This is a genomic window from Mesorhizobium sp. M0500, assembly GCF_040321165.1.
GTDB lineage: Bacteria > Pseudomonadota > Alphaproteobacteria > Rhizobiales > Rhizobiaceae > Mesorhizobium.
Map to the genome: position 1 here is coordinate 1 of NZ_JAMYRB010000011.1, position 57671 is coordinate 57671.

General features: G+C 62.7%; 49 protein-coding genes and 1 pseudogene. 29 read left to right on the plus strand and 21 right to left on the minus strand.

Features of this window, described 5'->3' with window-relative positions; all coding sequences use genetic code 11:
- Positions 1-163 (minus strand): annotated as a pseudogene (locus NKI70_RS19900) (S-(hydroxymethyl)glutathione dehydrogenase); the annotation flags it as partial.
- Between the two features lie 213 nt (positions 164-376).
- Here NKI70_RS19900 and NKI70_RS19905 point away from each other — a divergent pair.
- Together NKI70_RS19905 and dnaE are read left to right on the plus strand one after the other, a co-directional pair.
- A complete protein-coding gene (locus NKI70_RS19905) occupies positions 377-2389 on the plus strand; it encodes an acetyl-CoA carboxylase biotin carboxylase subunit (RefSeq protein WP_352568808.1) in 2013 nt (670 codons plus the stop codon).
- A 583-nt stretch (positions 2390-2972) separates the two neighbouring features.
- Complete coding sequence (gene dnaE / locus NKI70_RS19910; RefSeq protein WP_352724855.1) at positions 2973-6500, plus strand: DNA polymerase III subunit alpha; 3528 nt, start codon at positions 2973-2975, stop codon at positions 6498-6500.
- Positions 6501-6514: 14 nt separating this feature from the next.
- Here the strand turns inward: dnaE and NKI70_RS19915 are convergent, their stop codons facing one another.
- Complete coding sequence (locus NKI70_RS19915; RefSeq protein ID WP_023679994.1) at positions 6515-7396, minus strand: DMT family transporter; 882 nt, start codon at positions 7394-7396, stop codon at positions 6515-6517.
- 173 nt (positions 7397-7569) lie between these two features.
- Here NKI70_RS19915 and NKI70_RS19920 point away from each other — a divergent pair, with 173 nt between their 5' ends.
- Positions 7570-8076, plus strand: a complete 507-nt coding sequence (locus NKI70_RS19920) for a hypothetical protein (RefSeq protein ID WP_352724856.1) — start codon at positions 7570-7572, stop codon at positions 8074-8076.
- A gap of 5 nt (positions 8077-8081) precedes the next feature.
- Here NKI70_RS19920 and NKI70_RS19925 read toward each other — a convergent pair whose 3' ends face one another.
- Positions 8082-9410, minus strand: coding sequence for a DNA polymerase IV (locus tag NKI70_RS19925; protein ID WP_352724857.1), 1329 nt, complete (start codon positions 9408-9410; stop codon positions 8082-8084).
- Positions 9411-9478: 68 nt separating this feature from the next.
- On the opposite strand from NKI70_RS19925, the gene NKI70_RS19930 reads away from it, so the two are divergent.
- Positions 9479-10054, plus strand: coding sequence for a GNAT family N-acetyltransferase (locus NKI70_RS19930; protein ID WP_023679991.1), 576 nt, complete (start codon positions 9479-9481; stop codon positions 10052-10054).
- A gap of 96 nt (positions 10055-10150) precedes the next feature.
- Positions 10151-11698 (plus strand): hypothetical protein, encoded by a 1548-nt coding sequence (locus NKI70_RS19935; RefSeq protein WP_352568803.1) that lies wholly within the window; start codon positions 10151-10153, stop codon positions 11696-11698.
- A gap of 190 nt (positions 11699-11888) precedes the next feature.
- On the opposite strand, the gene NKI70_RS19940 is transcribed toward NKI70_RS19935, so the two are convergent.
- The gene (locus NKI70_RS19940; protein WP_352568802.1) at positions 11889-12188 is read right to left on the minus strand and encodes a DUF3572 domain-containing protein; all 300 of its coding nucleotides are present in this window, start codon (positions 12186-12188) and stop codon (positions 11889-11891) included.
- 172 nt (positions 12189-12360) lie between these two features.
- Here NKI70_RS19940 and NKI70_RS19945 point away from each other — a divergent pair, with 172 nt between their 5' ends.
- From NKI70_RS19945 to NKI70_RS19980, 8 genes are all read left to right on the plus strand, one after another.
- A complete protein-coding gene (locus tag NKI70_RS19945) occupies positions 12361-12777 on the plus strand; it encodes a response regulator (protein WP_348625950.1) in 417 nt (138 codons plus the stop codon).
- 33 nt (positions 12778-12810) lie between these two features.
- Entirely contained in the window at positions 12811-14184 is a 1374-nt protein-coding gene (locus NKI70_RS19950) for a PleD family two-component system response regulator (RefSeq protein ID WP_352568801.1), read from the plus strand.
- Positions 14185-14646: 462 nt separating this feature from the next.
- Complete coding sequence (locus tag NKI70_RS19955; protein ID WP_023679986.1) at positions 14647-15381, plus strand: FadR/GntR family transcriptional regulator; 735 nt, start codon at positions 14647-14649, stop codon at positions 15379-15381.
- Positions 15378-16565 (plus strand): PLP-dependent transferase, encoded by a 1188-nt coding sequence (locus NKI70_RS19960; protein WP_352646433.1) that lies wholly within the window; start codon positions 15378-15380, stop codon positions 16563-16565. The genes NKI70_RS19955 and NKI70_RS19960 overlap by 4 nt, the downstream gene beginning before the upstream one ends.
- Positions 16566-16594: 29 nt before the next feature.
- Complete coding sequence (locus NKI70_RS19965; protein ID WP_031212851.1) at positions 16595-17872, plus strand: ABC transporter substrate-binding protein; 1278 nt, start codon at positions 16595-16597, stop codon at positions 17870-17872.
- 214 nt (positions 17873-18086) lie between these two features.
- The gene (locus NKI70_RS19970) at positions 18087-19010 is read left to right on the plus strand and encodes a carbohydrate ABC transporter permease (RefSeq protein ID WP_352455645.1); all 924 of its coding nucleotides are present in this window, start codon (positions 18087-18089) and stop codon (positions 19008-19010) included.
- Positions 19010-19858: a carbohydrate ABC transporter permease gene (locus tag NKI70_RS19975; RefSeq protein WP_352455646.1), complete on the plus strand. Its 849-nt coding sequence runs from the start codon at positions 19010-19012 to the stop codon at positions 19856-19858. The genes NKI70_RS19970 and NKI70_RS19975 overlap by 1 nt, the downstream gene beginning before the upstream one ends.
- Before the next feature lie 4 nt (positions 19859-19862).
- Positions 19863-20930, plus strand: coding sequence for an ABC transporter ATP-binding protein (locus tag NKI70_RS19980; protein ID WP_352646436.1), 1068 nt, complete (start codon positions 19863-19865; stop codon positions 20928-20930).
- A 68-nt stretch (positions 20931-20998) separates the two neighbouring features.
- Here the strand turns inward: NKI70_RS19980 and rpmG are convergent, their stop codons facing one another.
- From rpmG to NKI70_RS20030, 10 genes are all read right to left on the minus strand, one after another.
- Complete coding sequence (gene rpmG / locus NKI70_RS19985; RefSeq protein WP_006201775.1) at positions 20999-21166, minus strand: 50S ribosomal protein L33; 168 nt, start codon at positions 21164-21166, stop codon at positions 20999-21001.
- A 331-nt stretch (positions 21167-21497) separates the two neighbouring features.
- Positions 21498-22452 (minus strand): IS630 family transposase gene (locus NKI70_RS19990; protein WP_352619121.1). Its coding sequence is split into 2 segments (ribosomal slippage): positions 21498-22134 and positions 22133-22452, totalling 957 coding nucleotides; the frame shifts between segments, so codons are not numbered across the junction.
- Between the two features lie 86 nt (positions 22453-22538).
- On the minus strand, positions 22539-22907 hold the full coding sequence (locus tag NKI70_RS19995; protein WP_352455648.1) for a YybH family protein: 369 nt from the start codon (positions 22905-22907) through the stop codon (positions 22539-22541).
- A 51-nt stretch (positions 22908-22958) separates the two neighbouring features.
- Complete coding sequence (locus NKI70_RS20000) at positions 22959-23420, minus strand: YqfO family protein (RefSeq protein ID WP_352455649.1); 462 nt, start codon at positions 23418-23420, stop codon at positions 22959-22961.
- A gap of 109 nt (positions 23421-23529) precedes the next feature.
- On the minus strand, positions 23530-24705 hold the full coding sequence (locus NKI70_RS20005) for an MFS transporter (RefSeq protein WP_023679978.1): 1176 nt from the start codon (positions 24703-24705) through the stop codon (positions 23530-23532).
- 16 nt (positions 24706-24721) lie between these two features.
- On the minus strand, positions 24722-25456 hold the full coding sequence (locus NKI70_RS20010; RefSeq protein ID WP_352724858.1) for an NUDIX hydrolase: 735 nt from the start codon (positions 25454-25456) through the stop codon (positions 24722-24724).
- Between the two features lie 72 nt (positions 25457-25528).
- Positions 25529-25981, minus strand: coding sequence for a DUF983 domain-containing protein (locus tag NKI70_RS20015; RefSeq protein WP_352724859.1), 453 nt, complete (start codon positions 25979-25981; stop codon positions 25529-25531).
- Complete coding sequence (rnr, locus tag NKI70_RS20020) at positions 25981-28287, minus strand: ribonuclease R (RefSeq protein WP_502897747.1); 2307 nt, start codon at positions 28285-28287, stop codon at positions 25981-25983. The genes NKI70_RS20015 and rnr overlap by 1 nt, the downstream gene beginning before the upstream one ends.
- 6 nt (positions 28288-28293) lie before the next feature.
- A complete protein-coding gene (topA, locus tag NKI70_RS20025; protein WP_352697742.1) occupies positions 28294-30909 on the minus strand; it encodes a type I DNA topoisomerase in 2616 nt (871 codons plus the stop codon).
- A gap of 446 nt (positions 30910-31355) precedes the next feature.
- Positions 31356-31733 carry a COG4315 family predicted lipoprotein gene (locus tag NKI70_RS20030; RefSeq protein ID WP_352594491.1) on the minus strand — a complete coding sequence of 126 codons (378 nt, stop codon included), beginning with the start codon at positions 31731-31733 and terminating at the stop codon, positions 31356-31358.
- Between the two features lie 187 nt (positions 31734-31920).
- Between NKI70_RS20030 and NKI70_RS20035 the strand changes: the two genes are divergently transcribed.
- A complete protein-coding gene (locus NKI70_RS20035; RefSeq protein WP_352594490.1) occupies positions 31921-32667 on the plus strand; it encodes a cytochrome c biogenesis CcdA family protein in 747 nt (248 codons plus the stop codon).
- 53 nt (positions 32668-32720) lie between these two features.
- Here the strand turns inward: NKI70_RS20035 and NKI70_RS20040 are convergent, their stop codons facing one another.
- Positions 32721-33626, minus strand: coding sequence for an SDR family oxidoreductase (locus NKI70_RS20040; protein ID WP_352594489.1), 906 nt, complete (start codon positions 33624-33626; stop codon positions 32721-32723).
- Positions 33627-33755: 129 nt separating this feature from the next.
- Between NKI70_RS20040 and NKI70_RS20045 the strand changes: the two genes are divergently transcribed.
- Together NKI70_RS20045 and glmU are read left to right on the plus strand one after the other, a co-directional pair.
- Positions 33756-34703 (plus strand): AraC family transcriptional regulator, encoded by a 948-nt coding sequence (locus NKI70_RS20045; RefSeq protein ID WP_352594488.1) that lies wholly within the window; start codon positions 33756-33758, stop codon positions 34701-34703.
- A gap of 129 nt (positions 34704-34832) precedes the next feature.
- Positions 34833-36194, plus strand: coding sequence for a bifunctional UDP-N-acetylglucosamine diphosphorylase/glucosamine-1-phosphate N-acetyltransferase GlmU (gene glmU, locus NKI70_RS20050; RefSeq protein WP_352594487.1), 1362 nt, complete (start codon positions 34833-34835; stop codon positions 36192-36194).
- 1 nt (position 36195) lies between these two features.
- On the opposite strand, the gene NKI70_RS20055 is transcribed toward glmU, so the two are convergent.
- Positions 36196-36549, minus strand: a complete 354-nt coding sequence (locus tag NKI70_RS20055; RefSeq protein WP_352594486.1) for an ADP-ribosylation/crystallin J1 — start codon at positions 36547-36549, stop codon at positions 36196-36198.
- Positions 36550-36776: 227 nt separating this feature from the next.
- On the opposite strand from NKI70_RS20055, the gene glmS reads away from it, so the two are divergent.
- Both glmS and NKI70_RS20065 read left to right on the plus strand, forming a co-directional pair.
- Positions 36777-38600 (plus strand): glutamine--fructose-6-phosphate transaminase (isomerizing), encoded by a 1824-nt coding sequence (gene glmS, locus NKI70_RS20060; RefSeq protein ID WP_352455656.1) that lies wholly within the window; start codon positions 36777-36779, stop codon positions 38598-38600.
- An 80-nt stretch (positions 38601-38680) separates the two neighbouring features.
- Entirely contained in the window at positions 38681-39433 is a 753-nt protein-coding gene (locus tag NKI70_RS20065) for a DUF502 domain-containing protein (RefSeq protein ID WP_023680026.1), read from the plus strand.
- On the opposite strand, the gene recG is transcribed toward NKI70_RS20065, so the two are convergent.
- A complete protein-coding gene (gene recG / locus NKI70_RS20070; protein ID WP_352594485.1) occupies positions 39385-41493 on the minus strand; it encodes an ATP-dependent DNA helicase RecG in 2109 nt (702 codons plus the stop codon). The two genes, NKI70_RS20065 and recG, sit on opposite strands and share 49 nt — an antisense overlap.
- Before the next feature lie 91 nt (positions 41494-41584).
- On the opposite strand from recG, the gene NKI70_RS20075 reads away from it, so the two are divergent.
- The 5 genes from NKI70_RS20075 (at position 41585) to NKI70_RS20095 (ending at position 47942) form a co-directional block, all read left to right on the plus strand.
- Entirely contained in the window at positions 41585-41872 is a 288-nt protein-coding gene (locus tag NKI70_RS20075) for an FAD assembly factor SdhE (RefSeq protein ID WP_023680023.1), read from the plus strand.
- Positions 41873-41885: 13 nt separating this feature from the next.
- Positions 41886-45383, plus strand: a complete 3498-nt coding sequence (gene mfd / locus NKI70_RS20080; RefSeq protein ID WP_352697738.1) for a transcription-repair coupling factor — start codon at positions 41886-41888, stop codon at positions 45381-45383.
- 179 nt (positions 45384-45562) lie between these two features.
- Positions 45563-46936: a class II 3-deoxy-7-phosphoheptulonate synthase gene (locus tag NKI70_RS20085; protein WP_023680020.1), complete on the plus strand. Its 1374-nt coding sequence runs from the start codon at positions 45563-45565 to the stop codon at positions 46934-46936.
- Between the two features lie 149 nt (positions 46937-47085).
- A complete protein-coding gene (locus NKI70_RS20090) occupies positions 47086-47505 on the plus strand; it encodes a GFA family protein (RefSeq protein ID WP_352574951.1) in 420 nt (139 codons plus the stop codon).
- 77 nt (positions 47506-47582) lie between these two features.
- Positions 47583-47942 carry a diacylglycerol kinase gene (locus tag NKI70_RS20095; protein ID WP_254820160.1) on the plus strand — a complete coding sequence of 120 codons (360 nt, stop codon included), beginning with the start codon at positions 47583-47585 and terminating at the stop codon, positions 47940-47942.
- A 22-nt stretch (positions 47943-47964) separates the two neighbouring features.
- On the opposite strand, the gene NKI70_RS20100 is transcribed toward NKI70_RS20095, so the two are convergent.
- Entirely contained in the window at positions 47965-48261 is a 297-nt protein-coding gene (locus NKI70_RS20100) for a hypothetical protein (protein ID WP_352692315.1), read from the minus strand.
- A 4-nt stretch (positions 48262-48265) separates the two neighbouring features.
- Here NKI70_RS20100 and NKI70_RS20105 point away from each other — a divergent pair, with 4 nt between their 5' ends.
- Positions 48266-48571 carry a hemerythrin domain-containing protein gene (locus NKI70_RS20105; protein WP_352692314.1) on the plus strand — a complete coding sequence of 102 codons (306 nt, stop codon included), beginning with the start codon at positions 48266-48268 and terminating at the stop codon, positions 48569-48571.
- A gap of 3 nt (positions 48572-48574) precedes the next feature.
- Here NKI70_RS20105 and NKI70_RS20110 read toward each other — a convergent pair whose 3' ends face one another.
- Together NKI70_RS20110 and NKI70_RS20115 are read right to left on the minus strand one after the other, a co-directional pair.
- Entirely contained in the window at positions 48575-49162 is a 588-nt protein-coding gene (locus NKI70_RS20110; RefSeq protein WP_352574954.1) for a DedA family protein, read from the minus strand.
- Positions 49159-49722 carry a DUF1003 domain-containing protein gene (locus NKI70_RS20115; protein ID WP_023680015.1) on the minus strand — a complete coding sequence of 188 codons (564 nt, stop codon included), beginning with the start codon at positions 49720-49722 and terminating at the stop codon, positions 49159-49161. Before NKI70_RS20115 ends, NKI70_RS20110 begins: the two co-directional genes overlap by 4 nt.
- 83 nt (positions 49723-49805) lie before the next feature.
- Here NKI70_RS20115 and NKI70_RS20120 point away from each other — a divergent pair, with 83 nt between their 5' ends.
- From NKI70_RS20120 to gltX, 5 genes are all read left to right on the plus strand, one after another.
- Positions 49806-50519 (plus strand): DNA-3-methyladenine glycosylase I, encoded by a 714-nt coding sequence (locus NKI70_RS20120; RefSeq protein WP_352619848.1) that lies wholly within the window; start codon positions 49806-49808, stop codon positions 50517-50519.
- Between the two features lie 65 nt (positions 50520-50584).
- Entirely contained in the window at positions 50585-52267 is a 1683-nt protein-coding gene (locus NKI70_RS20125; RefSeq protein ID WP_352724860.1) for an NAD+ synthase, read from the plus strand.
- Positions 52268-52294: 27 nt separating this feature from the next.
- Entirely contained in the window at positions 52295-52708 is a 414-nt protein-coding gene (locus tag NKI70_RS20130) for a GNAT family N-acetyltransferase (protein ID WP_352636790.1), read from the plus strand.
- Positions 52709-53090: 382 nt separating this feature from the next.
- Complete coding sequence (locus NKI70_RS20135; RefSeq protein WP_352697734.1) at positions 53091-54896, plus strand: ABC transporter ATP-binding protein; 1806 nt, start codon at positions 53091-53093, stop codon at positions 54894-54896.
- 133 nt (positions 54897-55029) lie between these two features.
- On the plus strand, positions 55030-56403 hold the full coding sequence (gene gltX / locus NKI70_RS20140; RefSeq protein ID WP_352636788.1) for a glutamate--tRNA ligase: 1374 nt from the start codon (positions 55030-55032) through the stop codon (positions 56401-56403).
- Here gltX and NKI70_RS20145 read toward each other — a convergent pair.
- Positions 56321-57532, minus strand: coding sequence for a DUF2865 domain-containing protein (locus NKI70_RS20145; RefSeq protein WP_352636787.1), 1212 nt, complete (start codon positions 57530-57532; stop codon positions 56321-56323). The genes gltX and NKI70_RS20145 overlap by 83 nt on opposite strands.
- Positions 57533-57671: the final 139 nt, after the last annotated feature.

Here is a 57671-nt window from a genome sequence, read left to right on the forward strand (position 1 = left end):
GGCCTTCCGGGTCGGCGCCCGACAGCGTGAACTCGTCGGTGTGGCAGATGCCGGTTGCCTTGATCTCGACCAGCACCTCGCCATCGCGAGGGCCTTCGAGGTCGACCTCCATGATCTGCAGCGGCTTTCCGGCGGCGACGGCGACAGCGGCGCGCGTTTTCATCAGGCAATCCTCCCAAGGCAGTCTGCAATCCAGGTTAGATTTAACTTACCATTCAGCTCTGCGCTATGCACGAAGCGACGTTCTGACCCCGGATTTTCGTCAGCGCCCGCCGATTTGCATGCGGGATAGGCTCCGACTTTGCCTTGACCGGCCCCCTGAAGCCCATAAAACGGGAAGCCCGTAAAAGAAGGGCAGCCGAGGGACGAGGCCTGCATGTTCACAAAGATCCTGGTCGCCAACCGTGGCGAGATCGCCTGCCGCGTGATCAAGACGGCGCGCAAGATGGGCATCGCCACCGTCGCGGTCTATTCCGACGCCGACCGCGACGCCGTGCATGTCGAAATGGCCGACGAGGCGGTGCATATCGGGCCTTCGCCGGCTGCGCAAAGTTATCTGGTCGCGGAAAAGATCATCGCCGCCTGCAAGGCGACAGGAGCAGAGGCCGTGCATCCCGGCTACGGTTTCCTGTCCGAGCGGGCATCCTTCTGCGAAGCGCTGGAGCAGGAAGGCATCGTCTTCATCGGCCCGAAGCCCAAGGCCATCAAGGCGATGGGCGACAAGATCGAATCGAAGAAGTTCGCCAACGCGGCCAAGGTGTCGACGGTGCCCGGCTGGCTCGGCGTCGTCGAAAGCGCCGCCCATGCCGAAAGAATAGCCGGCGAAATCGGCTATCCCGTGATGATCAAGGCTTCGGCCGGCGGCGGCGGCAAGGGCATGCGCATCGCCTGGAGCAAGGCAGAGGTGCGCGACGGCTTCGACCGGGCGCGGTCGGAGGCCAAAAGCTCGTTCGGCGATGACCGCGTCTTCATCGAAAAATTCATCGTCGATCCGCGCCATATCGAAATCCAGGTGCTCGCCGACGCGCATGGCAACACGCTCTATCTCGGCGAGCGCGAATGCTCGATCCAGCGCCGCAATCAGAAGGTCGTGGAGGAGGCGCCGTCGCCGTTCCTCGACGCCAAGACCCGCAAAGCCATGGGCGAGCAGTCGGTGGCGCTGGCCAAGGCCGTCGACTACCAGAGCGCCGGCACGGTCGAGTTCATCGTCGACAGCGACAAAAACTTCTATTTCCTGGAAATGAACACGCGGCTGCAGGTCGAGCATCCGGTGACGGAGCTCGTCACCGGCATCGACCTGGTCGAGCAGATGATCCGCGTGGCGGCCGGCGAAAAGCTCGCCATCAAGCAGAGCGACGTCAAGCTGAACGGCTGGGCGGTGGAAAGCCGCCTCTATGCCGAAGACCCGTATCGCAACTTTCTGCCGTCGATCGGCCGGCTGACGAAATACCGGCCGCCGGAAGAGGGAAAATTCGGCGAAATCGTCATCCGCAACGATACCGGCGTCACCGAAGGCTCGGAAATCTCGATGTTCTACGACCCGATGGTCGCCAAGCTGTGCACTTGGGCGCCGACACGGCTGGCGGCGATCGACGCGATGTCGGAAGCGCTGGACAGTTTCGTCGTCGACGGCATCGAGCACAACATACCGTTCCTGGCGGCGCTGATGCAGCATCCGCGCTGGCGGGAAGGGCGGCTATCGACGGCGTTCATCGCCGAGGAATATCCCGACGGCTTCGCGCCCATTGTGCCGAACAGCGAAGAAAACGCGGTGCTGGCCGCGATCGTAACCGCGGTCGAACTGCTGCGCCGCGACCGGCTCGACCGGCTGGGCGGGCGGCTGGCGCCGCATTCGGGCGCCTTGAAACGCGATTGGGTGGTGAAGATCGGCCGGGATTATCTTTCGGTTGCCGTCGTCGAAGGCATGATTTCCATTCCGATCGAGCTCGACCTCACAATCGACGGCGGCAAACCGCTGACGGTGGCCTCCGACTGGCGGCCGGGCGATCTCATCTGGCGCGGCGCGGTCGGCGGCCGCAAGGTCGCGGCGCAAGTCAGGCCGGTGCTGAACGGGTTCCGCATCGCCTGGAAAGGCATCTCGGTGACAGCCCGCGCCATGCTGCCGCGCACCGCCGAGCTCGAAAGGCTGATGCCGGAAAAAGTGGCGCCGGATACCTCGAAGATGCTGCTTTGCCCGATGCCCGGCCTCGTCGTATCGATCGCCGTTGCCGAGGGGCAGGAGGTCAAGGCCGGCGAGACGCTTGCCGTGGTCGAGGCGATGAAGATGGAAAACGTGCTGCGCGCCGAGCGCGATCTCATCGTCTCGAAGCTCAACGCCAAGCCCGGCGACAGCCTTGCCGTCGACGCGGTGATCATGGAATTTGCGTGAGTACTGAAATCCGCCCTCGACGCCCGTCAGAAGTTGGCGGGACAGCGCCCCCCTCTGTCCTGCCGGACATCTCCCCCTCCAGGGGGGAGATTGGCAGCCTCGGCGCCACGCTCGCTCCTGCAATGGAAATTGGCGAAAGCCGAGATGATGGCCAATCTCCCCACTAGAGGGGGAGATGTCCGGCAGGACAGAGGGGGGCGCGAAGGAACGCGACTTTGCAATTGGTTGAGCATGCTCGCTTGAGGAGGGACAAGGCGAGGCCGTGAGGAATTCGCACTTTTTTGCCGTCACAGCGTATTTTGTTCTTGCTTTGTGCCGGCAGCTATGCTACTAATTTGGCTATGGTGCTAATTGGCTCCAATGACCCGCCCGCTGTGGCGGGTTTTGTGTTTCCGACCTGAGGTTGGCGGGACAGCGCCCTCTCTGTCCTGCCGGACATCTCCCCCACGAGGGGGGAGATTGGCAGCTTCGGCGGTTGCTCTAAACTTCCAAAGCTCCAATCACTACCGCTGGACTCGTGTTACCCGGTGCCGGACAATACATCTTCATCGACTGAGTCCTTGTGAGGCGGCGCGAAAAAACCATGGCGGATGAAAGACTTCCACGCGATCCCTTGCTGCGCGAGGCCTATGCAAAGGCGTCGCGGGCGGAGGCGGCGGCGCGTCGGTTCATTCATCTGCGCGTGCATTCGGCCTATTCGCTGCTCGAAGGTGCCTTGCAGCTCGGCAAGATCGTCGGCCATGCGGTGCAGGACGAATGCCCGGCAATCGCCGTCACCGACACCAACAATCTGTTCGGCGCGCTGGAATTCGCCCAGAAGGCGGTAAAGGATGGCATCCAGCCGATCATCGGCTGCCAGATCGACCTCGCCTTTTCCGGCGAGGCGAGCGACAGCCAGCGCGACCGCAGGCGGCAAGGACCGGAGATGCGGCCGGTCGTCCTGATCGCCGCAACCGAGGCCGGCTACGGCAATCTGGTCAGGCTGGTCAGCCGCGTCTACCTCGAGACACCGCCCGGCGAAGCGGTGCATCTGACGAGCGAGATGCTGCAGGGCCACACCGACGGATTGATCTGCCTTACGGGCGGGCCGCGCGGTCCGATCGGCACTGCCTTGAAACAGGATCGCCGCGAACTCGCCGAGACCCGGCTCTCGGCGCTCAAGAGCCTGTTCGGCGACCGGCTCTATGTCGAGCTTGAGCGGGTCTCCGGCTACGACCGCGCCATCGAGCAGTCGTCGGTCGATCTCGCCTACCGCCACGATCTGCCGCTGGTTGCCACCAACGAGGCGTTTTTCTTCTCTCGTGAAGACTATGAGGCGCATGACGCCCTGATCGCCATCGCCGAAGGTTCCGTGGTTGCGGCCGACAATCGCCGCCGCCTTTCGCCCGACCACTTCCTGAGAAGCCAGGCCGATATGGCGAGGCTGTTCGCCGACCTGCCGGAAGCAATCGACAACACCGTCGAGATCGCGCTGCGCTGCTCGTATTACCCGAAGACCCGCAATCCGATTCTGCCGCGCTTTGCCGGCCGCGATGTCGCCGACGCCGATGCTGCGGTGAAGGCTGAGGCGCAGGAGCTTGCCAGGCAGGCGCATGAAGGGCTAGAGGCGCGGCTGGCGGCGCACGGGCCGACGCCCGGCTATACCGTCGAGCAATATCGCGAAAGGCTGGATTTCGAGCTCGGCGTCATCGAGAAGATGAAATATCCGGGCTATTTCCTGATCGTTGCCGACTTCATCAAATGGGCCAAGGCACAAGGGATTCCGGTCGGCCCGGGCCGCGGTTCGGGCGCCGGCTCGCTGGTCGCCTATGCCACGACCATCACCGACATCGACCCACTGCGTTTTTCGTTGCTGTTCGAGCGGTTCCTCAATCCCGACCGCGTGTCGATGCCCGACTTCGACATCGACTTCTGCCAGGACCGGCGCGAGGAAGTCATCCGCTACGTCCAACGGAAATACGGCCGCGACCAGGTTGGCCAGATCATCACCTTCGGCACGCTGCAGGCGCGCGCGGTGCTGCGCGACGTCGGCCGCGTGCTGCAGATGCCTTACGGGCAGGTCGACAAGCTGAGCAAGATGGTGCCGTCGAACCCGGCCAATCCGGTCAAGCTCGCCGACGCCATCGCCAACGAGCCGCGCTTTGCCGAAGAGGCGGAGCGTGAGCCGATCGTGCAGACGCTGCTCGATACGGCGCAGAAACTGGAAGGTCTTTATCGGCACGCCTCGACGCACGCCGCCGGCATCGTCATCGGCGACCGGCCGCTGTCGGAGCTGGTGCCGATGTACCGCGATCCGCGCTCGGACATGCCGGTCACGCAGTTCAACATGAAATATGTCGAGCAGGCCGGGCTGGTGAAATTCGACTTCCTTGGCCTGAAGACGCTGACGGTGCTGGACAGGGCCGTCAAGCTGATCCGCCGCCGCGGCATCGAGATCGATCTTGCCCACATTCCGCTCGACGACCCCGAAACCTACGCCATGCTGTCGCGCGGCGAGGTGGTCGGCGTGTTCCAGGTGGAAAGTGCCGGCATGCGCAAGGCGCTGATCGGCATGCGGCCCGACTGTATCGAGGACATTATCGCGCTGGTCGCGCTCTACCGGCCGGGGCCGATGGAGAACATACCGACCTACAACGCCAGAAAGCACGGCGAGGAGGAGATGGCGTCGATCCACCCGAAGATCGACCATCTCGTCAAGGAGACGCAAGGCGTCATCGTCTACCAGGAACAGGTGATGCAGATCGCGCAGGAGCTCTCCGGCTATTCGCTGGGCGAAGCCGATCTGCTGCGCCGCGCCATGGGCAAGAAGATCCGCGCCGAGATGGACAAGCAGCGCGAGCGCTTTGTTTCGGGCGCGGTCGAGCGCGGCGTCGGCAAGCCGCAAGCCGACTTCATCTTCGACCTGCTGGCAAAGTTTGCCGACTACGGTTTCAACAAATCGCATGCCGCCGCCTATGCCGTCGTCTCCTACCAGACCGCCTATCTGAAGGCGCATTACCCCGTCGAATTCCTGGCGGCATCGATGACGCTCGACATGGGCAATACGGACAAGCTCGCCGATTTCCGCCAGGATGCGCTGCGCCTCGGCATCGAGGTGGTGGCGCCGTCGGTCATGACGTCGTTCCGGGATTTCGAGGTAGGCGAGAACCGCATCTTCTATTCGCTGGCCGCGCTCAAGGGCGTCGGCGACGCGGCGGTCGAGCACATCGTCGCCACGCGCGGCGAAAAACCCTTCAAGAGCCTCGCCGATTTCTGTGATAGGGTCGATCCGAAGATCGTCGGCAAGCGCGTCTTCGAAAGCCTGATCATGGCCGGCGCGCTCGACTGCTTCGGTCATGACCGTGCGGCGATGATGGCCGGCGTCGAGCGGATGATGGGGCTGGCGTCGCTGGCGCAGCAGAATGCCGTCACCGGCCAGCATGACATCTTTGGCGCCTCGCTCGGCGCACAGTCGCAGGCGCTCAACTTGCCGGCGACCGATCCCTGGCTCGCCGCCGACCGCCTGCACCGTGAATTCCAGGTGGTCGGGTTCTATCTCTCGGCGCATCCGCTCGACGAATACAAGGCGGCGCTGCAGAAAATGCGGGTGCAGACCTGGGGCGAGTTTTCGGCCGCCGTCAAACGCGGTGCTGCCGCCGGCCGGCTCGCCGGCACGGTGACCACCAAGCAGGAGCGCAAGACGCGCACCGGCAACAAGATGGGCGTCGTGCAATTCTCCGACACGTCCGGCCAGTATGAAGCGGTGCTGTTTTCCGAGGGGCTGGCGCAATACCGCGACTTGCTCGAACCCGGCCGCTCGGTGGTGATCACCGTTTCGGCCGAGGACAGGCCTGAAGGCGTCAATCTGCGCATCCAGACCGTGCAGTCGTTGGAGGAAGAGGCAAGCCGTATCCAGAAAGCGTTGCGCATCTTCGTCAGAAATGACGCACCGGCATCGACAATCCAATCGCAGCTTGGCCAGCGTGGCGACAGTCAGGTGAGCATCATCGTCATCAAGGAAGGCGGCGAGGGCGAGGTCGAGATCGAGCTGCCCAACCGCTACCGCGTATCGCCTCAGATCGCGTCGGCGATGCGGGCGGTGCCGGGCGTGGTCGAGGTGGAACTGGTCTAAGAGTTAGCGCACGCTTATGAAGCGGCGATCTCCGCCGGTTGCGGTGCTCTCCGCTGCAGGTTGAGCAGATTTCCCATGAGGATCAGCAGGGCGCCACCGGCGGTGAAGGCGTCGATCTGCTCGTGATAGAGCAGCCATCCGATCACCGCCGACAGCGGCACGCGCAAAAAGTCCATTGGCGAGATGACCGTCGCATCGGCATAGACAAGTGCGCGGGCCATGCAGAAATGCGACGACATGCCGGTGAAGGCGATGAGCAGGATCCACGGCCAGAGCTCAAGCGGCGGGTTTTGCCATTCGTAAAGCGCCGGGACCAGGCCAAGCAGCGACTGGATGATCAGCATCCAGAAGATGATGCGCACGACGCTGTCCGTCCGCGTCAGCGACTTGACGAGGACCACCGAGACGCCGAAGCAGACCGCGGCTCCCAGCACGATTACATGTCCCGGATTGACCGCGCCGACGCCCGGACGCACGATGATCACAACGCCGATCAGCCCGAGCACGATCGCTGCGAGCCGTGGCCGGGAGAGCCTTTCGCCGAGGAAACCGACGGCCAGCAAAGCAGTCCAGATCGGCGTCGTGAATTCGATCGAGATCAGTACCGCAAGCGGGATCAGCGTCAGGGCGTAGAGCCAGGCAGCCTGGCCGGTATAGTGGACGACGTTGCGGGCGATATGAGCCAGCGGGCGTCCGGTGCGCATCGCCGCAAAACCGCCTGACATCATGACCAGCGGCAACAGGATGAAAAAGCCGATCACCGAGCGCAGCTCGAGCACCTGGAAGACGTTTAGTTCGGCCGTCGTGGCGCGGCCAGCCACCGACATCGCCAGGAACGAGGCGATCGACAGCGCCATCCAGAACGCGGCCTTGGGGATCGAGGGTGCGGGTGCCATGCGGCTATGTCGCAAGCCGGAGCGCTCATCGCAACCGCTAGCCGACGCATTCGGCTGGGCCAGCCGTGCAGCGCTTCACGCAGTGATGTTGAAGCCGGAACTCGCGACTGAGGGAAGCGTTGGTCTGTCACTGCTTGCGTTCTGTGTTTTGGATACCAACGAGGAGCGGTCCGATGAAATCATTCGCACGATTTGTACTTGCCGGCTGCCTGACGGCCGGGGCCGGCGCAGCGCATGCCGACGATCCGGATTTTCTTCGCTCATTCCAGGGGAATTTCGCCGGCAAAGGCATCGTCAAGGTGACCACCGATGCGCCGACGGTGAATGTCTCCTGTCATTTCAATTCCGACGCAACGTCGAGCTCGCTATCGCTCGACGGCAGCTGCCGCGGTCTTATCGTGGTAACGCGCGCCATCAGCGCCGATCTCAAATCGAGCGGGACGAAATACACCGGCACCTATGTCGGATCGCGCACCGGGCCGGCGCAATTGAGCGGCAGCCGCTCCGGCAACGCAATCAATCTCGGCATCCGTTGGGCCAAGGAGGTCAATGGCGATCGCAGGGCGCAAATGACTGTTGAGAAAACCGGCGAGGACGGCATGCGGCTGACCGTTGTCGATACCGATCCGAAAACTGGAAAAAGGGTGGTGACCAGCAGGATCGATCTGCGGCGCACCTGACGGGCTCACTCCTCGACCGGTTCGGGCGGATGGGCATCGCGGCCCTTGCCGAAGGTATAGCCGGTTTCCACCGCCCTGCGGCCGAACTTGCCGCGCAGCGTGTCGATGGCGCCTTCGGCCATGGCGCGCTTGCGTGACTGGACGTCGACCAGGTCGGGCGGGTCCGCCCGGTCATCGTCGGAGAGATCGCTGACGCCAATGCCGAGCAGCCGGTATTTCGTGCCATCCGCTTCCTTGCGCAGCAGCTCGAGCCCGGTCTGAAAGATGCGGTCGGCCAGCCGGGTCGGATCGCCGAGCTGGCGATTGCGCGTGCGGATCTTGAAATCCTGGGTCTTCAGCTTGAGGACGACGGTGCGTCCGGCATTGCCGGATTTCTTCAGCCGGGCCGAGACTTTTTCCGACAGCGCCCTCAGCACCGAAACCAGTTCGTCGACGGAGGCGATGTCGGTATCGAAAGTGGTTTCTGCCGACACACTTTTCGCGTCCTGGTCGGGAACGACGCGACGGTCGTCCTCGCCGCGCGAAAGCCGGTAGAGCCGGTCGCCCATGACGCCGTAGCGGCGCATCAGATCGCCACGTTCCATGCGCTGCAACTGGCCGATGGTGCGGATGCCGTCGCGCTCGAGCGTGGCGGCAAAGGCCTTGCCGACCCCCCAGATCAGCGTCACCGGCTGCTCGGCCAGGAAGCCGATAGCCTCGGCCTCGCCGATCACCGAAAAGCCGCGCGGCTTGCGGAAGTCCGACGCCACCTTGGCCAGGAACTTGCAGTAGGAAAGGCCGGCCGAAACGGTGATGCCGATCTCCTTTTCCACGCCGAGTGCGAAGCGCGCCAGCACCACCGCAGGCGGCAGGCCATGCAGGCGCTCGGTGCCGGCGAGGTCGAGAAAGGCCTCGTCGATCGAGAGCGGCTCGACCAGCGGCGTCAGCGCCTGCATCATGGCGCGCACCTCGCGGCCGACGCGCACGTATTTTTCCATGTCCGGCGGCAGGACCACCGCTTCCGGGCAGGCTTCGAGCGCCTTGAACATCGGCATTGCCGAGCGCACGCCGTGGATGCGGGCCATGTAGCACGCGGTGGAGACGACGCCGCGCTTGCCGCCGCCGATGATCAATGGCCGGTCCTTCAACGCCGGGTTGTCGCGCTTTTCGACCGCCGCGTAGAACGCGTCGCAATCGATATGGGCAAGGCGCAGCCGGTAGAGCTCCGGATGGCGGGCGAGCCGTGGACTGCCGCAGCGCTCGCAACGGCGTGCCTCGCTGCGCTGAAAACTCAGGCAGTCGCGGCAAAAACCGTGTTCGGGATTGTTGACAGGGGCCGCCATCGCTGCGAACATAAAGAGAACAAATGCAATGGTACGTCAGGACGGACGCCACGACAAGGCGGTGGGCCGGGAGAGAGTTCATGAATACGACCATAGCGCCGCTAGTGCCCGAGCTTTGGGCGGATTTCGAAGATCTTTTCGGTAGGCAAGGCGCCTGCTACGGCTGCTGGTGCACACATTTCCGGCTGTCGCCCGCAGCGCGCCGCGCGAGCAACCGGGAGCGCAACAAGGACCACATCAAGGCGCGGATCGAGGCCGGGCCGCCGCCCGGCCTGTTGGCCTTCGAGGGTGGCCAGGCGGTCGGCTGGATGCAGATCGGCCCGCGTGCCGACGTGCCCGAATGGAACAACCAGGGCAGGGGGTCGGCGCCGATCGACCCCGCCGACGCCAGCGATCCGGGCGTCTGGGCGATCTCCTGCTTCTTCATCCGCACCAAAGCACGCGGCAAGGGCCTGTCGCACCGCCTGGTCCAAGGCGGCATCGAGTTCGCCCGCCAGAACGGAGCGCGGCTGATCGAAGCCTGCCCGATCGATCTATCGAAGGATTCGCGCTCGATCGGGCTGTTCGTCGGCTCGTCGCGGGTCTTCGAAAAGGCCGGGTTCCAGCGGTTGGTCGAACGTAAGCCAGGCCGACCGCTGATGCGGCTGGTGCTGTAACAGCTCCGCAACACATAGGCCTTCTCTTGCGGCTGCGATGGTATTTGCCTACCAGTGATAGAACGGCTTGAGGGCCGCGATTAAGTGAGGATCGAGATGAAGCGCGTTTTGCCACTTGTTTTACTTCTTGCCTGCAGCGCACCGGCCTTCGGCCAAGCGGTCGACAGGCAAGGCGCGAAGCAGCTTTCCGACGATCTGGCGCACTACATCGGCAAGAAGCTGTTCGATATCGGGTTCGTGAAAATTTCAGTCGACGGCGATGCCTACAAGCTCGCTTTCGACTTCAAGCCAGTCACGGATTTGATGGCAAAGCAGCAAGCCTTCAAGTTCGACGTCACGCCTTACTTCATCTTGGTCAAGCCACGCCAAGATGGACACTGGGACGTTTCGGCGGACGTGTCCCCGAAGGGGTCTATCGATTTCGTTGGCCCTGAGGGGGCGCAGCACATCGACTTCTCCGTGTCGGACAACAAGTTCACCGGAGTTTATGACCCCGACCTGGCCGCTTTCGCGAGCGCAACCGGTTCGATGGCTGGCATGACGATGACCACCCGAGAGCCCAAGCAGCAGGCGGATGTCACGGTCGGTGCTGGCACTGCCGTAATAGTTTCGACCAAATCCGCAAATGGCGGCATCGATTTCACGGTGATGGAAAAAATAACGAACTTCGCCGAAACGATCAAAGTCAACGATCCCAAAAGTGGGTTGAGTTTTCCGGCTGCTGTAAAAGCGCCTGAACTTTCCGTGGATGCGTCCGGCAAGGGTTTGCGGACAAAGCCGCTGCTCGACCTGCTTGCTTTCATCGTGGCGACTGATGATGCAGCCAAATTCAAGGCGGATGAGGCGGAGTTCAAATCGCTTCTGACGGCAGCACTGCCATTGTGGGAGCGGATCGACGGCACCTACGGCTTCAAGGACTTTGTGGTGGAGAGCCCGGTAGGCAAGTTCGGTGCGACGCAACTGAATACCGCCGTCGGCATGGACGGCATCGCCAAGGACGGCAAGATCAACTACGCGTTCAAGGTTTCCGGCCTGACAATACCACAGCAGGTGCTGCCCAGCTGGAGCGTTGCGTTGCTGCCGACGGATATCGACCTCAACTTCGGCGGCACCAACATCGATCTGGACAGCATGGCGAAGAAAACCATCGAAACCCTTGATTTCAGCAAGGATCCACCGCTGCCGGCAGATTTCGGCAACCAGATCTTCGCCGATTTCCTGGCCAAGACGCCAAAGGCCATTCTCGGACACAGCACGATCAAGAACGGCAACATCGAGATTGCGATGGAAGGTGAAATGACGTTCCCCGGCAAGAAGCCCGAGGCGAGCATGACCATCGATGTCGCGGGCTATGACAAGATTGTGGAGGCTCTGCAGACGGCGGCCAAGACCGAGCCGGAAGCGGCGCAGTATTTCCCCTTCGCACTCGCCGTCAAAGGATTTGGCAAGGCGCTGCCGGATGGTCGACTGGAATGGGTCGTCAACGCTAAGGCAGACGGTTCGGTCACGGTCAACGGCGCCATGCTGAAGCCGGCCGATGCCGTTCAGGACAACCCCGTCATGGACCCAAGCGAGGCTACCGTTCCGGATCATGGCTCGGGCGAGAATGACAATGGCGGGGCAGGGGCGAAGTTGAAACCCTAAGCGCCGAGCTTGGAGCGGTTCATCGTTTCCCGGAAACGCCGAACCGCTCCATGTCTTTGTTTTTGCACAATCCGGACGGAAAACCGTTTCACACTTTTCCTGGAATTGCTCTAGAAGCGGCTGGCGTTAACGCCCGAGTGCGCTCACGATTTTCGCCGCCGCGATCTGCCCGCAGTCTCGGGATCGCCGCTTATATCGAATGCTCATGATTGTCGTCGCCGAGCGGCAGCGCCCGCAATGCCTTGCCGACTGCGGCGGGCGGCGTTCCGGTCTCCTCGGAAAAACGCATCAACGTCGGCTCGTGGGCAAGGATGAACTGCAGCACGCCGGCCAGGAATCCCGGCTCGCCCGCCGCCCGGCGGATGGAATGGGCTTCGATGCCGGTGATCGCCAGGAAGCGGGGCAGAAGTTCCGAATCGGCGGCGACGAAGCCCAACGCCTTTACGGCAACCGTTTCCGCTTCCTCGCGCATTGACGCTGCGTTTGCCATCGCTACCTTCCTTCATGGGCGGAATCGTTCTGTTTTCGCAGTAGTGGCAAGTGTCGCCGGCAGCAAGCTCGCCGACCTGGAATCCGAACGCTTTTAGGGCGACCGGTTTCCGTTTCGTCAATCATATTGCCGTATAGTGGGAACAGGTTTGGTGCGTGCCGACAAGGGGCGCATGACGGCACCCTTCGAGTGGAAGGCCAGCCGGGACGGGAAATCGATGCCAAAGAAGGTTATGATCGTCGAAGACAACGAGCTCAACATGAAGCTCTTTCGCGACCTCATCGAAGCGAGCGGCTACGAGACGGTGCGCACACGCAACGGCCTGGAAGCGCTGGATCTGGCGCGGCAGCACAGGCCGGACCTCATCCTGATGGACATCCAGCTGCCGGAAGTGTCGGGCCTCGAGGTCACCAAATGGCTGAAGGAGGACGATGATCTCCACGTCATCCCGGTCATCGCCGTCACCGCCTTCGCGATGAAGGGGGACGAGGAGCGCATTCGCCAGGGCGGCTGCGAGGCATATATCTCCAAGCCGATCTCGGTGCCGCGTTTCATCGAAACCATCAAATCCTACCTGGGCGATGCCTGATGTATCTTTCCAGCCGAGCCGGAGCTTTGTGAAATGACCGCGCGGATCCTCGTCGTCGACGACATCCCAGCAAATGTCAGGCTGCTGGAGGTTCGGCTGCTCGCCGAATATTTCGAGGTCCTGACCGCCACCAACGGGCCGGACGCGATCGAGATCTGCGAGAACGGCAAGGTCGACGTCGTGCTGCTCGACGTGATGATGCCCGATATGGACGGGTTCGAGGTCTGCCGGCGGCTGAAGGGCGACCCGGCGACATCGCACATCCCTGTCGTGATGATCACCGCGCTCGACCAGGTTTCGGACCGGGTGCGCGGCCTCGAGGCCGGCGCCGACGATTTTTTGACCAAGCCGGTCAACGATCTGCAACTGATGACGCGCGTCAAGAGCCTGGTCAGGCTGAAATCGCTGACCGACGAGCTGCGGCTGCGCGCCTCGACGACACGCAATATCGGCATCGAGGAGCTTTTGAGCCGCAACTTCGCTACTGACGATGCGGTGCCGAAGGTGCTGCTGGTCGACGAGCGCAAATCCTCGTTCGAGCGCATCCAGAAGATGCTGCGCGGCAGTGCCGATCTCGACGTCGCCAAAGATCCGCATGCCGGCTTCTTCCAGGCCGCCGAGCAGCCGTATGAATGCGTGATGATCTCGACGGCCTTCGCCGATTTCGACCCGCTGAGGCTCTGCTCGCAATTGCGCTCGCTCGATCGCACCCGTTTCCTGCCGATCATCCTTCTGGCGGACGAGGGCGAGGAGGGGCGTATCATCCGCGGCCTCGAACTCGGCATCAACGATTATCTGATGCGGCCGATCGACCAGCAGGAGCTGACCGCGCGGCTGCGTACGCAGGTGCGCCGCAAGCGCTACAACGACCAGCTTCGCGCCAGCGTCACCCAGACCATCGAGATGGCGGTGACCGATGCCCTGACCGGCCTGCACAACCGCCGCTATCTCGACAGCCATCTGCAGACGCTGTTCGACCGCGCCGTGGCACGGCGCCGGCCGCTGTCGGTGATGATCACCGATCTGGACCGCTTCAAGAGCATCAACGACGCGCATGGCCATGACGGCGGCGACGACGTGCTGCGCGAATTCGCGCGGCGGCTGCGCAAGAATGTGCGCGGCATCGACCTGGCCTGCCGCTTCGGCGGTGAGGAGTTCGTCGTGGTGATGCCGGACACCGACGGCGCGGTAGCCGAAAAGGTCGCCGAGCGCATTCGCGCCGAAATCGCCCAGCTGCCGTTTGCCGTCGGCACCGAAGGCAAGGCCGTCGAAGTCACCGTCAGCGTCGGCGTGTCGTCGGTGCTGAAGGGGGTAGACACGGTCTCGGCGCTGATGAAACGCGCCGACCTCGCGCTCTACGAAGCCAAGAGCGGCGGCCGCAATCGCGTCGTCGCCAAGGCGGCTTAGCACCGAACACCAATTGCCCGGTCAACGCGACAAGGTTACGAATTTACCTTAATCTAAGCGATTTGCGAGGCTTGGTTAAGAAACGGTTGATTTCCATAAGTTGTTGCGCAAATGTGCAGCCCTTAGACGTAACCGGCACGAGGCTAGATCGCCGGTTCGACCCGAAGAATACCCCATGATGCTCAGGTCCGCCGCATCTCCTGGGTCCGTGGGGTCGGCCGGCCGGCGCTGGCACATAGTGGCCTCCTCGTACCGCTGCCAAACGCCGGCCGGCCCCCAATTTTCAAAATACATCAGGATTCTACGCCAAGACCCGGAAAACGCTTGGTTTTTGTTACGGCAGCGACAGCGCCCTTTGAAATAGCCGGCTGGGCAGAGCGTATGCGCCCGCAGTCGGTTGACAGGGCCCGTCTTCTATGCAGAAATTGGTTGGACCATTGAGCCATTTGGTGACCCGTTGGCATGACCGAATTCGGCCTTTCCCCCATACAGGCAACTGCTCGCGACGACGCGGTGCTCAAGGCGCTGGCCGGCTTTGTGATGCGGGAAGCTCTCGGGCCCGGCCAGAGACTGCCGACCGAACGCATCCTTGCCGAGCGCCTCAAGGTGAGCCGCAACACCGTGCGCGAGGCGCTGACGCGCTGGGAAGGGCTCGGCCTGGTCGAACGGCGGCAAGGCAGCGGCACCTATCTCAAGGGAGTGGTCTCGCTGGACATGCTGCACATGCCGCTGACGCTGGCCGGCGGCAATGATTTCACCAGCCTGATGCAGACGCTGGAAATCCGCCGGGCACTGGAAGCGGAAGCCGCCGCCCTGTGCGCCGTCCGCGCGGGCCAGGCAGATCTCGTCGAGATCGGGCGCAAGCTCGACATTATGGAGCAGGCCTTCCACACCCGCGCCGGGATGTCGGCGGAGGAGGACTGGGAATTCCATCAGTCGATCTACCGCAGTTCCGGCAATCCGCTGTTCGAGCAGATCATCGCCGCCATGCACGAACTGTTCCATCGTTTCTGGGAGCATCCGCTCGGCGTGCGTGATTTCGGCCACGCCAGCTTTCCTTACCACCGCACCATCTACGAACGCATCGCCGCGCACGATCCGGAGGGGGCCCGGGCCGAGGCGCTCAAGCTGATCGCCACCGTCGAGGACGATCTGAAGCGCGGCGCGGCCAAACTCGAACTTTCAGGCCAGAAATGAGCGATCATCCCGCCGGTTTCGAAAACGACTATCTCGCCGAGGCAGCGACGCTTCTCGCCCATGACGAGCCTTTCCCCGGCGGCGCGGTGGTCCCGCCGATCTACCAGACTTCGCTCTTCACCTTCGCCAACTATTCCGAGATGGCCGACACATTCGCCGGCAGGCGACGTCAGCCGATCTATTCGCGCGGCGACAACCCGACGGTCATGGAGTTCGAGGCGCGTGTCGCCGCTCTCGAAGGCGCGGAGGCCGCGCGCGGCTTTTCCAGCGGCATGGCGGCGATCAGCGCCACGGTGCTTGCTTTCGTCGGTGCCGGTGAGCGCATGGTTGTCGTGCGCAATTGCTACGGCGATGCCTACCGGCTGTTCGAACGGCTTTTGCCACGGCTCAACATCAAGGTCGACTATGTCGACGGTTCCGATCCGGACGCGGTCGCGGCAGCACTTCCCGGCGCCAAGCTGCTCTACCTGGAAAGCCCGACGTCGATGATGTTCGAGCTCCAGGACATAACCCACCTGGCGCGGCTGGCCAAAGAGCAGGGCATCATCACCTCGATCGACAATTCCTGGGCGACGCCGGTGTTCCAGAAGCCGATTTCGCACGGTGTCGACCTGGTGCTGCATTCGGCCTCGAAATATCTCGGCGGCCACAGCGACACCGTTGCCGGTGTGGTGGCCGGTTCGGCCGCCCATATCCGACATATCAACGAGCAGACCTATTCCTATCTCGGCGGCAAACTTTCGCCTTTCGAGGCCTGGCTGTTGCTGCGTGGCCTGCGCACATTGCCGCTGCGGTTGCCGCATCACATGAAGAGCGGGCTGACCATCGCCGAACGGCTGAAAGCGCATGACCATGTCGAGCGGGTCAACCACCCGGCCTATTCCAACCATCCAGGCAAGGCGACGCTTGCCGGCTATGCCGGGCTGTTCTCGTTCGAAGTGACGGAAGACGTCGACATCCCGGCTTTCGTCGATGCGCTGAAACTCTTTCGCATCGGCGTCAGCTGGGGCGGCCATGAAAGCCTGGTCGTTCCGGCAAAGGCCTCGCTCGAGCAGACGCCGGGCCTGAATTCGATGGCGCGCTTCGGCGTCAGCCCACGAACCATCCGCTTCAGTGTCGGATTGGAAAGTGTCGAAGACCTGTGGGCGGATGTTGCCCGGGCCTTCGACAGAGCAAAAAGATAAAGGAGCCGTTCAAAATGGGAGTGCTGAACATGAAAAAACTGAGCATCCTTCTTGGTGCCGTCGCGGGTCTGGCGATTTCCGCCGGCAGCGTGCTGGCCGATTCCACGGTCAAGATGGTCGAGGTCATCACCAGCCCGCCGCGTACCGAATTCCTCAAGAAGCAGATCGCCGAATTCGAGGCGGCCAATCCGGGTGTCAAGGTCGAGCTGGTATCGCTGCCCTGGGGCCAGGCGTTCGAGAAGTTCCTCACCATGGTGCAGGCCGGCGACACGCCCGACATCGTCGAGATGCCGGAACGCTGGATGGGTCTCTATGCGACCAACGGCCAGCTCGAGGATCTCGGGCCATACATGGCCAAATGGGACGATGCCAAAACGCTGGGCGAGCGTGCCAAGCAGTTCGGCTCGACGGTCGATAACAAGCAGTACATGATCCCTTACGGCTATTACCTGAACGCGCTGTTCTGGAACAAGAAGCTGTTCAAGGAGGCCGGTCTGGACGGTCCGCCGGCGACGCTCGATGAATTCGTCGAGGACTCCAAAAAAATCTCGGCGATACCGGGCAAATACGGCTACTGCCTGCGCGGCGGCCCGGGCGCCTTCAACGGCATGCATATGTTCATGAACATCGCAGCCGGCAAGGGCGGCTATTTCAACGAGGACGGCACCTCGACCATCAACGAGGAAGGCTCGGTCAAGGGCCTGCAGATGCTCGCCGACATGTACAAGAACGGCCTGGCGCCGAAAGATGCGGTGAGCTGGGGTTTTAACGAGACCGTCACCGGCTTCTACAGCGGCACCTGCGCCATGCTGAACCAGGATCCCGACGCGCTGCTCGGCATCGCCGACAAGATGAGCGCCGACGACTTCGCCGTGGCACCGATGCCGGTCGGGCCGAGCGGCAAATCCTATCCGACGCTCGGTTATGCCGGCTGGGCGATGTTCGCCAATTCCCAGCACAAGGACGATGCCTGGAAGCTGATGGCGACGCTGTTGTCGCCCAAGGACAATCTGGAATGGGCAAAGGAAGTCGGTGTCATTCCAATCCACAACGGCGCCGACCAGGACGCCCACTTCAGGACCGAGCAGTTCAAAGGCTGGTTCGAGGAACTGAACAACGGCGACAAATACGAGATGGTGACGCCTCCGACGCATCTGGAAAACCTTGGCAATTTCGTAGACCAGGTGGCGATCAAGAATTTTCAGGAAGTGCTTCTTGGCCAGAAGGCGGCCAAGGACGTGGCCGACGAATGGGCCAAGTTCCTGACCAAGGAACAGCAGGACTGGCTGGCCAAGAACAAGAAATAGCTTTTGTTCCTTCTCCCCGTTCACGGGGAGGGGGTGTCACGACGTGACGGATGAGGGGCGGCGCCAACCCGACTTGGCTCGCGCTGCTTCTCATCTGCCTGCCCGTCCTCCGCAGCAGCTGCGCTGCAGCTGCGGAGGGTGGACCGGCATCTCCCCGTAAACGGGGAAGGCGCTGTCGCCAGCCCGTGCTTACCCAGGAGACGATCAAGTACCAATGACCTATGCCGTGTCCGAAATCCGATCCGCCGGCAGGCCGCGAAAGAAGCGGCTATCCCATGCCGCGATCGAGCCTTGGCTCTATCTCAGCCCGGCGATCGCGCTGCTGGTCGTCGTGCTCCTGGTGCCGCTGGTTATCGGTGTCGGCTACTCGTTCCGCAAATTCTCCGCTTTCAAATCCGAATATGTCGGGCTTGGGCAGTATCAGGCGATGCTGTCGGATCCTGTGCTCGGGCAGGCGCTCGTCAACACGCTATGGTGGACGGCAGCCAGCCTGTTCTTCCAATTTTTCCTTGGACTTGGCCTGGCGCTGCTGCTCGATACGCCGTTCCGGGGCAGAAAGATCGTGCAGGCCGTGGTGTTCCTGCCTTGGGCGGTACCGTCCTTCCTCTCGGGCCTGACCTGGGCCTGGCTGTTCAACCCGATCATCGGGCCGCTGCCGCATTGGCTCTACGCCTTGGGGCTGAAAGCCGAGCCAACCAACGTGCTCTCCGATCCCTCGACAGCCATGTGGGGGCCGATCGTCGCCAATGTCTGGTTCGGCATTCCCTTTTTTGCCGTCACGCTTTTGGCGGCGTTGAAGTCGATCCCGTCAGAACTGCATGAGGCGGCGGCGATCGACGGCGCCTCGCCGTGGCAGCGCTTCACCAAGGTGACGCTGCCGTTCCTGGCGCCGACCATCGTCATTACCGTCATGCTGCGCACGATATGGATCGCCACATTCGCCGACCTGATCTTCGTCATGACCGAAGGCGGGCCTGCCGGTTCGACCGCCACGGTGCCGGTCTATATCTATGTCAGCGCGTTCAAGTCACTGGATAAGGGCTATGCCTCGGCGGTGGCGGTGCTGCTGCTTGTGCTGCTCATCGTCTATGCGATTGCGCTGATAGGCATCCGCCGATCGCTGGTGAGGCACGTCTGATGATTGCCGGACGCTCCGTCTCCTCGCGCATTCTCGGCGGCATCGGCCTTTACGGCGCCATCGCCGCCTATATGGCCTTCGCGCTGTTCCCGATCTTCTGGACGTTGAAGATCTCGGTCACGCCGGAGCGGCTGCTCTATTCCGAAGGCATCACTTTCTGGCCGTCGCAAACGACGCTGCAGAACTTCGTCACCGTGCTCGAAGCCACCGATTTTCCGCGCTATTTCCTGAACAGCGTTATCGTTTCGGTGTCGACGGCAGCCTTCGTAACGGTCATTGCCACGCTGGCCGGCTACGCCATGTCGCGATTTTCCTTCCGCGGCAAGGCGACCCTGGCCATCCTGCTTTTGCTCACCCAGACTTTTCCGCTGGTGATGGTCATTCCGCCGATCTACCGCATCATGGGACAGATCGGCCTCATCAACAGCCTGACCGGCCTCGTCATCATCTACACCGCGTTCAATACGGCCTTTGCGACCTTCCTGATGCAATCTTTCTTCGACGGCATCCCGCGAGACCTGGAAGAGGCAGCCATGATCGACGGCTGCACGCGCCTGCAGGCGATGCGCAAGGTGATCGTGCCGCTGACGCTACCCGGCATGGGCGCGACGCTCGGCTTCGTCTTTACCGCCGCCTGGAGCGAGTTGCTGTTTGCGCTGATGCTGATTTCCAGCGACGACCAGAAGACCTTCGCGGTCGGCCTGCTCACCTATATCGGCAAATTCGCGGTCGACTGGGGACAGATGATGGCTGCTTCCATCCTGGCGCTGATCCCGGTCTGCGTCTTCTTTGCCTTCCTGCAACGCTACCTCGTCACCGGCCTTACCGCCGGTGCCGTCAAGGGATAGATCGATGGCCTCCGTTACACTCGACAAAGTCCGCAAAGACTATGGAGCCGTGCGCGTTCTGCACGCGGTCGATCTCGAAATCGCCGACGGCGAGTTCGTCGTTCTGGTCGGCCCGTCCGGCTGCGGGAAATCGACACTGCTGCGTATGATCGCCGGGCTGGAGGAAGTCTCCGACGGCGAAATCCATATTGGTGAGCGCCTGGTCAACGACATTGCGCCAAAGGACCGCGACATTGCCATGGTGTTCCAGTCCTACGCGCTCTATCCGCACATGGACGTGTCGAAGAACATGGGTTTCAGCCTGATGCTGAGAAAGGCCGGCAAGCCGGCGATCGATGCAAGGGTGGACAGTGCCGCCAAGCGGCTCGGGCTCGGTGCGTTTCTGCAGCGCCTGCCGCGGCAATTGTCTGGCGGCCAGCGTCAGCGCGTCGCCATGGGCCGTGCCATCGTGCGCGACCCGAAGGTCTTTCTCTTCGACGAGCCGCTTTCGAACCTCGATGCCAAGCTGCGCGTTCACATGCGTGCCGAGATCAAGGCGCTGCACCAGCAATTGAAGACCACTTCGGTCTATGTCACCCACGACCAGACCGAAGCGATGACAATGGCCGACCGCATCGTCGTCATGCATGACGGCCTCGTCCAGCAGGTCGGTGTGCCGCTCGATCTGTACGACCGGCCGGTCAACATGTTCGTCGCCGGGTTCATCGGCTCGCCCGGCATGAATTTTCTGCCTGCCGTGGTTGAAAAGGGCGCCAAGCCGGACGCCATCCTGGCCGACGGCCAGAAGCTGAGGCTGCCGGACGGCTTGCCGCTCAGGGATGGCGATGCGATCACCGTCGGCTTGCGGCCCGAGCATATCCGGCTCGCCGACAATGGCGCGCTGAAGGGCGAGGTGGGTGTCGTGGAGCCGCTCGGCCTGTCCACCCAGTTCTATGCCGGGCTTGCCGGCCAGCAGGTCTGCGTGTTTGCCATGGGCCGGGCCAGCGTGAAGCCGGGTGAGGCCGTGCGCCTATCGGCTGATCCGGCATCGCTCCATCTGTTCGATCCGGCAAGCGGCGATCGCATCGGCTAATCCTGCATCCCGAAATGAAAAACGCCGCCCGGAAGGCGGCGTTTCGGTACCGCGAGAGAAAACCCCGATTACTTGATCTTGGTTTCCTTGAATTCGACGTGCTTCTTGGCGACCGGGTCGTATTTGCGGAACGACAGCTTGTCCGTCTTGGTGCGGCTGTTCTTGCTGGTCACGTAGAAGAAACCGGTGTCGGCGGTCGACAGAAGCTTGATCTTGATGTTTGCGGCTTTGGCCATGATGTTCGTCCGTTAATGTTCGTGGAGTTTTGGCCGCTGGAGCACGGGAAACACCCGGACGCGGGAAACTTGCCGCGACACATAAAGAACGCGCCCGGAAAGTCAACCCTTGTCCAGGTTCTGTGTCGTAAGCAGATGAGTTGTCCGGATTAGGTAGCACATGAGTTGTCCGGGTTTATTGCCAGCCGATGGAGGCTGGGGACGAAGCGGACATTGATGTGCTACCAAAACCCGACAATTTGATTGGGTGCCGACAGCCGCGGGAGGCTCCTGTGTGCCTCCGGCCGTCCTCCGGGTGGCGTCTCAGTTTGAATGCTAGAGCGGCGGACTTTCATGTGAGTCCGTACCCTGCGGCTGCGAAGTAATTTCTGCATTCTGTTGGAGAGAAGAGATTGCAGATATCGCCAATGGCCTGCCACAGGGCGTCGATGGTTCTGATGGCCTTTGCGCGCAGGTGCGCCTTGAGCTTGGCGAATGCCATTTCGATGGGATTGAGATCTGGGCTGTAGGGCGGCAGGAAGAGCAGCCATGCGCCTCTGGCCCGGATCGCTGCCTCGGCGGCCGGGCTCTTGTGGGCAGCGAGATTGTCGAGGATGACGACATCGCCCTTTGCCAGCGTCGGAGCGAGCTGCGTTTCGACATAGGTTTCGAAGATGCGCCGGTTCATCGGCGTGTCGATAACAAAAGGGGCCGTGAGCCCATGACAGCGCAACCCGGCGATGAAGGTCTGCGTCTTCCAATGCCCGAACGGTGCCTTTGAGCGCAGCCGTTGGCCCTTTAGGCAGCGGCCGCGCAGACGTGTCATCTTCGTAGTGGTTCCGGTTTCGTCGATGAACACCAGCCGATGTGGCTCAAGCCGCATCCGCGGCTGGCGCCTGGTCTGCCACTCCTGCCGCGCCTTGCTGACGTCGGGACGATCTTGCTCGCTGGCCAGCAGCGTTTTTTTTGAAGCGATAGCCATTCCTGATGAGCCAGCGCGAGATCGAGGCAGGAGCGACCTGGACGTCTGTAGCAGCGGCCAGCTCGGCGGCAAGCTCCGGCATGGTGATGTCATCCTTCTCGGCCACACGGCCAAGCAGGAACGCACGATGCGGGTCGAGCTTGGAATGGCGGCGGCCACCGCTGGCCTTGGGCGCCAGGCTCTCGGTCTTTCGATAGTTCCTCATCAGGATCACGACAAACGAAACCGACACCCCAAAATGTGCCGCCGCCGCACGCCGCGAGTGGCCAGCCTCGACAAACCGCACAACACGTTCACGCAAATCGAGCGAATAGGGCTTGGGCATGGCAAATCACCTCCTACAGGAAGTGAATCATGAACCACGCCTCACTGGAATCCCTCGCGATTCAAACTGAACGTCCGACGCTCTAGCTATGAGTATCGAGCGATGGACGGCTGATCGATCACCCAAAGCCAGTTCCCGTCACCTTGCCGGCGAGCGATTTCCGCAGTAACGGTGCCATCGGCAAGGCGCGTGGAAGTGAGCGCCAAATCCCTGTTGATGATAGCCGGACGCTGATCTCCGAGATCAAACTTTCGTCCCGCTGCCACCAACTTGGCGTAAAATCGGCGGATGGCATCTCTGCCGCAGGCCAACTGTCCGTTGCCGGTAGCGAGGATGGCACCGGGTTCGTAAAGAGCAGCCATTCCTTCCGCGTCTCCCGCTTGCTCGCGAGAAACCAATAGCCGCGCCAGGTCCTGGGGATCGCTTGCCGGTTTGCGGTTTGCTTCATCATTCATCGGCAGGCTTCCTGACAGCCAAATTCAAACCGAGATACGACCAGGTTCCGGTCACTCCGCCGCGACGGTTTCCCGTTGCAACGCCTTCTTCCAGTCTCCCGTCGTGTTCCACCAGCGGTTCGGGTTGGCGCGGTCGTCGAGACCCTTGGAGCGGCTGGCAAGCAGTGGCTGAATGCGGATCACCGGCTCCTGATAGCTGTGAACCTGGTAAATCGCTTCGACGACGCGAGCGGCGAGCTTCTGGTCGTCAGGCAGTTCGAACGACACCTCGACAGTCCCTGGCCGCCTGCGCAATTCCGTCTCGGCGCCGGCGGCGGCACCTTCAAGCGGCCGGTAGCGTTCGATGCCGTCCGCCGACTGGAAAGCATTGCTGTCATATTTGCCCATTCCGAGCGGTACGATCGCGACCACCGCCTCCATGATGCGGTCGACATCGGCTGCCGGTGCCTGAAAGGTCACCAGCAGCAGCAATTCCATCCGCAGCGATTTCGTTTCAAAGCCACTATCGATCATCCGAGGTCTCCCTGCTATGCATTTTGGGGGAGCATATACTCGAGCCCTCCTGACATGGTTGTGTCAGGAGTTGGTCAGCAGTGGGAGCGATGTCGGCAGCTGGGCCGACTCAGAGGATTTTGCGGAGCAGCCTGGTGCCGACCAGCACGATATAGCAGGCGAAGAACAGGCCGAGCGCCCAACCGAAGCCCGACGGCCCGAAAGCGTCCATGCCGATGCCGATTGCCTGCGGGCCAAGCACCATGCCGACGCCGTAGCAGAGAACGAAGGCGGCGTTGGCGGAGGCCAGTTCGTGGCCGGAAAGCTGGGAGCCGAGGTGAGCAAGACCGATTGTATACATAGCGGCGACCACACCGCCCCAGATGAACAGAAGCGCTGCCATCAAATGCCAGTTATGCGCGAAGAACGGCATGAAGACCGTGCCGGCAAGCCCGACAGTGGCACAGGCCATCAGCAGATAGCGGCGGTCGCTGACGCGGTCGCTGATCATGCCGATCGGGATCTGCAACAGCACATTGCCAAGCCCGATCATGGTGAGCAAAAGGGCGGCGTCCGCCTCTGAGTAGCCGATGCGGCTACCGTAGACCGGGAACAGTGCAAAGCCGCCGGTCTCGACCGCGCCGAACACCAGCACGGCGGCGGTTGCCGTCGGCACCAGCCAGATGTAACGCAGGAAATTGCTGGTTTCGCCGTCCGAGACGATCGTCGGGCTCTCGTTGCGTGCCGCCAGGACCGGTATGGCAGCGAGCGTAACCAAGGCGATGGTAACGCCGAAGGGCAGGAAGCCACTGCTGCCGAGATGGGCGAACAGCCAAGGCCCGGCGGCAAAGCCGAGAGACAGCACGGTGGCATAGATGCCGAGGACCAGTCCGCGCCGGTGTGGCGGCGCCGAGGTGCTGATCCAGAATTCCGACAGGATGAACAGCACCGTCAGCGCGATATGCAGCAGCACGCGCAGCGGAAACCACATCCAGAAAGCTGGCGCGAAATGGAAACCGACAAAGGCCAGCGCTCCGGCCGCAATCATGGCAAGCATCGTCCAGGCGACCCCGAACCGCATGGCAAGCGGAGTGGCGAGCGGCGCGCCGGCGATAGAGGCGAGGCCGGCGACCGCGGTGTTGAGACCGATCATCGACGCGGAATGGCCACGCGTTTCCAGGATCACGCTGAGCAGCGGCATGCCAAGGCCGATGGCAATGCCGACGACGCTGATCGACGAGATCGCCGCGACCATCGGCAGCCAGTGTACGCGTTCCTTGCCCTGCGGCTGGATATCGACTGTCATGGAATGCCTGGCTGCTCTAGAGAATTTCGCGGACGAAGCGATTGCGGACAAGCCGGTAGAACGGCACGGGACCGCCGGGGCTCAGCAGCGGATCCCGGGCGAGCCGGGTTTCCAGCTCCTCCAGGACCGTGCGCGTGATGTCTGGAATATCGGCTTGCCGGGCCTTGGCCAGCGGCAGCCAAACGACGTCTTCCAACTCGTCGGTCGGACCGCCATCCGGCAGTTGCACGGCGACATCGTCGCGCCATGCGGCGAGAAAGCGCGTATCGAAGCGGCGCACCCGGTTGGGCGGGGTGATGGCGCGTGCGACGAAGCGCAGCGCTTGCAGTGATGGGATGACGCCGTGTTCGACAAAGCCCTGCCAGTCGCGCCTGGCGGTTGCGAACACGCCTTTTTGACCGATCAGCAGGCCGGCCTCCTCATAGGTTTCGCGGATTGCCGACAAGGCAATGGCGCGGGCGCGAGCCGGGCTGGTGCGACCGATGCCAGCGGTCAATCTCGCTTCTTCCTCGGGATGAAGTGCGGTGGCTATCGAGATGCGGCTGTCGGCCGGATCGGTGCGGCCGCCGGGAAACACGAATTTTCCCGGCATGAAGGCATGACGGGCGTGGCGCCGGCCCATCAGCACCAGGAATTCGTCGCCTTTGCGGTCGAGCAGGATCAGCGTCGCGGCGTCGCGCGGGCGTATTGGCTTGGCCTCGAGCGCGTTCCGCTCAACCTTGTCGACTTCCGCCTTGGTCATAACGTCCATGCGCTCGACCTAGCGGAATCTTCTCCGATGCGAAAGTGGCGTCCAGCCATGCCGATTGCGCCAGCCTCGGTTTCAAGCCTCGGGATGCGACTCGATCAGATCTTCTTCACCGCCAAAGCCGTGCATATAAAACGCCCATTGCAGGCCGATGACAGCGCCCTTGACCGGCTGCAGCAGGACGACGGCGAGAATGATGGTCAATGGCACCCAGATGGCGATGTGCTGCCAGGTCGACAGCGTCGAGGTTGCCTCGACACCCATGAAGGCGCCGAGCACGATGTGGCCGACAATGACCACCACAAGATAGGCCGGCAGGTCGTCGGCGCGATGGTGGTGAAGTTCCTCGCCGCAATGATCGCATTTGTCGACGGTTTTGACGAAGGCGCGAAACAGCTTGCCCTCGCCGCAATGCGGGCAGCGGCCGAGCGTGCCGCGTTTCATTGCCGTCCATAGCGGCCGGGCGGTCCGGCCCGAGTGATGTTCGCCGCCAAAAACCCGTTCTTCCACCTGCAGTTCTGTTGGCATTACCGTCTCCTGCCGCGCGAGCCTGGACGCGATTGCGACGCCCGGGCGCGGCCTTTGGCCTTGTGGAACGACCGTTTGGAGCCGGGCAGCGGCTTTGGCTCGGTCAGCATCTCGAAACGCATCGCGCCGGCCATCGGCGCCACCTCGATCAGGCGAACCTCGACGCGATCAGCAAGCTGATAGCCCTTGCCGGTGCGTTCTCCGAAAAGCGATCGAGCAGTTTCGTCGTATATATAGTAGTCGCCGCCCAGGGTTGAAACCGGAATGAAGCCATCCGCGCCATACTGCGGCAATTGGACAAACAGGCCCGATTTGGTGACGCCCGAGATGCGGGCGTCGAAACGGTCGTCGATGCGCTCGGCGAGATAGGCGGCGATCAGCCGGTCGACCGTGTCCCGCTCGGCGGCCATCGCGCGCCGCTCGGTCGCCGAAATCAGCGCCGAGACCTCTTCCAGCCGCTCCGCCTCGTCCTGCGTCAGGCCCCCCGGACCAAGGCCGAGTGCGGCAATCAGCCCACGATGCACGATGAGGTCGGCATAGCGACGGATCGGCGAGGTGAAATGCGCGTAGCGCTTCAGGTTGAGGCCGAAATGGCCGATATTGGCGGGCGAATATTCGGCCTGGCTCTGCGAGCGCAGCACCACTTCGTTGACCAGCCCCTCATTGTCGGCGCCGCGCACGCGAGCGAGGATGCCGTTGAACTGGTTCGGCCGCATTTGCGCGCCGCGCGCCAGCGACAGGCCGAGCGTCTGCAGGAATTCACGCAGCGATTCCTGCTTGGCGAGCGAGGGCGCATCGTGGATGCGGTAGACCAGCGCCTGGCGCTTCGCCTCGAGTGTCTCGGCGGCGGCGACATTGGCCTGGATCATGAACTCTTCGATCAGCTTGTGCGCGTCGAGCCGCTCCGGCACGACGACCTTGTCGACGGTGCCGTCCTGCTTGAGCAGGATCTTGCGCTCGGGCAGATCGAGCTCAAGCGGCTGGCGCGTGTCGCGGCCGCGCTTCAGGATCGCGTAGGCGTCCCATAGCGGCTTCAGCACCGTATCGAGGATCGGGCCAGTCGTGTCATCCGGTGCGCCGTCGATCGCCGCTTGCGCCTGCTGATAGGCGAGTTTCGCCGCCGACTTCATCATGACGCGATGGAAGGAGTGTCTGAGTTTGTGGCCATCGGCCGAGAAAGTCATACGCACCGCTATCGCCGGACGATCCTGGCCCTCGCGCAGCGAACAGAGGTCGTTCGAGATGCGCTCCGGCAGCATCGGTACGACGCGGTCGGGAAAATAGACCGAATTGCCGCGCTTCAGCGCTTCGCGATCGAGCGCCGTGGCATAGCGCACGTACGCAGCGACATCCGCAATGGCGACGGTGACAACCACGCCGCCGGCGTTCTTCTCGTCGGTGTCGGGCATAGCGAACACCGCGTCGTCATGATCCTTGGCGTCGGCCGGATCGATGGTGAGCAGCGGCAGCTCGCGCCAATCCTCGCGGCCGGCAAGCGTCGCCGGCTTGACCGCCTCCGCCTCGGCGATGACGTCGGCGGGAAAAATATGCGGAATGTCGTGTGCGTGAATGGCGATCATCGAGACCGCCTTTTCGCTGGTCAGCGAGCCCAACACCGCCAGAACCTTGGCTCGCGGCAGCCCGTAGCGGGAGGCCCGCGCCGGCTCGACCTCGACCAGGTCGCCATTCTTGGCGCCGTTCTGGAATTCCTTGTCGACGACCAGCTCCGGCTGGCGCCTTTCCACCGGCTCGATGCGGAACGTGCCGTCCTTCAGCACACGGAAAACGCCGAGAACCGCATCGGTGCGCTTCTCGAATATCTTCATAACCCGGCCGGTATAGGCGGGGCCTGCCGGATCGTCGGTCGGAAAGGTCTTGGCCAGCACGCGGTCGCCGATACCAGGCGTCGGGCCATTGCCGCCGCGCGACACGCGGATCGCTATGACCGGAGGTTCGCCATTGCCAATCGCTTCGGTCGGGTGCGCCAGCAGCACACCGTCGGCGTCACGGCCGAAGATGTCGAGCACCGCGACGTGGGGCAGGGCGCCGACACGGGCAAGCCGCTTGCGCTCCTTGGTCAGCAGGCCTTCATCCTGCAGGTCGCGCAAGACGTCCTTCAGCCAGATGCGGTCTTCGCCGCGCAGCGCAAACGCCTTGGCGATGTCGCGTTTTCCGGCGCGGTCCGGATTTTCGGCGATGTAACGCAGTATCTCTTCGCGTGAAGGCCGGTAATTGTCCCTGACCTTGGCACGGGTATCGGCGGTGCGCAGATCGCCGTGGCTTCTTCCGGAGACTTTGCGCGCCAACCCGTCCTATCCCTTTTTCCTGGCCGCCGGTTTTTTGGCCGCAGCCGATTTCTTCGCAGGCGCGGCCGCTTTGCGGAAGGGCTTCCTGGCGCCATTGCCGCCCTTGGCTTCCTTTTCCGCAATGAGCGCCACCGCATCCTCGATCGTCACCGATTGCGGATCCTTGCCCTTCGGCAGCGTCGCATTGACCTTGCCGAAATTCACATAAGGCCCGTATTTGCCGTCGCGCACGACGATCTTGCCGCCGCCGGCAGGATGCTCGCCAAGTTCCTTGAGCGCAGCGGCTGTGCCGCCATTGCGGCCGCCTTTGCCCTTCAATTGCTTCTCGGCGATCACGGAGACGGCGCGATTGAGGCCGATCGAGAACACGTCCTCGATGCTGTCGAGATTGGCGTAGGTGCCGTCATGCAGCACGAACGGCCCGTAGCGCCCCAGCCCGGCCGAAATCATCTTGCCGGATTCCGGATGCTTGCCGACGTCGCGCGGCAGCGACAAAAGGGCGAGTGCCTTTTCGTGATCGATCGAATCGACAGTCCAGCCCTTGGGCAGGCTGGAGCGCTTGGCATCCTTGCCGTCGCCGCGCTGGATATAGGGGCCGAACCGGCCATTGCGCAGCGTGATCTCCTCGGCGGTATAGGGGTCCTTGCCGAGCACTTTGGTGCCGTCTTCGCCACCGCCGTTCTCTCCATTGGGATTGGCGGCGTCGCCGAGCTGGCGGGTGAAGGAGCATTCGGGATAGTTCGAACAGCCAACGAAGGCGCCGAACTTGCCGAGCTTCAGCGACAGGTTGCCGGTGCCGCATTTCGGACAAATGCGCGGGTTCGAACCGTCTTCCCGCGCGGGAAAGACCAGCGGCGCCAGTTCCTCGTTCAATGCATCGAGGACGTCGGTGACGCGCAACTCCTTGATGTCGGCGACGGCGCCGGAAAAATCCTTCCAGAAATCGCGCAGCACGTCCTTCCATGCGAGCTTGCCGTCGGAAATCTCGTCGAGCTTTTCCTCCAGCGAAGCGGTGAAGTCGTACTCGACATAACGCTCGAAGAAGCTTTCGAGGAAGGCCGACAAGAGCCGGCCCTTTGCCTGCGGCACCAGCTTGCGCTTGTCGATGGTGACATAGTCACGATCCTCGAGCGTCTTCAGGATCGCCGTATAAGTCGACGGCCGGCCGATGCCCAACTCTTCCAGCTTCTTGATCAGCGAAGCTTCCGAATAACGCGGCGGCGGCTCGGTGGTGTGCTGGGTGGCGTTGATCGCCTCGCGTGTGAGCTGCTCGCCGGCACGGATCTCGGGCAGGCGGCGGCTTTCCTCGTCTTCCGAATCTTCTTCCTTCTGCTCGATGTAAGCGGCAAGGAAGCCGTCGAAGCGAACAACCGAGCCTACAGCGCGAAGCTCGGCGGTGCGAGGGCCGTTGACTGCCTCTATCTCGACCGTGGTGCGCTCTATCTCGGCCGGCTGCATCTGGCTGGCGATGGCGCGTTTCCAGATCATCTCGTAAAGCCGCGCCTGGTCGGCGTCGAGATACTGCTTGACGGAAGCCGGCGTGCGCATGAAATCGGTCGGACGGATCGCTTCGTGCGCCTCCTGGGCATTCTTGGCCTTGGCGGAATAGACGCGCGGCTTTTCAGGCAGGTATTTAGGGCCGAATTCCTTGGCAATCGCATCGCGCGCGGCAGAGATCGCCTCCGGCGCCATCTGCACGCCGTCGGTTCGCATGTAGGTGATCAGGCCGGTGGTCTCACCGCCGATCTCCATGCCCTCATAGAGCCGCTGCGCCACCTGCATGGTGCGGTTGGCCGAAAAGCCGAGACCCGATGAGGCTGCCTGCTGCAGCGTCGAGGTGGTGAAGGGCGGCCCGGGATTGCGCTTGGTCGGCTTCGCTTCGACAGACGCCGCCTTGAAGCTGGCGCCTTCGAGCATCGCTTTGATGTCGTCGGCCTGCGCCTTGTTGGAAATGTCGAGCTTTTGCAGCTTCTTGCGCTCGAAGGCGGTCAGCCGCGCCTCGAAATTTTCCTTGCGCGGCGTACCGAGAATGGCGGCGACCTGCCAGTATTCCTCGCGGATGAAGCGCTCGATCTCGGATTCGCGGTCGCAGACCAGACGCAGCGCCACCGACTGGACGCGGCCGGCGGAGCGGGCGCCAGGCAGCTTGCGCCACAGCACGGGCGACAGCGTGAAGCCGACCAGATAGTCGAGCGCGCGGCGGGCGAGATAGGCATCGACCAGCGGCGCGTCGATCTGGCGCGGATTGGCCATCGCCTCCAGCACGGACGCCTTGGTGATGGCGTTAAAGACGACGCGGCTGACCGGCTTGTCCTTCAACGCGCGCTTTTGCTTCAGCACTTCCAGGACATGCCAGGAGATCGCTTCGCCCTCGCGGTCCGGATCGGTGGCGAGGATCAGCCCGTCGGCGTCCTTGACCGCCTTGGCAATATCGGCGAGACGCTTTCCAGACGCGGTGTCGACGGCCCAGGACATGGCAAAGTCCTCATCCGGACGCACCGAGCCATCCTTGGCCGGCAGATCGCGGACATGGCCGAACGAGGCCAGAACCTTGTAGTTCTTGCCGAGGTATTTGTTGATTGTCTTCGCCTTGGCCGGCGATTCGACGACGACGACGTCCATACGGTCTCATATCAGTTGTGATGCGGCAGAAGAATTCCGCTGCGCGCGACGAAATCTCGTTCAATGTGTCGCTCACATGGCCGCGCTTTTGCATCCGGTCAAGGCCAAGCAGTCAAAATGCGGCCCTGTACGGAATGCGCAACCCAACGGCGCCATGCGATTTTCCGCAATCCTGGATAAGGGAAATGGGCAGCCTATCGCTGGACAAGCCCGGCAATTGATCCTGGAGAACGGGACAAACTCTCCCGCGGATATAAGAGAAACATCGAGCACGCGCCAGCCCTGCTTGAACAGATGCTGTGAAGCGCGCAATCGGTAGCCCGGCATTTTGCTCGGACAGTCGCAAGGAAGTACCGTGCTGAAAAGCTGGCCGCCGGGGCGGTTGGGTCGAGTTCCCAGCGACCAGCCGTGTTACCGCCTGTTACAGCCGATCAGAAGCTCAAGGCCTAGTCGGCCTTGGCGATATGCCAGACGCCGCCGACACCCTCGCCGGTCACGTCGCCGGCCTTCTTGTCCTTGATGAACGTGTAGAGCGGCTTACCTTCGTAGGCCCACATCCTGGTGCCGTCGGTGCGGTCGACGATCGTCCACTCGCCCTCGGCCTTGGCGTTGGCGTCAGCCTTCAGCGGCGGCCAATTGGCGGCGCATTTGTCGTAGCAGTTCGACTTGCCCGCCTCGTCCTTGTCGTAGGTGTAGAGCGTCATGCCGCTGGCGTCGGTGTAGATCTTGGTGCTGCCGACCTCCGCTTCCTTCCACGCCTCGGCGGCGAAGGATGCGGCAGTGCCCAGCAAAAGCGCGGCCATGCCAGTTGCGATCGTTTTCATGGACTTCTCCCTGGATCATTCGAAAAGCGCGCGGAACAACGCAGCTTCGTTTGATCAACGCTGCCTGGCTGCCCTTTCTTCCCGGGCGGGCGTCGGCTTGCTACCCAATGTGATGGGGCCACGCGATGGTGATTGGCGGACAGCTGTTGTCGCGGCTATATGGCTGCGCAGTCATCGGGAGACGGAAATGGCATTGGACGTCGGCTATGTCAGTGCGATCGGGGCGGGAGCGATTTCGTTCCTGTCGCCTTGCGTGCTGCCGCTGGTGCCACCGTACCTATGTTATATGGCCGGCGTCTCGGTCGACGATTTCCGCGGCGAAGCCGGCATTACGGCAAAGGCCGGGGCGCGAGGCGCGCTGATCAATTCCTCCATCGCCTTCGTGCTCGGCTTCTCGACTGTCTTCGTCGCGCTCGGCGCCGGTGCCTCGACGATCGGCCATTTGCTGCGCGTTTGGCAGGAGCCGCTGGCGATGGCAGCCGGCGTGCTGATCATCCTGATGGGGCTGAATTTCCTCGGCGTACTGCGCATCCCTTTGCTTTCACGCGAGGCGCGCTTCCAGTCACAAGGCAAGCCGGCCAGCCTGATCGCCGCTTACGTAATGGGCCTGGCCTTCGCCTTTGGCTGGACGCCCTGTATCGGCCCGGTGCTGGGGCCGATCCTGACGCTTGCCGGCGGCCGCGAGACGGTGGGCGAGGGCGCGCTGCTGCTTGCCGCCTATTCGCTCGGCCTCGGTATTCCCTTCCTCGTTGCGGCGCTGTTTTCAGGCGCCTTCATGCGCTTTCTCGGGAAATTCCGCGTCCATCTCGGCCGCGTCGAAAAGGCCATCGGCGCGTTGCTGGTGGTCGCCGGCGTGTTTTTCCTGACCGGCGGCGTGCAGGCGGTGTCCTATTGGTTGCTCGAGACTTTCCCGGTGCTGGGGCAATTGGGATAGGTTTGCCGCCCGGCCGAAGCGCGAGGCCGTAGCTGCGGCGCAAGGCACCGCAGCTACGCGGTCCATTCACCTTCGAAATAGCCCGGCTGGTCGATATCGGCGATGAGCCCGGGTCCGCTCGGCGCCCACCCCAGCAGCGCGCGAGTCCGCTCGCTCGAGGTCGGGACATCCATCGCCGCGAACATCGCGAACCAGCCAAAATGATCGGCGGCTTCTTCCGCGGACTTGGCGACCACCGGCACGTTCAGGTGCCGGCCGATCACGCCGGCGACGTCCTTGAACGGCACGCCTTCTTCGGCGATCGCGTGATATCGCCCGCCATCGGCTCCATGCTCGAGCGCAAGCCGGTAAACGCGAGCGGCATCGAACCGATGCACGGCAGGCCAGCGATTGAGCCCTTCGCCGATATAGGCCGACACGCCCTTCTTGCGAGCGAGGTCGATGAGAATAGGAACGAAGGCGTGGTCGCCCTGGCCATGGACCGCCGGAGGAAGGCGCACAACCGACGCGCGCACGCCGCGTGCCGCCAGCGCGGCGGCTGTCGCTTCGGAGGCGCGGGGATACGAAGCGGAAGAGGGGACAGGCACATCTTCCTCGGTCGCGATACGGCCCCGCGCCTGGAGCGCGGTTCCGGAGGTTACGAGCAGGGGCCGCTCGGAGCCTTCGAGTGCACCGCCCAAGGCCTCGATGGCGCGCCGGTCCATCTCGCAATTTTGCGCGAATTTCGAGAAGTCGTGGTTGAAGCCGGCATGGATCACGCCATCAGCTGCCGCTGCGCCCCTGCTGAGGCTTTCGAGGTCTTCGAGGTCACCTCGATGCACCTCGGCTCCGGTGGCTGCAAGCGACTTGGCCGACGCCGCCGAGCGGGCGAGGCCGAGCACCTGATGGCCGGCGCCGATGAGTTCTTGAACGACGGCAGAACCGACGAATCCGGTCGCTCCGGTAACGAAAACACGCATCACGACTTCTCCTTGTTCGTTTCTGACCACGACCATTTTCGCGGCTCAGTTATGTCGTGATAGGCGCTTGAGAAAATACGATCTATGCGGCAAAGTCCGTATTATCTTCGCAATCGTCCGGAATGACCTGTGGATCCCCTTTCAGATGTGCTCTCGCTGCTGAAGCCGCGAAACTATATGTCAGCCGGTTTCGATGCTGGTGGTGAATGGTCGATCCAGTTCCCCGACCAGCAGCAAAGCATCAAGACCGGAGCGGTGGTCTCCGGCCGGTGCTGGCTATCTGTGGAGGGCGTTGCTGACGCAGTGCGCCTTGAGACGGGAGACTGCTTCCTGCTGCCGAGTGGACGGCCTTTCCGCCTTGCAAGCGACATGAGCTTGACGCCTGTTGAAGCCGTCAGGATTTTTCCGCCTGCGCGAGCCGGCGGTGTCGTGACCCACAATGGCGGTGGTGATTTCTTTCTGGTCAGCAGCCGCTTCGCGCTTGGCGGCAATCATGCCGGCATCCTGTTGCGGATGCTGCCAGCCATTGTGCATATCCGCAAAGAGTCGGACCAGTCGGCGCTGCGCTGGTCGGTGGAGCGGATGATGCAGGAGCTGCGCGAGCCGCAGCCGGGCGGCTTTCTGATGATCCAGCACCTCGCCCACATGATGCTGGTTCAGGCGCTGCGGCTGCATCTTTCGGAAGGATTGAAAGGTGGCATCGGCTGGCTCTTTGCCCTCGCGGACAAACAGATCGGCGCGGCGATCAGCGCCATGCATGACGATCCGGCGCATGGCTGGACGTTACAGGAACTGGCGGAACGGGCCGGCATGTCGCGATCGACCTTTGCGCTCAGATTCAAGGAGACGGTTGGCGCGTCGCCGATGGACTATTTGACGCGCTGGCGAATGCTGCTGGCCGGCGAACGGCTGACGAATTCCAGCGATCCCGTCGCCGTCATAGCGCTCTCGCTCGGCTACGAATCCGAAAGCGCCTTCAGCACAGCCTTCAAGCGGGTCATGAACTGTTCGCCACGGCAATACGGCCGTGGCCGAGCCTCCAGTTTCGCATCACGCAACGAGGCGGAAGCCGCGTGAGCCGATCGGCTTGAGCGTGTCGCGGGTTGGAGGTTCCACCGTCTCACCGGAATTTAACCGCATTGGTGCAGCATGGCGCCAGTGCTACTAACGCTTCGATTCCAGACCCCTTTCAACGGTTGCCATCCCATGAGCCAGAGAACCTGCCTGTCCATCATCCTCGCCGCCGGCGAAGGCACGCGCATGAAGAGTGCAGTGCCGAAAGTGCTGCACACAATCGCCGGCCTGCCGATGGTTGCCCATGTCGTCAAGGCGGCCGAAGCCGCCGGCAGCGGCGAGTTGGCGCTGGTGATCGGCCATGGCGCCGATGAGATGCGCAAGGCGGCACTCAAGTTTGCGCCGAAGGCCGAGGCTTTCGTCCAGGAAAAACGTCTCGGCACCGCGCACGCCGTGCTTGCCGCACGCGCAGCAATATCAAAAGGTTATGACGACATCTTGGTGATGTTTGGCGACACGCCGTTGATCGATCCGGAAGCGCTCGCGGCGGCGCGGCTGAAGCTGGCGGAAGGTGCGGCCGTCGTCGTGGTCGGCTTCCGTACGGAAAATCCTTCGGGCTACGGCCGGCTTATCGAAAAGGCCGGCAAGCTCGTGGCCATCCGCGAGGAGAAGGACTGCTCGGACGAGGAGAAGAAAATCACCTTCTGCAATGGCGGGCTGATGGCGGTCGCCGGCAGGCACGCGCTGAAGCTGCTCGATCAAGTCGGCAGCAAGAACGCCAAGGGCGAGTATTATCTCACCGACATCGTCGAGATCGCCGCTGCGCAGGGACTTGATGTCGTCGCCACCGAAGCCAGTTTCGAGAACGCGCTCGGCATTAACAACCGTGCCGAGCTTGCCCAGGCGGAAGATATCTGGCAGCAGCGCCGCCGGCGCGAGGCGATGCTTTCTGGCGTTACGCTGATCGCGCCCGAAACCGTGTTCTTCTCGCACGACACCGAGATCGGCGCCGATACGATCGTCGAACCCAATGTCTGGTTCGGGCCGGGCGTGAAAATCGCCACGGGGGCCAAGATCCATGCCTTCAGCCATATCGAAGGCGCCACCATCGCGTCGAATTGCGATGTCGGGCCGTTCGCGCGGCTGCGGCCCGGGGCCGATCTGAGAACCAAGGCCAAGGTCGGCAATTTCTGCGAGGTCAAGCAGGCGATCGTCGAAGAGGGCGCCAAGGTCAACCATCTGACCTATATCGGCGATGCCCGCATCGGCGCCGGCGCCAATATCGGCGCCGGCACCATCACCTGCAATTATGACGGCTATTCGAAATTCTTCACCGATATCGGCGAGGGCGCCTTCATAGGCTCGAACTCCTCGCTGGTGGCGCCGGTGTCGATCGGCAAGGGCGGCTACATCGCCTCGGGCAGCGTCATCACAGAAAGCGTACCCGACGATGCGCTGGCCTTCGGCCGCGCCCGCCAGCGGACTCTAGCCGGCAAGGGCAAGGAGTTGCGAGAGCGTTTTTCTCAGGCCGCGGCGGCCCGCAAAAAAGGGTAGACTAGCGGAACTCGGCGACAAGCTGGATTTCGCCAACGATTGCATCGTTGAAGGCCGACAGGTCTTCGGCCGGGATCCAGTATTCCAGATGCGCCCGGCTGCCGGCATGCTGGACGCTGTAACGGTCCAGAAAGCTGCGACGCACCTCGAAACGCGTCACGAAACCTGATCCGCTCGCGGGCACATTCCAGTCTCGGGCGATCTGGGTGGCATAGGCCTCGCTGGTGACCGGATAGAAGATCGGCTGATCGGCAAGTCGAGGAGGAAAGGCGCGCATCCCTGCCTTCTGGATCAACTCCAATTCGCGGGGGCCGACCGGACGCCAAAGCGTCACCGTGTCAATTCGTTCGTTCATAGCCGCATCATGTCTTTGACTGATTTCTGGAGCCGTTGAGGCGAGATAGGATACATAAGCGGAGAAACTGAGCAATTGCAGTAACCGGATTGCAAGTGCGCCCTGTCATGGTGCATCTGTGCAGGATAGTCCGGCTGATACCGGACGAAATGGAATGTGATTTTTCGCGACAGCCCGGCAGTCTCTAAATAGCGCCGGGTTTGAGGTCGGAATCGGGGGCAAGCGCCATGTGCGGTATCGTTGGAATTGTCGGTAACTCGCCGGTCGCGCCGCTTATCGTCGATGCGCTGAAAAGGCTCGAATATCGCGGCTATGACTCGGCCGGCGTCGCCACGATCGAGCACGGCAGGCTTGACCGCCGCCGTGCCGAGGGCAAGCTGGTCAATCTCGAGCGCCGGCTGAAGGACGAACCGCTCGACGGCATGATCGGCATCGGCCACACGCGCTGGGCCACACATGGCGTTCCGAACGAGAGCAATGCGCATCCGCATTTTTCCGACGGCGTCGCCATCGTCCATAACGGGATCATCGAGAATTTCGCCGAATTGCGCGACGAGCTGATGCGCGACGGCTACAGTTTCGCCTCGCAGACCGATACCGAAGTCGTCGCTCATCTGGTGGCGCGCGAACTGGCCAAGGGGCTGAAGCCGGTTGAGGCGGCGCACAAGGCACTGAAGCGGCTGGAAGGCGCCTTTGCGCTCGCCATCATGTTCAAGGGCGACGAGGATCTGATCGTCGGCGCGCGCAATGGCCCGCCGCTCGCGGTCGGTCATGGCGACGGCCAGATGTTCCTTGGCTCCGACGCCATTGCGCTTGCCCCTTTCACCAATTCGATCACCTATCTGGAAGACGGCGACTGGGCGGTGGTGCGCCGCAACGAGGTCGATATCTTCGACATGGGCGGCAACAAGGTCGACCGCAAACGCCAACAGTCGCTCAGCACGAGCTTCATGGTCGACAAAGGCAACCGCCGCCATTTCATGGAAAAGGAAATCCATGAGCAGCCGGAAGTGATCTCGCACACGCTGGCGCATTATGTTGATTTCGTCAGCGGCGTCTCGAAGCCGCTCGACCTGCCGTTCGATTTCGCCAAGATCGACCGGCTGGCGATCTCGGCCTGCGGCACCGCCTATCTCGCCGGGCTGATCAGCAAATACTGGTTCGAGCGCTATGCGCGGCTGCCGGTCGACATCGATGTCGCTTCGGAGTTCCGCTACCGCGAGATGCCGCTGTCGAAGAACGATGCCGCTTTCTTCATCTCGCAATCGGGTGAGACCGCCGACACGCTGGCGTCGCTGCGCTACTGCCGCAAGGCCGGCATGAAGATCGGCGCGGTCGTCAATGTGCGCGAATCGACCATGGCGCGCGAATCCGACGTCATCCTGCCGACGTTGGCCGGCCCGGAGATCGGCGTCGCTTCGACCAAGGCGTTCACCTGCCAGCTTTCCGTGCTGGCCTCGCTGGCGGTGCGGGCGGGCGTGGCGCGCGGAACGATTTCGCAGGAGCAGGAGAAAACGCTGATACGCGAGCTGTCGGAAGCGCCGCGTTATGCGAACCAGGTGCTAAAGCTCGACGGGCAGATCGAAAAGGTCGCGCGCGACCTCTCGCACTACAAGAATGTGCTTTATCTCGGCCGTGACACCAATTTTCCGCTGGCCATGGAAGGTGCGCTGAAGCTCAAGGAGATCTCCTACATCCATGCCGAAGGCTATGCTGCCGGCGAGTTGAAACACGGCCCGATCGCGCTGATCGACGAGAACATGCCCGTCATCGTCATCGCGCCGCATGACCGCATCTTCGAAAAGACCGTGTCGAACATGCAGGAGGTCGCGGCACGCGGCGGCAAGATCATCCTGATCACCGACAGCAAGGGCGCCGCACACGCTACGGTGAAGACGATGGAGACGATCGTTTTGCCGGACGTGCCGGAAATCATCTCGCCGATCATCTACGCGCTGCCGATCCAGATGCTCGCCTATTTCACCGCCGTGTTCATGGGCACGGATGTCGACCAGCCTCGCAACCTGGCGAAATCGGTAACGGTGGAATAGGTCTCGTTTAAAAACTTCGCCATTCCAAAGCGCCTTGGGGTTCAGTAGTGTCGCGCTGCAAACACACGCTGCGGTGAACCATGTCGGATGCTCTCAAGACCTCAGGCATGACCCGGCTGAGAAACTATTTCCTGACCGGCTTCGTCGTTTGCGCGCCGCTGGCGATTACTGCCTACATTGCCTGGTCGCTGATCGGCTGGGTCGATTCCTGGGTGAAACCCTACATTCCGGTACGCTACAATCCGGACACCTACCTGCCGTTTCCAGTGCCGGGTTTTGGGCTGATCGTTGCCTTGATCCTCATCACCTTCATCGGCTTTATGACCGCCAATATCGTTGGCCGCGCCATCGTCAACTTCGGCGAGCGCCTGCTTGGCCGCATGCCGCTGGTGCGCGGCATCTACCGTTCGCTGAAGCAGATTTTCGAGACCGTGCTGTCGAACAAGGGCGACATGTTCCGCCAGGTCGGGTTGGTCGAATATCCGCGTAAAGGGGTCTGGTCGCTTGTCTTCGTCGCCAGCGAGAAAGAAACCGAGATCAACCAGAAGCTCGACCGGGAAGGCGATCCGCTGATTGCCGTGTTCATGCCGTGTACGCCCAATCCGACGACGGGCTTTTTGATGTATGTGCCGAAATCCGACATCGTGCTGCTCGACATGACGATCGAGGACGGAGCCAAGCTGATCGTTTCGGCCGGCCTGGTGGCGCCGGCAGTCAAAATGGTGACGGTGAACGGCGAGCAGATCCACGGCGCGCTTGCCAATCCTCCGCTCGACACGATGCCTCAGCCGGCACGCAGGAGCCGCACGGCCTCGTCGCGGCCGAACAGATAGAGCAACAGGCGCAGCGCCGTGCCGCGATCGGACTGCAATTCCGGATCGCGCGACAGGATCAGCCGCGCATCGTCCCGAGCGGCCTCGAGCAGGTCGGCATGCGCCTCGATGCGCGCCACCTGGAAGCCCGGCGTGCCGGACTGGCGGGTGCCGAGCAACTCGCCTTCGCCGCGCAGCTTCAGATCCTCTTCGGCGATACGGAAGCCGTCCTCGGTCTCGCGCATTACCGACAAACGGCGTTTTGCCGTCTCGCCGAGCGGATCCTTGTAGAGCAGCACGCACGATGAAGGCTTGTCGCCACGCCCGACCCGGCCGCGCAATTGGTGCAACTGGGTAAGGCCAAAACGCTCGGCATGCTCGATAACCATGATTGTCGCATCAGGCACATCGACGCCGACCTCTATCACTGTGGTGGCGATCAGGATACGGGTGTCACCCTGCTTGAAGGCGCGCATCGCCTCGTCTTTGTCGGTGCCTTTCATGCGGCCGTGCACCAGGCCGATGCGGTCGCCGAACAGCGGCTCCAGCGAGGCAAAACGGTCCTCGGCCGACATCAGCTTGATCTCCTCGGATTCCTCGACCAGCGGACAGATCCAGTAGATTTTCTGGCCATCGGCGACGGCGTCGAGCATGCGTCCGATCAGTTCGTCGAGCCGTTCAAGCGGCAAGGTGACGGTGCGGATCGGCTGGCGGCCGGCCGGCTTTTCCGTCAGCTTCGACACATCCATGTCGCCGAATGCAGTCAGCACCAGCGTCCGCGGTATCGGCGTTGCCGTCATCACCAGCATGTCGGGCGCGTCGCCCTTGGCGGTGATCGCAAGGCGCTGGTGGACACCGAAACGGTGCTGCTCGTCGACGACGGCGAACACGAGGTCACGGAACGTCACCGTTTCCTGGAACAGCGCATGGGTGCCGACGACGATGTCGATGTCACCATTGGCCAGCCCGGTCAGCGTGTCGGCACGCTCGCGGCCCTTTTCGCGACCTGTGAGGACGGCGACACGCAGGCCGGCCCGTTCCGCCAACGGCGCAATCGTTGCCAGATGCTGGCGCGCCAGGATTTCGGTCGGCGCCATCAATGCCGCCTGGCCGCCGGCCTCGACGGCACGCGCCATGGCAAGCAGCGCGACCACCGTCTTGCCGGAGCCGACATCGCCCTGCAAAAGGCGCAGCATGCGTTCGGGGTCACCGAGATCGGCGTTGATTTCGGCAAGCGCCATTTCCTGCGACATGGTCAGCGAATAGGGGAGTGCCACGCGCAGTTGTTCGACTATGCGGCCGTCGCCGACGAGTGGCCGGCCAGATAATCGGCGGACCTTGGCCCGCACCAGCGCCAGCGATACCTGGCCGGCCAAGAACTCGTCATAGGCAAGGCGCCGCCACGCTGCGCCGTCGACAGAGACGTCGATCGGGTCGGCAGGATTGTGGATGCGGTTGAGCGCATCGCTGAAAGCAGGAAAGGCATGGCGGCGCCGGAACTCACCGTCCTGCCATTCGGGCAGCACCGGCAGGCGGGCCAGCGCCTGGCCAATCGCCCGGCGCAGCACCTTGCCAGAGAGCCCGGCGGTCAGCGGATAGACCGGCTCGACCAAGGGAAGGTTTTCCGTGTCGCCGGCAAGTGCGATATGGTCGGGATGAACCATGGTCGGGCGGCCGTTGAACCATTCCATGCGGCCGGAGACGACGACATGCTCGCCTACGGGCATTGCTTTTTCGAGATAGGCGGCATGGGCATGGAAGAAGGTCAGCGCGATCTCGCCGGTGTCGTCATGGGCGTAGACTCGGTACGGGACCGACCTGTTGCCGCGTGGCGGCGGCTGGTGGCGGTCGATGCATACATCGAGTGTGACGATGGCGCCCTCGGCCGAGCCGGCGATGCCGGGCCGGTTGCGGCGGTCGATGACAGTATGCGGCAGCACGAACAAGAGGTCCCCGGCGCGCGCGGCCCGGTCGCCGAGGTCGGCGGCTACGACTTTTTCGATCAGGGCGCCAACTTTTGGCCCGACCCCGACAAGCGAGGTGATCGGGACAAACAGCGGATCGAGGAGGGAGGGACGCATGATGTCAGCTTATGTTGCGGCGACTGTAGCGCAAGGCTGACACCGCCTTCTATCCACGCTATATGCGCCGCCTGGGCAAGGATGTTGCAAGATGACCGGAACGAAACGATCAAGCGAGGGGCTCGATGCCCGCCGCCGCAAGCTTCTGTTTCGTTCGTGGCACCGCGGCATGCGCGAGATGGACCTTATACTCGGCAGCTTCGCCGACGCCGAGATCGGCGCCTTGACCGGCGACGAAATCGACCAATATGAGAGGCTCCTCGACATTCCCGACACCGAATTCCTGCCTCTCGTCACTGGCGAACGCCCGGTTCCGGCGGATATCGACTGTGCCGTCCTGCAAAAAATCCTGGCTTCGCGCCGGGAGATGACCTTCTGAACAACGTGTAGCCATGAGCCTTATCCCTACGATCGGTCTGCCGAAAGGCCGCGCCGGCCAGTTCATCGTCGATGGCGTCGCCGACGGCTACGAAGCCTTTGCGCTGGTGCAGGCTGCGCACGAGATCGCCCCTGACAAGCCGGTGCTGTTCGTGGCGCGCGACGGCCAGCGTCTGCCGGCGATCGTCGAGGCGCTTGCCTTTGCCGCTCCAGGCCTGCCGGTGCTGGAACTGCCGGCCTGGGACTGCCTGCCTTACGACCGCGTCTCGCCCGGCGCCGATGCCGCCGCAAGGCGGCTCGACGCACTGGCCGCAATGATTGCGCTGGCGAAAAAGCCGCACCGCGCCGTCGTCCTCAGCACCGCGAATGCGCTGTTGCAACGCATTCCGCCGGCTGAACTCGTCGAGGCGCAGACCTTCCACGCCAAACCCGGCAACCAGATAGACATGAACGTGCTGGTGTCGCGGCTGGAGACTTCCGGCTTCGAGCGAGTGCCGACGGTGCGCGGCATCGGCGAATTTGCGGTGCGCGGCGGCATTCTCGATCTCTTCGCGCCCGGCTGGATGGAGGCACTGCGCCTCGATTTCTTCGGCGATACGCTGGAATCGATCCGCGTCTTCGACACCGCAACCCAGCGCACCATCGGCCAACGCAAATCGATGGCGCTGCAGGCGATGAGCGAGGTGGCGCTGACGCCGGAAACCATCAGCCGCTTCCGCCGCGCCTACATCGAAGCCTTTGGCGCGCCCTCCCGCGACGATGGGCTCTATGCGGCGGTCAGCGAGGGCAGGCGGTTTGCCGGCATGGAGCACTGGCTGCCGTTCTTCTATGAGCGGCTGGAAACCGTCTTCGACTACCTGCCCGATGCGCCTGTGGTTTTCGACCATCTGGCGCATGAGGCACTGGCCGAGCGCCACACTCTGATCCTCGACCACTACGAAGCGCGCAAGAAGCAGGCCGACGGCGCCTTGAAGGACGCGGTGCCCTACAAGCCGGTGCCGCCGGATCTGCTCTATCTGTCGCCCGAGAACCTGATTGCCTCGCTTGGCCCGCGCGAGGCGATAGATTTCACGGCCTTCGACGCGCCCGATGCCGGCGCGAAAAAGGTGTTCCATGCCGGCTCGCGCCACGGCCGCAGCTTCGTCGAGGAACGCGCCGATCCTAACGCCAACGTTTTCGACGTCGTCGTAAAACACATTTCCGACGAGCGCGCTGGACGCCGCCGCGTCATCGTCGCCGGCTGGACTGAGGGTTCGCTCGACCGGCTTGGTCAGATCCTGGCCGAGCATCATCTTGGCAATCTGAAGCCGGTGGCGACGCTTGCAGAAGCCGAAAAGCTTGAGCCGGGGCAGGCGGGACTGGCCGTGCTGCCGCTCGAATCCGGCTTCGAGACAGAGAAACTGGTCGTCGTCGCGGAGCAGGACATTCTCGGCGACCGGCTGATCCGGCGCTCGAAGCGCAAGAAGCGTGCGTCCGACTTCATCGCCGAGGCTTCGGCCTTGTCGTCAGGCGATATCGTCGTCCATGCCGACCATGGCATTGGCCGTTTCATCGGGTTGCGTACCATCGAGGCGGTTGGTGCGCCTCACGATTGCCTCGAGATCCACTATGCCGGCGACGATCGGCTATTCTTGCCGGTGGAAAACATCGAGCTGCTGTCGCGCTATGGCTCGGATTCGGCCGAGGCGACGCTCGACAAGCTTGGCGGTGGCGCCTGGCAATCGCGCAAGGCGCGGCTGAAGAAACGCCTGCTCGACATGGCCGGGCAGCTGATCCGCATTGCCGCCGAGCGGCAGATGCGGGCAGCACCGGCGCTGGTGCCGGCGGAAGGCCTCTATGGCGAGTTTGCAGCGCGTTTTCCCTATGAGGAGACCGATGACCAGCAGACGGCGATCGATTCGGTCATGGATGATCTAGGCGCCGGAAAGCCGATGGACCGGCTGATCTGCGGCGACGTCGGCTTCGGCAAGACCGAAGTTGCACTTCGCGCCGCCTTCATTGGGGCGATGGAAGGCTTTCAGGTGGCCATAGTGGTGCCGACGACATTGTTGTCGCGCCAGCATTTCAAGACTTTCTCGCAGCGCTTCTCCGGCCTGCCGATCCGCGTCGCCCAGGCCTCGCGGCTGGTCGGCGCCAAGGAATTGGCGGAGACCAAGAAGGGCATCGCCGAAGGCCAGATCGATATCGTCGTCGGCACGCATGCACTGCTCGGCTCCTCGATCTCGTTCAAGAATCTTGGTCTGCTGATCATCGATGAGGAGCAGCATTTCGGCGTCAAGCACAAAGAGCGGCTGAAGGATCTCAAGACCGACGTCCACGTTCTGACGCTGTCGGCGACGCCGATCCCGCGAACGCTGCAGCTTGCCTTGACCGGTGTGCGTGAGCTGTCGCTGATCGCCACGCCGCCGGTCGACCGCCTGGCGGTGCGCACCTTCATCTCGCCCTTCGATCCGCTGGTCATCCGCGAGACGCTGCTCAGAGAACGCTACCGCGGCGGCCATTCCTTCTACGTCGTACCGCGCATCAGCGATCTCGCGGAAATCCATGATTTTCTGCGCGAATCTGTACCTGAGCTGAAAGTGGCGGTGGCCCATGGCCAGATGCCGCCCGGCGAGCTCGACGATATCATGAATGCCTTTTATGACGGCCAGTACGACGTGCTTTTGTCGACCACCATCGTCGAATCCGGCCTCGATATACCGACCGCCAACACGCTGATCGTGCATCGCGCCGACATGTTCGGCCTGTCGCAGCTCTATCAGTTGCGTGGCCGCGTCGGCCGTTCGAAGGTGCGCGCCTATGCGCTGTTCACGCTGCCCGCCAACCGCAAGCTAACCGATACAGCCGAGCGTCGGCTGAAAGTGCTGCAGTCGCTCGATACGCTAGGCGCCGGTTTCCAGCTGGCCAGCCACGACCTCGACATCCGCGGCGCCGGCAATCTGCTCGGCGAAGAGCAGTCCGGGCACATCAAGGAGGTTGGCTTCGAGCTCTATCAGCAGATGCTGGAGGAGGCGGTGGCCGAAGTGAAGGATTCCGGCGAGGTGCAGGACGGCGGCTGGTCGCCGCAGATCGCCGTCGGCACGGCGGTAATGATCCCGGAAAGCTATGTCCCGGACCTGCAGCTGAGGCTCGCGCTCTATCGTCGTCTTGGCGATCTCGAAAATACGGAAGAGATCGATGCTTTCGGCGCCGAGCTGATCGACCGGTTCGGGCCGCTGCCGGAAGAGGTTGAACATCTGTTGAAGATCGTCTTCATCAAGGCGCTTTGCCGCAAGGCCAACGTGGAGAAGCTCGACGCCGGGCCGAAAGGCGTCGTCATCCATTTCCGCAAGCGGGAATTCCCCAATCCGGTCGGGCTGGTCAAGCTCATCGGCGAACAGGGCTCGCTGGCCAAGATCCGTCCGGACCAGAGCGTCGTCTTCAGCCGTGACTGGGCGACGCCCGAGAAGCGGCTGGCTGGCTCAGCGGTTGTCATGACGCAGCTGGCGCGGCTGGTGGAGAAGGCGGCGTAGCAGCGCGTCGCTGGTGGTCTGGGCACAGCCGCACCGGCACTTTCGCCGTGCCGTGCTCATTCGCCACGCGACCACTTCCGGTCTAGAATAGGAAATCGGCTTCGTGTATGGAGCCGCGACCCCATGTGGGGCGGATTGGCGGGCGATGGCGTCCGTGTGAAAGAGCGTTAGGTGCTTCGATGACGAAATGGTCGCCGAATTCGTGGAGAGCTAAGCCGATCCAGCAGGTTCCTGCCTATCCGGAACTTGCCGCGCTGAGGAACACGGAAGCCCAGCTTGCCACGTTTCCGCCGTTGGTTTTTGCAGGTGAGGCACGCAAGCTGAAGAAGCAGCTTGCAGCCGTCGCTGCCGGTGACGCATTCCTTCTGCAGGGCGGCGATTGCGCCGAGAGCTTCGCCGAGCATGGCGCCGACAATATCCGCGACTTCTTCCGCGTCTTCTTGCAGATGTCGGTGGTGCTGACCTTCGCCGGCGCACAGCCGGTGGTGAAGGTCGGCCGTGTCGCCGGCCAGTTCGCCAAGCCGCGCTCGTCCGACAATGAGACCAAGGGCGGTGTGACGCTGCCCAGCTATCGCGGCGACATCATCAATGGCATCGAGTTCGATGCCAAGTCGCGCATTCCCGATCCTGCGCGGCAGGAGATGGCGTACCGCCAGTCAGCGGCCACGCTCAACCTTTTGCGTGCCTTCGCCCAAGGTGGCTATGCCAGCCTGGAGAACGTGCATCAATGGATGCTTGGCTTCGTGTCCGACAGCCCGCAGGGCGAGAAATACGAGTCTCTCGCCAACCGCATCACCGAGACGATGGACTTCATGAAGGCCGTCGGCATCACCTCGGAGACCAATTACGCGCTGCGCGAGACCGATTTCTACACCAGCCACGAAGCGTTGCTGCTCGGCTATGAGGAGGCGCTGACCCGCGTCGATTCGACCTCCGGCGACTGGTACGCCACCTCCGGCCACATGATCTGGATCGGCGATCGAACGCGCCAGCCCGACCATGCCCATGTCGAATACTGCCGTGGCATCAAGAACCCGCTCGGCCTGAAATGTGGCCCGTCGCTGACGCCGGATGGCCTCTTGCAGCTCATCGACCTGCTCAATCCGGAGAACGAGCCCGGCCGGCTGACGCTGATCGCGCGTTTCGGTTCCGACAAGGTTGCTGACCACCTGCCGAAGCTGGTGCGCGCGGTGCAGAAGGAAGGCCGCAGCGTGGTGTGGTCGTCCGACCCGATGCATGGCAACACCATCGAGGCCGCCGGCTACAAGACACGGCCGTTCGACCGCATCCTGAAGGAGGTGCAGACCTTCTTCGAGGTGCATCGCGCCGAAGGCACGCATCCGGGCGGCATCCATGTCGAGATGACCGGCAAGAACGTCACGGAATGCACCGGTGGCGCCCGCGCCATCACCGCCGAAGAGCTGCAGGATCGCTACCACACCCATTGCGATCCGCGCCTCAACGCTGACCAGGCGATCGAGTTGGCGTTCCTGGTCTCCGATCTGCTCAAGAAGACCCATCCGGTCCAGCACAAGCAGGCCGTCAATGGCTGATACGATCTGAACTGTGATGTCATTGAAGAAGCGCCGGGCGAAAACCGGCGCTTTTTCTATTCAATCCCGCCGGTGTCGCATTTGCTCGTGCCTAACGCGCGCAAAACTGGAATCCTGCCAGGCGATGGCAATTGCATCGGGAGGCCGACATGGCTGACAGTCACAGCGGATCATGCTTGTGCGGGGCAGTGCGGTTCCAGACACGAGGACCGCTACGCGGTGTCGTCTACTGCCATTGCTCGCAGTGCCGGAAGCAGAGCGGGCATTTTTATGCGGCGGCCAATGTTGCCGACCGCGACATCACAATCACCGGCGCGGAGAGCATCACCTGGTACGAGGCCTCTTCGTTCGCCAGGCGCGGCTTCTGCAAGACATGCGGCTCTCTGCTGTTCTGGAAGCCGAGCGATGACGGCTATGTTTCGGTCATGGCAGGGCTGTTCGACGCGCCAACCGGGCTTCAAGGAGAATGCCATATCTTCGTCGGCGACAAGGGCGATTATTACGCCATCGATGACGGGCTGCCGCAGTTCGAGAAGTCGACGCCGTCGATCAAGGTGGCAGGCGACTGATTTTTGAAGAGGTCGCCTTATTCCCTTGGTCCAGCCATTGCGCTAATCCCCTGCCGGTGATTCCGAAGGGTTTTGGCATGCAGCGGCTGATCGACGCTTTTTACAACTCGGTGCGGGCGTTTCGCAAACTGGCCGCCAGCGAGGAGGCCTTCCAGCTGGAGCTGACGCTGCTTGTGCTTGCCTTGCCGCTCGGCTGGTTCCTTTCGGAATCGTGGCGCGGCTATGCGCTGCTTATCGGCGCGGTGCTGCTCATGATCATGATCGAGGTGTTGAACACCGGCATCGAGGCGGCATGCGACGCGTTCAGCCGCGAATTCAACATCGATATCCAACTGGCCAAGGATTGCGGTTCGCTGGCGGTGCTTATTTCGGTGGTAATCGCTGCAGGCGTCTGGGGCGTCGCCATCGTCGAGCGGATCCTCGGGGTACCGATCTGACGTTTCAAACACTACATGCCGGTCAATTGAGGGAACCGACATGACCGATACCGCCGGATTTCTGCTGCTCGAACGTGAGGGCCTGCCGGACGATCTGCGCTGGCTGGCCGAAAAATATCCGCGCGAGATCTGGCAGGCGCATGCCAACATCCACGGCGTGGCCAATATGTGGCTGCAGCGGCACGATATGTTCCGCGAGCTTGGCGGCATGCTCACCAATGGTATCGGCGATTATCGAGAAGGTAGGCTGAACGCGCCGGAATTCGCGCGCTGGTTCGCGCCGCGCCTCAACCATTTCCTCGGCAATCTCGACGGCCATCACAATGTCGAGGGACCATCATTATTTCCCGGTCTTCGCCAGGGCCGAGACCCGTCTGAAGCGCGGCTTCGAGATTCTCGATGCCGATCACCACACAATCCATGAGGGACTGGAGCGCAATGCCGAGGCGGCAAATGCCTTCATCCGCACGCTTCAGGAGAGCGAAGACAAACAGCGTTTCGCCGCCGATGCCTATGCCGACGAGAACAGCCGGCTGATCGCCATGCTGACCAGGCATCTTGCCGACGAGGAAGACCTGATCATCCCGCTGATCCTGGAAAAGGGTGACCGTGCGCTCGGCATAGATTGACGATCAGCTTCCCTTGCGAAGCTCCTTCTTGGCGAGGAAGTGCGACGCCAGCCAGCCGAGGATAGCCACAACGAGGCCGATTGCCAGAGCGATCAGCAACCGCTCGTGGCGGGCCAGCGCCTGGCCGACGATGTGCTCCGCGCCCAGCCCGAAGACATAACCGACAGTGCAGAACAGTGCCGCCCAGACTACCGACGAGATGGCGTTGAGGATGATGAAGCGCGCCGCGGCGATGCCCGACAGCCCGGCCGCGATTCCGCCGACCAGTCGCAGGCCATAGATGTAACGGTTCGACAGCACGAAAATGTTGGGATGAGAGGTGACAAGGCGGTAGGCGTGGCTGAAGCCCGGCCGGGCTCGGAGCCTGATCACGAATTTATGGTCGGCGAAGCTCCGTCCCAAGATGAAGAACAACGTGTCGCCACCGAAGGCGCCGAGCGCGGCTGCGAGAAACGCCTGCCACGGGACGAAGACATGCTGATGCGCAAAAAAACCGCCAAGAATTGCGGCGCTTTCGCCCTCGGCGACGCAGCCCAGAAAAACCGCGACCAATCCATATTGCTCAATGAGACGATGGATGACTTCCGTCATGAAGACGTTCGCTGCTTCGACAGAATGTCGTCGATGCGCTTCACCTGCTCGGCCAGCCGGGCGATCTCGTCTCGCATGCCGATGATCTGGCTGTGGCGCAGTTCGTCGAGCTTTTCGTGTAACGCCATGATCTCGATCTCGGCCTTGAGATTAACCTCATAGTCGTGGGCGGCGTCGATTCGATCGCGCTCCGTCTGGCGGTTCTGCGCCATCATGATCACTGGCGCCTGCAGGGCGGCAACCATGGAAAGCACGAGATTGAGGAAGATGAAGGGATAGGGATCGAAGGCGGCGCGCGACAAGAGCCAGACATTGCCTGCCGTCCACAGGATCAGGAAGCCAATGAATGCCAGGATGAAGGACCACGAGCCGCCGATCCGGGCGATGGTGTCGGCTAGGCGATCTCCAAACGTCTGGTGAAAGGCGACGGCCTTGTTGGTGTCCTTGGAGATCGTGGTGCGCTCGAGCGTAGATTGCAGTACCCGGCTTTCGAGCGCGCTGAGGCCGTCCGGCTTTCGCTTCAGCCAGCGGCTTGCCAGGTCCTCGATCGTTTTGTTCATCGTCGCCTCCGTCGTCAGCGATGAGGTAGAAGCTGCCGGTTCATACGGGAAGTGGTAGATTGACGCGATGGGGTCAGGAAACAATGGTGGATTTTCAGAAAATTCGCGCCCGTGCAGCGAAGCGCAAAGGCGGTGAGGCAGCGCTGACGTCGCTGCTGGGTCCTATGCCCGACAATGCCGCGGTGGCAAAGATTGCGGACGACCGGATCCTGTCGACCATGGCCGAGCGGGTTTTTGCCGCCGGCTTTGTCTGGCGCGTCATCGAGCAGAAATGGCCGGGTTTCGAGGAAGCATTTCTTGGCTTCGAGCCGAAGCGGCTGCTGTTCCAGCCTGACGATTTCTGGCACGATCTCACAGCCGACAAGCGCATCGTCCGCAATCCGCAGAAGATCAAATCCGTACGCGACAACGCAGCCTTCGTCGAGCGCGTGTCGAAGGAGCATGGCAGCTTCGGCAAGTTCCTGGCCAATTGGCCGGCGGATGACCAGGTCGGATTGATGGCCTATCTCGGCAAGCATGGCAGCCGGCTCGGCGGCAATACCGGCCAGTATTTTCTGCGCTGGCTGGAGTGGGACGCCTTCATCGTCTCGGCCGACATGGCGGCAGCGCTGCGCGACGCCGGGCTCGACCTCGCGCAGAGCCCGACATCGAAGAAGGACCTGGACAAGATCCAAGTGCAGATAAACGCCTGGGCGGCGGAAACCGGGCTGCCGCGCCGGCACATTTCGCGCATTCTGGCAATGTCGATCGGCGAGAACCATCCGCCGGAAGCCTTGCGCGAATATATGGGCGAATAGGATCGACTGTTTGGTCCAAACGAACGCCATTGCTCGACGAATTTTGCCGCGCTAAACCCACGGGCATGACAGACAAGACCGCTCCAGACGTATTGCGCATCGCCGTCGCCCAGCTCAATCCGACGGTCGGCGACGTCGCCGGCAATCTTGCCAAGGCACGCGAGGCGAGGGCGGATGCCGCCCGCCAAGGCGCCGACCTCGTGCTGTTTACCGAGCTTTTCCTTGCCGGCTATCCGCCTGAGGATCTGGTGCTGAAGCCCGCCTTCCTGAAGGCCTGCGAGCGGGCGGCGGAGGATTTCGCCGGCGATACCGCCGACGGCGGCCCGGGTTTCGTCATCGGCACGCCGTTGAAGCGCAAGACCGGCACGCACAATTCGATCATCTTTGCCGATGGCGGCAAGATCCTTGCCGAACGCTACAAGCTCGATCTGCCGAATTACGGTGAGTTCGACGAGAAGCGCGTCTTCCAGGCCGGCCCCGAGATCCAGGGGCCGGTCAATTTCCGCGGCGTGCGCGTGGGAGTGCCGATCTGCGAAGATATCTGGGGCGAGGTTGCCGTCTGCGAGGCGCTGGCCGAAAGCGGCGCGGAAATCCTGCTGGTCCCGAACGGCTCGCCCTATTACCGCGGCAAGGTCGACGTCCGCCACCAGATCGTCATCCGCCAGGTCATCGAATGCGGACTGCCGATTATCTATGCCAACCAGCTTGGCGGCCAGGACGAGCTGGTTTTCGATGGCGCATCGTTTGCCATAGGTTCTGACAAGACGCTGGCCTTCCAGATGAGCCAGTTCGAGGAGACGGTCAACGTCACCACCTGGAAGCGAAAGAATGACATCTGGTTCTGCTCTGACGGACCGATGTCGAAAATCCCGGAGAAGGAGGAGGCCGACTACCGCGCCTGCATGTTGGGCCTGCGCGATTACGTCAACAAGAACGGCTTCAAGAATGTCGTGCTCGGCCTTTCCGGCGGCATCGATTCGGCGATCTGCGCGGCACTTGCCGTCGATGCGCTGGGCGAGGAACGGCTGCGCGCCGTGATGATGCCTTACCGCTACACTTCGAAGGACTCGCTGAAGGATGCCGAGGACTGCGCCCGCGCACTCGGCTGCCGCTACGATATCGTGCCGATCTTCGAGCCGGTCGAGGGCTTCCTGCACACGTTGACACAGCTTTTCGAGGGCACCAACGAAGGCATCACCGAGGAAAACCTGCAGAGCCGGGCCCGCGGCACCATCCTGATGGCGATTTCCAACAAGTTCGGCTCGATGGTGGTCACCACCGGCAACAAAAGCGAGATGTCGGTCGGCTACGCGACGCTCTATGGCGACATGAATGGCGGCTTCAATCCGATCAAGGACCTCTACAAGATGCAGGTCTATGCGCTGTCGCGCTGGCGCAACGCGCATGTGCCGCCGGGTGCGCTCGGTCCGTCCGGCGAGGTGATCCCGACCAACATCATCGACAAGGCGCCCTCGGCGGAACTGCGAGAGAACCAGACGGACCAGGATTCGCTGCCGCCCTATCCGGTGCTCGACGACATATTGGAGTGCCTGATCGAAAACGAGATGGGTGTCGACGACATCGTCGCGCGCGGCCATGACCGGGCGACGGTGACGCGCGTCGAGCACCTGCTTTACGTCGCCGAATACAAGCGCCGGCAGGCGGCACCCGGTGTGAAGATCACCAGGAAGAATTTCGGCCGCGACCGCCGCTATCCCATTACCAACCGGTTCAGGGATGGCGGGTAGGCGATTGGCCTGTTTAACGGTTTAGCCATGGCCAACCTTGAAATCAGCTTCGACCCGTCGCGGATCGACTTCCGGGCGACGTCCGACATTTTGAAGGAGAGCTATTGGGGCAGTGGCCGCAGCGACGAACTGCACCGCCGCGCCTTCGCCAACTCACTGTGCGTCGGCGCCTATGTCGGCGGCAATCAGGTCGGCTTCGGCCGGGCGATCACCGACCGTACGGTATTTGCCTATCTCGCCGACATAATTGTCTGGCCCGGGTATCGCGGACAAGGCATCGGAACCCGGCTTGTCCAGGCGCTTATCGACCACCCGGACGTCAAGACGGTCACGCATTGGAGCCTGTCGACCAACGACGCCCATGCGGTTTACGAGAAGCTCGGCTTCAGGCCTTCCACCGACGGCCGCTATATGCGCTTCGACCGTATCCCGGCAACCTGAACAGAGGCAGCGCACAACCCGCGATTGTTGCAAAATCGTCTCACTGCTTGGACCAGATGCGCTTTTGGCTATCTACTGACTTGGCGCGGCGTTGAGGCGTCTCTATAAACACCTCTCCGCGATTCCCCTTCAGGAGGAACCGAATGCTAGGATTTGACATCGTTATGCGAGGCCGCGAAGCCTAGGTCTTGGTCACTGCGCCGCGAGATAGCCTCGCGGCAAGGCTGAACCGAGGCAGGTATTTCGCCGCTGCCGGTCGCCGCCCCTCTACAGGGCCGCCAAATACGCCAAACCTCCGCATCTCCGGGCGCCAAACGGCGCCGACGCGGTTTTTCAATTTCTACTTTCGTGGGATCGGGCTCGTTTGCGCCCGAATGACATCATGACTCGTTTTCGAATAGATTTGCGCGCGGGCGCCTTTCGCAGCGTTCTTGGCTTCACGCTCAGCCATTGGCGGCGTCAGCCGTGGCGGCTTGCCGGCATTATGGGCACGTTCCTGCTGTCGACCTTGGCCGACGTGCTGACGCCGCTCTATTCCGGCCGGCTGGTCGATGCCGTCGCCAGCAGTGCTGCGGCCGACGATGTTGCGTGGAACGCGGCGACAGCGGCCTTTTCGATGCTGGTGGCCCTGGCGCTCACCGGTGTCGTGCTGCGCAATCTGGCCTTCATGGCCATTGTCGAGCTGACGTTGAAGATGATGGCGGATATCGCCGCCGACGCCTTCCACCGCGTCCAGCGCTTCTCCACCGACTGGCACGCCAACAGCTTCGCCGGATCGACGGTGCGCAAGATAACGCGCGGCATGTGGGCGCTCGACCTGCTCAACGACACGATCCTGATCGCGCTGCTGCCATCGGTCGTCATGCTCGTCGGCTCGACGCTGCTGCTTGGCTGGTTCTGGCCGCTGATGGGTGCTGTCGTCGCCACCGGTTCGGTTCTGTTCATCGCGGTGACGACGATGCTGTCGCTTGGCTATGTCGCGCCCGCGGCAAGGCTTGCCAATGCGTGGGATACACGGCTCGGCGGCTCGCTGGCCGACGCGGTGAGCTGCAACGCCGTGGTCAAGGGTTTTGGCGCCGAGGAACGCGAGGAGACACGGCTTGCCGAGGTCGTCGCTAAATGGCGCGGCCGCACGCGCCGCACCTGGATGCGCGGCACTGTCAACGGCACCACGCAAGGGACGATGCTGCTGCTTTTGAGGGCAGCGGTCATCGGATTCTCCCTGCTGTTGTGGTCGTGGGGGCAGGCGAGCGCCGGCGATGTCGCCTTCGTGTTGACCTCATTCTTCGTGCTGCAAGGCTATCTGCGCGACATCGGCACGCATATCCGCAATCTGCAGCGCTCGATCAACGACATGGAGGAACTGGTCGACTTCCAGTCCGAACCACTCGGCATTGAGGATCGGCCCGGAGCCAAACCGATCCGGATCACCGATGGCCGTATCACCTTCGACAAGGTCACGTTCCATTATGGCAGCCACCGCCTGCCGCTCTATCGCGACTTTTCGGTGGACATCGCGCCGGGCGAACGGGTTGGGCTGGTTGGCCATTCGGGCTCCGGCAAGACGACATTCGTCAAGCTGATCCAGCGCCTCTACGACGTGACTGCGGGCAATATCCTGATCGACGGCCAGGATATTGCCAATGTGGCGCAGGCGTCGCTGCGCGCACAGATCGCGATTGTCCAGCAGGAACCGATCCTGTTTCACCGGTCGCTGGCCGAAAACATCGCCTATGCCCGGCCGGCCGCCACGCAGGCCGAGATCGAGCACGCGGCGCGATTGGCCAGCGCGCATGACTTCATCGCCAATTTGCTGAAAGGCTATGGCACGCTGGTCGGCGAGCGTGGCGTAAAGCTATCGGGTGGTGAGCGTCAACGCGTTGCAATCGCACGCGCCTTTCTTGCCGATGCGCGCATTCTCATCCTGGATGAGGCAACGTCGAGCCTCGATTCGGAATCGGAGGTGCTGATCCAGCAGGCGATGGAGCGGTTGATGGTCGGCCGCACGACGCTGGTCATTGCCCACCGGCTGTCGACGGTGCGGGCGCTGGACAGGCTTTTGGTGTTCGATCGCGGCCGCATCGTCGAAGAGGGCTCGCATGACCAACTGATCCGGCTGCAAGGCGGCATCTACCGCCGGCTGTTCGAACGCCAGGCGCTTGAACTGACCAAAGGCATGGTGATCTGACGGTTGCGGCGCCGCGCGTCCTGATGGACGCGTGGCGCTGCAGTCTTTTCTTCGCCTTCGTCATGTTCTATGTCTGCCGCAGAGCGCGGGGGCGCGTCTTGTCAACAGCAAAACCATCCGGTACGCCCCGCTCATGACAGTTACCGTCCGTTTCGCCCCGTCACCGACCGGCCGCATCCATATCGGCAATGCGCGCACCGCTCTGTTCAACTGGCTGTTCGCCATCAAGAACAAGGGCCGCTTCATCCAGCGCTTCGACGACACCGACGTTGCCCGTTCGACGCAGGAATTTTCCGACGCCATCCTTTATGACCTGCATTGGCTGGGCATCTTCCCCGACGCCACGGAGTATCAGTCGCGGCGGGTCGAAGTCTATGATGCCGCACTGCAGAAGCTGAAGGAGGCGCGCCTCGTCTATGCCTGCTATGAGACGCCCGAAGAGCTCGACCTGAGGCGCAAGGTGCGCCGCACGCGTGGCCTGCCGCCAGTCTATGGCCGCGAGGCGCTGACGCTGGCACCCGAGCAGGTGGCGGAATATGAGGCCGATGGCCGGCGGCCGCACTGGCGCTTTCTGCTGCCCAACTTCAGCAGCGATCCGCTGCAGCCGGAGCGCACCGAAATCCACTGGAACGACCTGGTGCGGGGCGAAGAGACCGTCGACCTCGCCTCGCTTTCAGACCCGGTTCTGCGGCGTGAGGACGGCACCTACCTCTATACATTGCCTTCGGTTGTCGACGACATCGACATGGGCGTCAGCCATGTCATTCGCGGCGACGACCACGTCACCAATACCGGCGTCCAGATAGCCCTGTTCCGAGCACTTGGCGCGGAGCCGCCGGTGTTCGGCCACCACAATCTCCTGACAACGGCATCAGGCGAGGGACTTTCGAAGCGCACCGGCGCGCTGTCCATCCAGAGCCTGCGTGAGAGCGGCATCGAGCCGATGGCGATCGCTTCGCTGGCGGTGCTCGTCGGCACCTCGGAAAACGTCGTGGCGGTGCCAACGATGGCCGAGCTAGCCGAGCGCTTCGATCCGGCTGCAACATCGAAATCCGCCGCCAAATTCGACCCGGACGAGCTCTTCGTGCTCAACCGCACGCTGCTGCATCACATGCCGTTTTCCGAGGCGCGCGACCGGCTGATCGTGCTCGGCATCTCCGGCGAACAGGCCGAGCCTTTCTGGCTGGCGGTGCGCGGCAATCTCGACAGGCTGGCCGATGCGGCGATCTGGTGGCGTACGCTTCGAGACGGTCCAGAGGAGCCGGCGGAGTTTTCCGACGATGACCGCGACTTTCTTCGCCAGGCGTTCGAACTGCTGCCGGAGGAGCCTTGGAACGGCACCGTCTGGAAAGACTGGACCGGCAAGATCCGAGAGGCGAGCGGCCGTAAGGGCAAGGCGCTGTTCATGCCGCTCAGGCTGGCGCTTACGGGACAGCCTTCGGGTCCGGAGCTTGCAGATCTGTTGCCGCTGCTGGGTCGGGAAGGAACGTTGGCCCGACGACCCTGACCTTGCGCTGTTCTGGCGGGGGCAGGGACGTCGGCGAAGGCACGGGCTTGACGGCAAGGCGTCTGATCGCCTCACGGTCGAGACCGTCTTGCGCATTGGCCAAGGACTCCGGGTCGGCGCCCGGATCAGGCCTAGCAACCGGCAGCGGAATGAACGGGGTACTCTCTACATTCGCCTCAGATTGTGCCCGGGTTGGCGGGTTGCCGGCGATGATCTCGAAATTCTGCGCGGCATTGCAGCCGCAGGTCGGCGGCCGCGGCATGTCGGACTGCTTGTAGAGGTATGCCGTCGGCAGTTCGATATAAGGCCTGCCGGTCACCGAAGACGTCATGGACGCCGAATCGCCATTCATGCCGCGCGTGTAGAAAACCTGCATTTCTGTGCCGGGGCAGCTCGATTCGCAATTCTTCTGGTCGCGCTCGAAATCGCCCAGTGAGGCGGCATTCGACATCGGAAAGAAATAACCGTCGCAGGTCCGCACGCACATGGTGCGGAATTCGCCTCGCGGCTGCCCCAAGTCGTCGGCGTTGTTGAGCATGGTGCGGATGTTGCCCGGCTGGCTTAGCTCTTCGGCCTGGCTGGGCCCTTCAGGCTGGTCGGGCGCGCCCGGTTCACTTGCGTCACTGCCCAAAAGCTGGTCGAGCAGGTTTCGCTTGCCGTTTTCACGGCTGGCTTCGCGGACCGGCGCGGGCGTCCGCGCCGCATCATCGCGGCAGCCATTGGCGTAAAGCAACGTCAATATGCGCGCGCGATCGCGTCGCGAACCACCGCCGGCAAGGTCGGCGCGCTTGGCCTGCAGGGCGTCGAGATTGGCTGCCATGCGATCGATGGTGGCGTCGAGTGCCGCGCATGCGTTGGCGTTGCGGCGAGACAGCGAAAAGCCGCAGCCGGCGCTGCTGGCCTGGCTGACGGCCTTTGAAATCTGCTGGCGCTGCCGGACGATTGCGTCGTCATATTTCCTGAACAAGGCCGGTTTGCCGCCGCCACCACGAGAAGCGGCGGCAAGATCGGCTTCAAGCTGGCGGCAGAGGCGCGGAGCGGGCTGCGCCTGAGTGACGGCAATGTCGCACAGTAGCAGGGCACCGAGCAGCGCGGCGGCACGCGTCAGCTTCCAACATGCGCCCGTCATCCCTCCGAAACTCCGCCTGTCTGCCGTTCTGAAAGCTACCGCGCTTGCGGTTAACCGTTTGTTTAGCATACCGCCGATTCCGGCTTCAGCCCAAATGCGCGATGGCTTGCGCCTTGTGCGGGGCTTCGATCACGACGAG

What these genes read in the sequence shown, in the direction of transcription:
- NKI70_RS19905 (WP_352568808.1), top strand. Translation starts at nt 377, where the DNA reads ATGTTCACAAAGATCCTGGTCGCCAACCGTGGCGAGATCGCCTGCCGC.
- dnaE (WP_352724855.1), top strand. Translation starts at nt 2,973, where the DNA reads ATGGCGGATGAAAGACTTCCACGCGATCCCTTGCTGCGCGAGGCCTAT.
- NKI70_RS19915 (WP_023679994.1), bottom strand. Translation starts at nt 7,396, where the DNA reads ATGGCACCCGCACCCTCGATCCCCAAGGCCGCGTTCTGGATGGCGCTG.
- NKI70_RS19920 (WP_352724856.1), top strand. Translation starts at nt 7,570, where the DNA reads ATGAAATCATTCGCACGATTTGTACTTGCCGGCTGCCTGACGGCCGGG.
- NKI70_RS19925 (WP_352724857.1), bottom strand. Translation starts at nt 9,410, where the DNA reads ATGTTCGCAGCGATGGCGGCCCCTGTCAACAATCCCGAACACGGTTTT.
- NKI70_RS19930 (WP_023679991.1), top strand. Translation starts at nt 9,479, where the DNA reads ATGAATACGACCATAGCGCCGCTAGTGCCCGAGCTTTGGGCGGATTTC.
- NKI70_RS19935 (WP_352568803.1), top strand. Translation starts at nt 10,151, where the DNA reads ATGAAGCGCGTTTTGCCACTTGTTTTACTTCTTGCCTGCAGCGCACCG.
- NKI70_RS19940 (WP_352568802.1), bottom strand. Translation starts at nt 12,188, where the DNA reads ATGGCAAACGCAGCGTCAATGCGCGAGGAAGCGGAAACGGTTGCCGTA.
- NKI70_RS19945 (WP_348625950.1), top strand. Translation starts at nt 12,361, where the DNA reads ATGACGGCACCCTTCGAGTGGAAGGCCAGCCGGGACGGGAAATCGATG.
- NKI70_RS19950 (WP_352568801.1), top strand. Translation starts at nt 12,811, where the DNA reads ATGACCGCGCGGATCCTCGTCGTCGACGACATCCCAGCAAATGTCAGG.
- NKI70_RS19955 (WP_023679986.1), top strand. Translation starts at nt 14,647, where the DNA reads ATGACCGAATTCGGCCTTTCCCCCATACAGGCAACTGCTCGCGACGAC.
- NKI70_RS19960 (WP_352646433.1), top strand. Translation starts at nt 15,378, where the DNA reads ATGAGCGATCATCCCGCCGGTTTCGAAAACGACTATCTCGCCGAGGCA.
- NKI70_RS19965 (WP_031212851.1), top strand. Translation starts at nt 16,595, where the DNA reads ATGAAAAAACTGAGCATCCTTCTTGGTGCCGTCGCGGGTCTGGCGATT.
- NKI70_RS19970 (WP_352455645.1), top strand. Translation starts at nt 18,087, where the DNA reads ATGACCTATGCCGTGTCCGAAATCCGATCCGCCGGCAGGCCGCGAAAG.
- NKI70_RS19975 (WP_352455646.1), top strand. Translation starts at nt 19,010, where the DNA reads ATGATTGCCGGACGCTCCGTCTCCTCGCGCATTCTCGGCGGCATCGGC.
- NKI70_RS19980 (WP_352646436.1), top strand. Translation starts at nt 19,863, where the DNA reads ATGGCCTCCGTTACACTCGACAAAGTCCGCAAAGACTATGGAGCCGTG.
- rpmG (WP_006201775.1), bottom strand. Translation starts at nt 21,166, where the DNA reads ATGGCCAAAGCCGCAAACATCAAGATCAAGCTTCTGTCGACCGCCGAC.
- NKI70_RS19995 (WP_352455648.1), bottom strand. Translation starts at nt 22,907, where the DNA reads ATGAATGATGAAGCAAACCGCAAACCGGCAAGCGATCCCCAGGACCTG.
- NKI70_RS20000 (WP_352455649.1), bottom strand. Translation starts at nt 23,420, where the DNA reads ATGATCGATAGTGGCTTTGAAACGAAATCGCTGCGGATGGAATTGCTG.
- NKI70_RS20005 (WP_023679978.1), bottom strand. Translation starts at nt 24,705, where the DNA reads ATGACAGTCGATATCCAGCCGCAGGGCAAGGAACGCGTACACTGGCTG.
- NKI70_RS20010 (WP_352724858.1), bottom strand. Translation starts at nt 25,456, where the DNA reads ATGGACGTTATGACCAAGGCGGAAGTCGACAAGGTTGAGCGGAACGCG.
- NKI70_RS20015 (WP_352724859.1), bottom strand. Translation starts at nt 25,981, where the DNA reads ATGCCAACAGAACTGCAGGTGGAAGAACGGGTTTTTGGCGGCGAACAT.
- topA (WP_352697742.1), bottom strand. Translation starts at nt 30,909, where the DNA reads ATGGACGTCGTCGTCGTCGAATCGCCGGCCAAGGCGAAGACAATCAAC.
- NKI70_RS20030 (WP_352594491.1), bottom strand. Translation starts at nt 31,733, where the DNA reads ATGAAAACGATCGCAACTGGCATGGCCGCGCTTTTGCTGGGCACTGCC.
- NKI70_RS20035 (WP_352594490.1), top strand. Translation starts at nt 31,921, where the DNA reads ATGGCATTGGACGTCGGCTATGTCAGTGCGATCGGGGCGGGAGCGATT.
- NKI70_RS20040 (WP_352594489.1), bottom strand. Translation starts at nt 33,626, where the DNA reads ATGCGTGTTTTCGTTACCGGAGCGACCGGATTCGTCGGTTCTGCCGTC.
- glmU (WP_352594487.1), top strand. Translation starts at nt 34,833, where the DNA reads ATGAGCCAGAGAACCTGCCTGTCCATCATCCTCGCCGCCGGCGAAGGC.
- NKI70_RS20055 (WP_352594486.1), bottom strand. Translation starts at nt 36,549, where the DNA reads ATGAACGAACGAATTGACACGGTGACGCTTTGGCGTCCGGTCGGCCCC.
- glmS (WP_352455656.1), top strand. Translation starts at nt 36,777, where the DNA reads ATGTGCGGTATCGTTGGAATTGTCGGTAACTCGCCGGTCGCGCCGCTT.
- NKI70_RS20065 (WP_023680026.1), top strand. Translation starts at nt 38,681, where the DNA reads ATGTCGGATGCTCTCAAGACCTCAGGCATGACCCGGCTGAGAAACTAT.
- recG (WP_352594485.1), bottom strand. Translation starts at nt 41,493, where the DNA reads ATGCGTCCCTCCCTCCTCGATCCGCTGTTTGTCCCGATCACCTCGCTT.
- NKI70_RS20075 (WP_023680023.1), top strand. Translation starts at nt 41,585, where the DNA reads ATGACCGGAACGAAACGATCAAGCGAGGGGCTCGATGCCCGCCGCCGC.
- mfd (WP_352697738.1), top strand. Translation starts at nt 41,886, where the DNA reads ATGAGCCTTATCCCTACGATCGGTCTGCCGAAAGGCCGCGCCGGCCAG.
- NKI70_RS20085 (WP_023680020.1), top strand. Translation starts at nt 45,563, where the DNA reads ATGACGAAATGGTCGCCGAATTCGTGGAGAGCTAAGCCGATCCAGCAG.
- NKI70_RS20090 (WP_352574951.1), top strand. Translation starts at nt 47,086, where the DNA reads ATGGCTGACAGTCACAGCGGATCATGCTTGTGCGGGGCAGTGCGGTTC.
- NKI70_RS20095 (WP_254820160.1), top strand. Translation starts at nt 47,583, where the DNA reads ATGCAGCGGCTGATCGACGCTTTTTACAACTCGGTGCGGGCGTTTCGC.
- NKI70_RS20100 (WP_352692315.1), bottom strand. Translation starts at nt 48,261, where the DNA reads ATGGCCGTCGAGATTGCCGAGGAAATGGTTGAGGCGCGGCGCGAACCA.
- NKI70_RS20105 (WP_352692314.1), top strand. Translation starts at nt 48,266, where the DNA reads ATGTCGAGGGACCATCATTATTTCCCGGTCTTCGCCAGGGCCGAGACC.
- NKI70_RS20110 (WP_352574954.1), bottom strand. Translation starts at nt 49,162, where the DNA reads ATGACGGAAGTCATCCATCGTCTCATTGAGCAATATGGATTGGTCGCG.
- NKI70_RS20115 (WP_023680015.1), bottom strand. Translation starts at nt 49,722, where the DNA reads ATGAACAAAACGATCGAGGACCTGGCAAGCCGCTGGCTGAAGCGAAAG.
- NKI70_RS20120 (WP_352619848.1), top strand. Translation starts at nt 49,806, where the DNA reads ATGGTGGATTTTCAGAAAATTCGCGCCCGTGCAGCGAAGCGCAAAGGC.
- NKI70_RS20125 (WP_352724860.1), top strand. Translation starts at nt 50,585, where the DNA reads ATGACAGACAAGACCGCTCCAGACGTATTGCGCATCGCCGTCGCCCAG.
- NKI70_RS20130 (WP_352636790.1), top strand. Translation starts at nt 52,295, where the DNA reads ATGGCCAACCTTGAAATCAGCTTCGACCCGTCGCGGATCGACTTCCGG.
- NKI70_RS20135 (WP_352697734.1), top strand. Translation starts at nt 53,091, where the DNA reads ATGACTCGTTTTCGAATAGATTTGCGCGCGGGCGCCTTTCGCAGCGTT.
- gltX (WP_352636788.1), top strand. Translation starts at nt 55,030, where the DNA reads ATGACAGTTACCGTCCGTTTCGCCCCGTCACCGACCGGCCGCATCCAT.
- NKI70_RS20145 (WP_352636787.1), bottom strand. Translation starts at nt 57,532, where the DNA reads ATGACGGGCGCATGTTGGAAGCTGACGCGTGCCGCCGCGCTGCTCGGT.